The 51446-nt window shown below is 38.5% G+C and carries 48 protein-coding genes; 35 read left to right on the forward strand and 13 right to left on the reverse strand.

Annotation, left to right across the window (positions count from 1 at the left end):
• Both ACED46_RS13030 and ACED46_RS13035 read left to right on the forward strand, forming a co-directional pair.
• Positions 1–296: ISAs1 family transposase (locus ACED46_RS13030; protein ID WP_371721632.1), on the forward strand; the 296-nt coding region annotated here is incomplete at its 5' end.
• 108 nt (positions 297–404) lie between these two features.
• The gene (locus ACED46_RS13035) at positions 405–2312 is read left to right on the forward strand and encodes an acyltransferase family protein (protein ID WP_371721633.1); all 1908 of its coding nucleotides are present in this window, start codon (positions 405–407) and stop codon (positions 2310–2312) included.
• Between the two features lie 142 nt (positions 2313–2454).
• Here ACED46_RS13035 and waaA read toward each other — a convergent pair whose 3' ends face one another.
• From waaA to coaD, 6 genes are all read right to left on the reverse strand, one after another.
• The gene (gene waaA / locus ACED46_RS13040) at positions 2455–3732 is read right to left on the reverse strand and encodes a lipid IV(A) 3-deoxy-D-manno-octulosonic acid transferase (protein ID WP_371721634.1); all 1278 of its coding nucleotides are present in this window, start codon (positions 3730–3732) and stop codon (positions 2455–2457) included.
• A complete protein-coding gene (locus tag ACED46_RS13045; protein ID WP_137001504.1) occupies positions 3722–4906 on the reverse strand; it encodes an O-antigen ligase in 1185 nt (394 codons plus the stop codon). The genes waaA and ACED46_RS13045 overlap by 11 nt, the downstream gene beginning before the upstream one ends.
• Positions 4903–5946 (reverse strand): lipopolysaccharide heptosyltransferase II, encoded by a 1044-nt coding sequence (waaF, locus tag ACED46_RS13050; protein ID WP_371721635.1) that lies wholly within the window; start codon positions 5944–5946, stop codon positions 4903–4905. The genes ACED46_RS13045 and waaF overlap by 4 nt, the downstream gene beginning before the upstream one ends.
• Position 5947: 1 nt before the next feature.
• Complete coding sequence (gene lpxM, locus ACED46_RS13055) at positions 5948–6928, reverse strand: lauroyl-Kdo(2)-lipid IV(A) myristoyltransferase (RefSeq protein WP_371721636.1); 981 nt, start codon at positions 6926–6928, stop codon at positions 5948–5950.
• A gap of 109 nt (positions 6929–7037) precedes the next feature.
• On the reverse strand, positions 7038–8015 hold the full coding sequence (locus ACED46_RS13060) for a glycosyltransferase family 9 protein (protein ID WP_137001507.1): 978 nt from the start codon (positions 8013–8015) through the stop codon (positions 7038–7040).
• A gap of 86 nt (positions 8016–8101) precedes the next feature.
• Entirely contained in the window at positions 8102–8584 is a 483-nt protein-coding gene (gene coaD, locus ACED46_RS13065; protein ID WP_170967999.1) for a pantetheine-phosphate adenylyltransferase, read from the reverse strand.
• A 177-nt stretch (positions 8585–8761) separates the two neighbouring features.
• Here coaD and ACED46_RS13070 point away from each other — a divergent pair, with 177 nt between their 5' ends.
• Positions 8762–9130 carry a diacylglycerol kinase gene (locus ACED46_RS13070; protein WP_137001509.1) on the forward strand — a complete coding sequence of 123 codons (369 nt, stop codon included), beginning with the start codon at positions 8762–8764 and terminating at the stop codon, positions 9128–9130.
• A 125-nt stretch (positions 9131–9255) separates the two neighbouring features.
• Here the strand turns inward: ACED46_RS13070 and rfaD are convergent, their stop codons facing one another.
• Positions 9256–10197, reverse strand: a complete 942-nt coding sequence (gene rfaD, locus ACED46_RS13075; RefSeq protein WP_137001817.1) for an ADP-glyceromanno-heptose 6-epimerase — start codon at positions 10195–10197, stop codon at positions 9256–9258.
• A gap of 152 nt (positions 10198–10349) precedes the next feature.
• Between rfaD and ACED46_RS13080 the strand changes: the two genes are divergently transcribed.
• Complete coding sequence (locus ACED46_RS13080) at positions 10350–11513, forward strand: nucleotide sugar dehydrogenase (RefSeq protein ID WP_137001818.1); 1164 nt, start codon at positions 10350–10352, stop codon at positions 11511–11513.
• A 108-nt stretch (positions 11514–11621) separates the two neighbouring features.
• Complete coding sequence (locus ACED46_RS13085) at positions 11622–12260, forward strand: TetR/AcrR family transcriptional regulator (RefSeq protein ID WP_137001819.1); 639 nt, start codon at positions 11622–11624, stop codon at positions 12258–12260.
• A 184-nt stretch (positions 12261–12444) separates the two neighbouring features.
• On the opposite strand, the gene ACED46_RS13090 is transcribed toward ACED46_RS13085, so the two are convergent.
• From ACED46_RS13090 to ACED46_RS13110, 5 genes are all read right to left on the reverse strand, one after another.
• Positions 12445–13596, reverse strand: a complete 1152-nt coding sequence (locus ACED46_RS13090; protein WP_137001820.1) for a murein hydrolase activator EnvC — start codon at positions 13594–13596, stop codon at positions 12445–12447.
• A 150-nt stretch (positions 13597–13746) separates the two neighbouring features.
• Complete coding sequence (cysE, locus tag ACED46_RS13095) at positions 13747–14568, reverse strand: serine O-acetyltransferase (RefSeq protein WP_102424919.1); 822 nt, start codon at positions 14566–14568, stop codon at positions 13747–13749.
• Between the two features lie 157 nt (positions 14569–14725).
• On the reverse strand, positions 14726–15772 hold the full coding sequence (gpsA, locus tag ACED46_RS13100) for an NAD(P)H-dependent glycerol-3-phosphate dehydrogenase (protein WP_371721637.1): 1047 nt from the start codon (positions 15770–15772) through the stop codon (positions 14726–14728).
• A gap of 178 nt (positions 15773–15950) precedes the next feature.
• Complete coding sequence (gene secB, locus ACED46_RS13105) at positions 15951–16418, reverse strand: protein-export chaperone SecB (RefSeq protein WP_004741403.1); 468 nt, start codon at positions 16416–16418, stop codon at positions 15951–15953.
• Between the two features lie 122 nt (positions 16419–16540).
• Complete coding sequence (locus ACED46_RS13110) at positions 16541–16975, reverse strand: rhodanese-like domain-containing protein (protein WP_371721638.1); 435 nt, start codon at positions 16973–16975, stop codon at positions 16541–16543.
• Between the two features lie 310 nt (positions 16976–17285).
• Between ACED46_RS13110 and cysD the strand changes: the two genes are divergently transcribed.
• The 30 genes from cysD to ACED46_RS13260 all read left to right on the forward strand — a co-directional run bounded on the left by cysD (position 17286) and on the right by ACED46_RS13260 (position 49484).
• Positions 17286–18200, forward strand: coding sequence for a sulfate adenylyltransferase subunit CysD (gene cysD, locus ACED46_RS13115; protein WP_371721639.1), 915 nt, complete (start codon positions 17286–17288; stop codon positions 18198–18200).
• A gap of 54 nt (positions 18201–18254) precedes the next feature.
• The gene (locus tag ACED46_RS13120; protein ID WP_371721640.1) at positions 18255–19970 is read left to right on the forward strand and encodes an SLC13 family permease; all 1716 of its coding nucleotides are present in this window, start codon (positions 18255–18257) and stop codon (positions 19968–19970) included.
• A 19-nt stretch (positions 19971–19989) separates the two neighbouring features.
• Positions 19990–20619 carry an adenylyl-sulfate kinase gene (gene cysC / locus ACED46_RS13125; protein ID WP_371721641.1) on the forward strand — a complete coding sequence of 210 codons (630 nt, stop codon included), beginning with the start codon at positions 19990–19992 and terminating at the stop codon, positions 20617–20619.
• A 2-nt stretch (positions 20620–20621) separates the two neighbouring features.
• Positions 20622–21584: a DHH family phosphoesterase gene (locus tag ACED46_RS13130; protein WP_371721642.1), complete on the forward strand. Its 963-nt coding sequence runs from the start codon at positions 20622–20624 to the stop codon at positions 21582–21584.
• A gap of 70 nt (positions 21585–21654) precedes the next feature.
• A complete protein-coding gene (gene cysN, locus ACED46_RS13135; RefSeq protein WP_371721643.1) occupies positions 21655–23082 on the forward strand; it encodes a sulfate adenylyltransferase subunit CysN in 1428 nt (475 codons plus the stop codon).
• 3 nt (positions 23083–23085) lie between these two features.
• The gene (locus ACED46_RS13140; protein ID WP_371721644.1) at positions 23086–24108 is read left to right on the forward strand and encodes a hypothetical protein; all 1023 of its coding nucleotides are present in this window, start codon (positions 23086–23088) and stop codon (positions 24106–24108) included.
• A gap of 1 nt (position 24109) precedes the next feature.
• The gene (locus tag ACED46_RS13145; protein ID WP_371721645.1) at positions 24110–25378 is read left to right on the forward strand and encodes a hypothetical protein; all 1269 of its coding nucleotides are present in this window, start codon (positions 24110–24112) and stop codon (positions 25376–25378) included.
• Positions 25350–26078 (forward strand): hypothetical protein, encoded by a 729-nt coding sequence (locus tag ACED46_RS13150; RefSeq protein ID WP_371721646.1) that lies wholly within the window; start codon positions 25350–25352, stop codon positions 26076–26078. The genes ACED46_RS13145 and ACED46_RS13150 overlap by 29 nt, the downstream gene beginning before the upstream one ends.
• Positions 26078–27214: an EpsG family protein gene (locus tag ACED46_RS13155; RefSeq protein WP_371721647.1), complete on the forward strand. Its 1137-nt coding sequence runs from the start codon at positions 26078–26080 to the stop codon at positions 27212–27214. Before ACED46_RS13150 ends, ACED46_RS13155 begins: the two co-directional genes overlap by 1 nt.
• Positions 27207–28253, forward strand: a complete 1047-nt coding sequence (locus ACED46_RS13160) for a polysaccharide biosynthesis protein (protein WP_371721649.1) — start codon at positions 27207–27209, stop codon at positions 28251–28253. Before ACED46_RS13155 ends, ACED46_RS13160 begins: the two co-directional genes overlap by 8 nt.
• A complete protein-coding gene (locus tag ACED46_RS13165; RefSeq protein WP_371721650.1) occupies positions 28253–29356 on the forward strand; it encodes an NAD-dependent epimerase/dehydratase family protein in 1104 nt (367 codons plus the stop codon). The genes ACED46_RS13160 and ACED46_RS13165 overlap by 1 nt, the downstream gene beginning before the upstream one ends.
• Before the next feature lie 9 nt (positions 29357–29365).
• Positions 29366–30496, forward strand: coding sequence for a non-hydrolyzing UDP-N-acetylglucosamine 2-epimerase (gene wecB, locus ACED46_RS13170; protein WP_371721651.1), 1131 nt, complete (start codon positions 29366–29368; stop codon positions 30494–30496).
• Between the two features lie 51 nt (positions 30497–30547).
• Positions 30548–31723, forward strand: coding sequence for a glycosyltransferase family 4 protein (locus tag ACED46_RS13175; protein WP_371721652.1), 1176 nt, complete (start codon positions 30548–30550; stop codon positions 31721–31723).
• Positions 31720–32568: a sulfotransferase gene (locus ACED46_RS13180; protein WP_371721653.1), complete on the forward strand. Its 849-nt coding sequence runs from the start codon at positions 31720–31722 to the stop codon at positions 32566–32568. Before ACED46_RS13175 ends, ACED46_RS13180 begins: the two co-directional genes overlap by 4 nt.
• 40 nt (positions 32569–32608) lie before the next feature.
• A complete protein-coding gene (locus tag ACED46_RS13185) occupies positions 32609–33763 on the forward strand; it encodes a DegT/DnrJ/EryC1/StrS family aminotransferase (RefSeq protein ID WP_371721654.1) in 1155 nt (384 codons plus the stop codon).
• Positions 33756–34349, forward strand: a complete 594-nt coding sequence (locus ACED46_RS13190) for a sugar transferase (RefSeq protein ID WP_371721655.1) — start codon at positions 33756–33758, stop codon at positions 34347–34349. Before ACED46_RS13185 ends, ACED46_RS13190 begins: the two co-directional genes overlap by 8 nt.
• 108 nt (positions 34350–34457) lie before the next feature.
• A complete protein-coding gene (locus ACED46_RS13195; RefSeq protein ID WP_371721656.1) occupies positions 34458–36365 on the forward strand; it encodes a polysaccharide biosynthesis protein in 1908 nt (635 codons plus the stop codon).
• Positions 36366–36413: 48 nt separating this feature from the next.
• The gene (locus ACED46_RS13200) at positions 36414–37604 is read left to right on the forward strand and encodes a UDP-N-acetylglucosamine 4,6-dehydratase (protein WP_371721657.1); all 1191 of its coding nucleotides are present in this window, start codon (positions 36414–36416) and stop codon (positions 37602–37604) included.
• Positions 37605–37616: 12 nt separating this feature from the next.
• Complete coding sequence (locus tag ACED46_RS13205) at positions 37617–38768, forward strand: LegC family aminotransferase (protein ID WP_371721658.1); 1152 nt, start codon at positions 37617–37619, stop codon at positions 38766–38768.
• Between the two features lie 17 nt (positions 38769–38785).
• Positions 38786–39979, forward strand: a complete 1194-nt coding sequence (neuC, locus tag ACED46_RS13210; protein WP_371721659.1) for a UDP-N-acetylglucosamine 2-epimerase — start codon at positions 38786–38788, stop codon at positions 39977–39979.
• A gap of 7 nt (positions 39980–39986) precedes the next feature.
• The gene (gene neuB, locus ACED46_RS13215; protein ID WP_371721660.1) at positions 39987–41060 is read left to right on the forward strand and encodes an N-acetylneuraminate synthase; all 1074 of its coding nucleotides are present in this window, start codon (positions 39987–39989) and stop codon (positions 41058–41060) included.
• Positions 41053–41706, forward strand: coding sequence for an acetyltransferase (locus ACED46_RS13220; RefSeq protein WP_371721661.1), 654 nt, complete (start codon positions 41053–41055; stop codon positions 41704–41706). The genes neuB and ACED46_RS13220 overlap by 8 nt, the downstream gene beginning before the upstream one ends.
• A gap of 17 nt (positions 41707–41723) precedes the next feature.
• Entirely contained in the window at positions 41724–42782 is a 1059-nt protein-coding gene (locus ACED46_RS13225) for a nucleotidyltransferase family protein (protein WP_371721662.1), read from the forward strand.
• A 3-nt stretch (positions 42783–42785) separates the two neighbouring features.
• Positions 42786–43475 carry a cytidylyltransferase domain-containing protein gene (locus ACED46_RS13230; protein ID WP_371721663.1) on the forward strand — a complete coding sequence of 230 codons (690 nt, stop codon included), beginning with the start codon at positions 42786–42788 and terminating at the stop codon, positions 43473–43475.
• Positions 43476–43480: 5 nt separating this feature from the next.
• Positions 43481–44713 (forward strand): lipopolysaccharide biosynthesis protein, encoded by a 1233-nt coding sequence (locus tag ACED46_RS13235; protein WP_371721664.1) that lies wholly within the window; start codon positions 43481–43483, stop codon positions 44711–44713.
• Complete coding sequence (locus ACED46_RS13240; protein ID WP_371721665.1) at positions 44707–45453, forward strand: hypothetical protein; 747 nt, start codon at positions 44707–44709, stop codon at positions 45451–45453. The genes ACED46_RS13235 and ACED46_RS13240 overlap by 7 nt, the downstream gene beginning before the upstream one ends.
• Entirely contained in the window at positions 45443–46360 is a 918-nt protein-coding gene (locus ACED46_RS13245; protein ID WP_371721666.1) for a glycosyltransferase family 52, read from the forward strand. The genes ACED46_RS13240 and ACED46_RS13245 overlap by 11 nt, the downstream gene beginning before the upstream one ends.
• Positions 46314–47480: a hypothetical protein gene (locus tag ACED46_RS13250; RefSeq protein ID WP_371721667.1), complete on the forward strand. Its 1167-nt coding sequence runs from the start codon at positions 46314–46316 to the stop codon at positions 47478–47480. Before ACED46_RS13245 ends, ACED46_RS13250 begins: the two co-directional genes overlap by 47 nt.
• A complete protein-coding gene (glf, locus tag ACED46_RS13255) occupies positions 47470–48570 on the forward strand; it encodes a UDP-galactopyranose mutase (protein ID WP_371721668.1) in 1101 nt (366 codons plus the stop codon). The genes ACED46_RS13250 and glf overlap by 11 nt, the downstream gene beginning before the upstream one ends.
• Positions 48570–49484 (forward strand): glycosyltransferase, encoded by a 915-nt coding sequence (locus ACED46_RS13260; RefSeq protein WP_371721669.1) that lies wholly within the window; start codon positions 48570–48572, stop codon positions 49482–49484. Before glf ends, ACED46_RS13260 begins: the two co-directional genes overlap by 1 nt.
• Before the next feature lie 49 nt (positions 49485–49533).
• On the opposite strand, the gene wecA is transcribed toward ACED46_RS13260, so the two are convergent.
• Positions 49534–50595, reverse strand: a complete 1062-nt coding sequence (gene wecA / locus ACED46_RS13265; protein WP_371721670.1) for a UDP-N-acetylglucosamine--undecaprenyl-phosphate N-acetylglucosaminephosphotransferase — start codon at positions 50593–50595, stop codon at positions 49534–49536.
• Between the last annotated feature and the right edge of the window lie 851 nt (positions 50596–51446).

Here is a 51446-nt window from a genome sequence, read left to right on the forward strand (position 1 = left end):
TCAAGCACTACATAAGCTCAGCAAAACTAACGGCTAAAGCTTTACTAGAGAGCACGCGAGCACATTGGAGCATTGAAAATCAGATGCACTGGCGATTAGACGTTGGTTTTAAAGAAGATGAATGTCGGATACGTCGAGAGCAAGCCGGTGAGAATTTAGCAGTTATAAGACATATAGCTTTAAATCTGCTGACGGAAGAAATCAGCTTCAAAGCAGGGATCAAAAGAAAGCAGAAAAAAGCGAACCGCAATAACGCTTACCTTTCGCAAGTCCTTGCAGGGCAAGGGGCTTCGTAATCTTGCCCTGGTGAAGTCCTCCTCCCCTCCTTTAATAATGAAGATTTTTTCAATAATGAAGATTTTTTCTTTCTTTTTATAGCATTTACTTAAATCGTTAGGAACCGTATGAAATTCAGAAGTGATATTAATGCGCTAAGAGCTTTAGCTGTAGTTAGTGTGGTTTTTTTCCACTTCACGCCTAATCTACTACCTGGTGGCTTTATAGGTGTTGATATCTTTTTTGTTATCTCTGGCTTTCTAATGACAAGTATTATTATGGGGAAATTGCAGCAAGGTTGTTTCTCATTCACTAACTTCTATGCTGCACGGTTGGCTAGAATCGTACCAGCACTCATTATACTGTTGATAGTATTATTAGTGATAGGGTGGTTTTATCTTGCTCCTCAATCCTTGGATACACTTGCTCAGCAAATTCGCTATAGTGCTACTTTTACTTCAAACCTTCTATTTCATGAACAAGCTGGCTATTTTGATTCTGTATCTCGAGATAAGTGGCTTCTTCATACTTGGTCTTTATCAGTAGAATGGCAATTCTATATTATCTACCCTATTTATTTGGTTCTAACTGCGAGATATCTAGGGCATAAAAATGTTTTTTTTGCAATTAATGTATTAATTATACTTAGTTTAACATTCTGTATTTATAGTCAATTCAATGGTGATAATTCTTATTTCTTACTACAAGCCCGAGCTTGGGAAATGATGTTAGGTTCTTGGGCATACTTTTGGAAACCTAGTTGCAAGATACCTGCTTCAGTAGGTTGGTTTGGTCTCATCATATCATTGGTTTTGATAGACGAAACTAAAGTTTGGCCAAGCTTATGGACTTTGCTACCAACTATAAGTGCTCTTCTTGTGTTAGTTTCAGCAAAGAGATCGAGATTGGCTGAGATAACTGTTGTTCAAAAGATAGGGTTAAGCTCTTATTCAATTTACTTGTGGCACTGGCCTGTTGTGGTGTTGTTCTACAAATTAGGATTAAATGAAAATGTACATTATTTGATCGGAATTTTAACCTCTGTTGCTGTTGGCTATATTAGTTATTTAACGGTTGAGCAGGTACAGTTTAGACGAGATTTCCAATCAGCAAAGCAACTATTACTAGGTAGTACACCGGTTTTGGGGGTTGTTACTGTGGTTTTAGTGGCAAAAGCTATTAATAGTAACGATGGATTCACAACACGAGCTACCTTAGACAAAGAGTTAATTCAGGTTTATGAGCAACTGAAGCGTGAAAAACAGAAAAGTCCGAAGCGCAAAGAGTGTCACAGAAACATCTCAGACCAGATAGCTGAACCCTGCTATCTTTTTAGTGAAGACCCAAGCTGGGCTATTATTGGTGATAGTCATGCTGCTGAATTGGCTTACTCTATGGCTGAGAAACTTAAAGTAAATGATAACGGAATTGCACAATATACTTTTGCTAATTGTCCTCCTTCATTTAAACAGAAAGATGATTTTAGCGCATGTACTCATTGGACTAATATTATAGTAAATGATATTGCTCAAAATAAAGGCATTGATAAAGTAGTGATTGCTTTTCGTTATTCTATGCATTTATATGGAGATAATGAAAAAACCTATCCAGAGCTGCCTAAAGAACACACAGACTCTAGGCGTGATAAAATTTTAAACTCCCTGAACCAGACTTTAAATTTATTGAGTAGTGCAGGAAAAAAAGTATATATGATTATGCCGGTTCCTGAGATGGGACAAAGTGTACAGACATTGATTGATAAAGCAGCGATGCGCTCAGAAAGCTTAACAAATATAGAGTCTGCGCCTTTAATATATACTTATAAAAGAAATGAAACGATCAACCGCTTTATTCAAGAATATAGCGAAGAAGATAATAAAGCGGTGCATATGATTGATATTGAAGATATCTTTTGTGGTAAATTTTCTTGCTATGCTGTTAGAGAAGGGGCTCCTCTTTACTATGATCATAATCATCCCGGTTTACCAGTGACAGGCATCATAGCGACAAGAGTTTTAAATAGGGCTAACCAATAGTTAATATGTAAATTGTCGTCGACTTTATCTAACTGAAATTTCAACATAAAATTTGAGAGGGTGTAGTTGCGAAAAAAATATTTGGTTTAATAGATTATTTTAAGTGCAGAGATAGTTTCTTTACAATTACCCAGGAGCTAGATTAGATACATTTACTTAAGGTATATTCTAATGCTCCTTCGTTTTCTTGATAGACTTTGAGTGCATTTGAGCTCATAGTTGAGGCCGTTTTTCTATCATGGAGTAACTCAAAGACGATATGAGCTAATTCATCGTTTGGTCGGACAATAGTAATGGCGTTGGCGATTAGAAGTTGTTGCGTAACTTCTAAGAAATTATAATAGCTTTGACCTGAGATGATCGGTAAAGCAAGTGCTGCTGGCTCAATAACATTGTGACCTCCAACCTTTTCTCCGATGAAGCTACCACCCATGATGCACACATCTGCCATAGATAAGTACATGAACATTTGCCCCATCGTATTCCCGACCAAGACTTGAGTATCCGTGGGGGGATTTGACAAGTCAATGTCAGTCATCTTCATTGTATTGAGTTGGTAGTTATAGGTTGATAAACGATAGACTTCATTAAACCTTTCAGGATGACGAGGTACAATAATCAACATTGTTCCTTCGTTGAGTAGTTCAGAGCGTGTTAAAGATTCTATAATTTGTTGCTCTTCATTCGAATGAGTACTGCAGGCGACTATCACTTGCTTCTGAAAAGCGTGTTTTAAATTTTTACCTTGCTGAACTTGTTGGCTAGGGATTGAGATATCATATTTCAAATTTCCAGAAACACAGACTTGGCTTTGCTTAGCTCCAAGTGCTATAAAATTGGTTTTATCTCTCTCGGACTGACATATGATATTTTTAATTTGACCGATGAGTGACTCGACAATTGATTTTATCTTCTGATAGTTTCTTAAAGATTTATCAGATAGGCGTGCATTAACAATTTTGATGTCAATATTGTTGTTACCAAGAACCTTGAATAAATTCGGCCACAACTCTAATTCCATTATGATCAGTTCATCTGGTGAAAATCGAGATATGAAATTATTGATAAAGAATTTAAAGTCGATAGGCATATACCGGTGTTCAACAAGGTCTGCTAAACGTTTGTTTACTTCGTTAGCGCCAGTTGAAGTGGTTGTCGTCATTAACAAAGTTGTATCGGGTTTACTTTTTTTTATCTGTTTGATTAACGGTTCTATTGCAATAACTTCACCTACTGAAACCGCATGAATCCAAGTTATGTTCCCACTTTGTTGCAAAGACTCGCTGTATCCGAAGTACTCTTTCCATCTTTTACCAATACGAGGTTTATTTGCTTTGGGTTTTAAGAGCTTGTACAAATAAAATGGTGCAATAATAGCTAGCAAACAATTATAAGTTACGTAGAATAATTTAATCTTCAACAGGTTTCTCCTCTAACAACAGTAAAAGGAGTACACCAAAGAAAACTAGTGAGTAAATCTTTTGTAGAGGTACATCTGTCATGGCTGATGTAAAGTAGCTCGCTCCCACGATTAATACTGGAGCCAAAGCTATATTTTCATTTTTCCACGCAATATATATAGGGTAGATAAACCACAACAAAGTAATAAAAACCCCAATAAATCCGTAAATAACAAGGTTGTGTAAGAATTGGTTGTGAAAACTATTTAATCTTGCTGCTGTTTTACTGATTAGCCCTTGTTCGTTAAGAGACTCTTTCAGGTTCGAAAAGTTGTCAGTGCCGTACCCTAGTAGTTTAGGAGGTGTGCTAATTTGTAGTGCTGCGTTATACATCTGAAGTCTTAGGCCGATAGAAGAACTTAAGTTACCTTCTGCTAAGTGTTTTATCTCACTTATCGTGTAGTTATAACGATTTTCTATAGTGTCTTTAAAAATTGACGAGGCTATGAATGTAGTACATAGAGCCAAACATAAAAATATAGTACCAGATTTTAGATTGGTGATAAGAAATGATGCTAATATCAAGGTGCTAACTGCGGATAATGACAATAAAGCCCCTCGGGTTCCGCTCAAAAATATAGAGAACACATAAAGAACAAAAGCTAACAGCATAATAAGCCTATGAGTGTTGTTCTGTACTTTAATACTATGATAAAGCGACAAACAAGCAGCAGCACTCATTGCAGTAGAGTAAGGAATAGGATTGATATTCCATACCTCTCTTGGTATGTTAAGGTAAACCGCATTGTATATCATATAAAACAGGCCAATTAAGCTAAGTGTTAATAAAGGCCAGTGTATATGATCTCTTATTTTAATGAGTGTTTCACTTGGTGTAAATATACCTAAAATTAATAAGGTAAGAAGTCCTCTCATCTCATTATTATTATACCCGTGCATTTCCTTAGAAAGGACAGCATAAGTTGCAGCAAGAGCGAATAAAGGCAATAATCTCCGCCTCTTGCACCAGTTGCAAATTTGCTTGAAACCAAAAAGGTATGCAGACGATAATGCAGCAATAATAGTACTGAACATCGCGACTTTATAGCTATCTGAATATGAAAATAGGCCACTAAATGCCCAAATAATCGGAAGATAGAGGAGTGGTATTAGTATTGGATGGATTGACTTCATTTTAAGCACTTTATTACTTTATTCGTTGGTAGTTCTTTCAAGCACTTCAAATGTCCTAGCGGACACTCACGTTTAAAACATGGTCTACACTCGATGTTAGTATGTACAATTTCAACATTTCTAGCCAATGGCGGCGTGTATTTGGGGGATGTAGAGCCATAAATGGCGACTATGTTACATCCAACAGCTGCAGCTACGTGCATCAAACCAGAGTCATTGCTGATTACGGTCTCACAAGCACCGAGTAAATCAACAGCTTCTATAAGGCTAGTTTTTCCTGCAAGCACATGGACGTTATCCATGAGTTTGTCAGATACTAAGTTTTTGATGTTTTCGCATGCTTCTACATCTTTTTGTGAACCAAATAGCCAAACCTGCTTACCTAATTTACATAAGTGCTCTGCTACTTCTGCATAATGTTGTTCAGGCCACTTTTTTGCAGGGCCAAACTCAGCGCCGGGGCATAATCCTACTGCAGCAACATCAGCTATGTTTAGGTTAAATTTATTAAAAGCAGCTTGCTGTGCTTTATCGTCTATTTGTAATTTCGGTCTAGGTAAGTTGTCAAGCCCGCCCAGAGAGCTCGAATCTATCATTTCACTGCTTGGATGAGCCAGTGCTACATAACGCTCAACCATGTACTCGAACGATTTCATATTGTCACGGCGATCATTAATAAATCCAAACCTCATTTCGCCTTTCCAGCCCACCCTTTGGGGGATGTTTGCAAACCAAGGAATGAGAGCGGATTTTGCAGACTTAGGAAGAACATAAGCGATATCATACCGTTCTTCACGTAAGGTTACCCCTAGCTTACGGCGCATACTCAGATTAAATTCACCATGTCCTATTGGCATGTCGATTGCCGTATGGATTTCTTCCATTCTTTCTAAAATAGGTCGACACCAAGCGGGAGCCATAACATCGATTTGCGCTTCCGGATACTTTTGCTTGAGTGTAGTGTATAAAGACTGGGACATCACCATATCCCCAACCCAAGAAGGTCCGATAATTAATATTTTTTTATATTTGGAAGTCATGTTATTTATGTTCGCTTTCACGTTCTAAGCGATAATGATTTTTGCCGTCAGGTTGAGTTCTTAATAGCCTTAAGGTCCACATATATTGCTCTGGGTTCACTGAAGCTTTAGTTTCAATGTAGTGGTTCATAGTTCTAGCATCTTTTTCTTCTGAGCTAGAAGGGAAGTTTTGGAACCCGGGATCAATGTGAATGACATACTTTCCTGTTGTTGAATCAATCATTGCATAGATAGGTACTATTTCTGCACGACTAACTTTCGCCAATTTCCCTAAACCGGGCAGAGTCGCTTTCTGGGTAGCAAAGAAATCAACAAATATACTGTGTTCTGGGCCGTGATCTTGATCTGGTAGGTAATAACCTAAGTAACCATCTCGCACAGATTTGATGAATGGTTTGACGCCACCGCTTCGTTCATAGACTCTACCACCGTACTGTACTCTTTGACGGTGCATCAACCAGTCTATAACTTCATTCTTTTGTTTTTTTGCCATGGCTGATACAGGCATACCCATAGAGGCGAACAAAATAGCGGGAACATCAATCGCCCAAGTGTGTGGGACCAAAAGAATGACATTCTTACCTGAATCTAGAATAGTTGTGAGGTTGTCTATCCCTTTTATGTCACACTGTGATTTTAACCAATGCTTGTTTCTTAAACTAAGCAAGCTGAAGCCCATAAGGAAAACGCCTGAGGTAACAAGCAATTGATGTATAATATTTTGTCGTTCACACTCAGACTTTTCTGGAAAGCAAAGCTTTAAGTTAACCCATGCATTTGCTACGGTTCCTTCACGTTTTTGCGTAAGTCGAGAGGCAATTTTATCGGCTATCCAATATCGTCCTTTAAATGGAAGTAAGGCCATTGGAATTGCAAGGAGTACGAGTAACCAGGTACTCCAATATTTTGGGGCAAGAAAATGCAGGGAGAAACTCGGGTTATAGGCTAACTCGTCAAAATCATTACGAGAGGATTGGCTCATGAATATTCCAAAGTTATTGAGTGGCAATGACAGGATAACGGTTTCAGTATAACACTTATCTAATCAGCAAACTATTTCGCTATTAAAGAGGCTAAAAATCGCGACCAAGTTACTGTAAATTTAACATCGCATTACCGCAGGCGATGACTTTGTCGGTGCTTATTGATTCTATACTTCCGCCCGGGTCACTGGGCAATAATGGTAAGGACCGGTCTGTAAACAAAAACCATTCTTTGATGACTTCTTGCGGCATTTTCTTTAGGTTATTTGAACCCCAACCAAACATCATAACTAATGGATTCTGCATCATTTGAAATATATGAGCAGGCCCACAGTCATTTGCAATTGTAAGTTTAGCTTTTCTTGCCATGGCGACAAGCTGTTCAATGGATGGCGAATTAAACACGACGACTGGCACACCATGAAACGAACTAGGCAGGACATCATTGTATTCTTGTTCTTGAGGTCCAAGAACAATATACACAACGTCTAATTGTTGATTACTCTGTAGTATAGATTCTGCTGAATCAATAAATCGTTGTATCGGCCACCGTTTAAAGCTGCCTGCGCCTCCTCCAGGTAGGAGTACTAGTGCGCTGTTAAAGCTGTCAATATCATGGCCTTCGGCGATCGTATCTATTATTGATGTTTGATAGTTTGTATTCTTCGCACCATTGAGAGCTTGCAAGTGTGCATTAGCAATATAACGATCTTTTTTAGGTATTAATGCGTGATAATCGTACGCCTTAGCATTAAGGTTTTGGGTGCTATGGCTAAATTTCTCTTTGGCATTGACGAACGGCATTATCAAATGGTGCAACTTTAAGCTATTGCGGCGTAGGTTAACGAGCACATCGTAATTGTGAGAGTTTATCTTTTTGAGTAACGACGGAATAGACACGTCTTTGTATTCAATTACATCGTCAGCACCATTGTTGACACACAGCCATGTTGCAGGTTCGTTGACAGTCCAGACTGTAATTTGGCACTCGCCATAATAGTCTCTTAAGGCACTGATTAGCGGAAGTTGCAATACAACTGAACCAAAACGTCTACGTCCAGGGGTGAAAATTGCGATTTTTTTCAAAACAAAGACTCAAGTTTGCTAGTAGATTGGTTCAGTTGATATTAACAACTCAACATAACTTAATAAACCGACTTAGAATAAAAAACTTATCTAGTTTTTATTTTTTTTTCTAGGTTGCTATTGACTACTTTTGGGACAAATTGAGTGACATTGCCGCCATGAATGGCCACTTCACGTACTAGAGTTGACGATAAAAACGCATATTCTTCTGCTGGTGTTAAGAATATGCTCTCTAGATTTGGCATGAGCCTACGATACATAGTGGTCAGACCAAATTCGTACTCAAAATCCATTGTGGTTCTGAGGCCACGAACCAGTACATTTGCATTTTGTTGCTTAGCAAAGTCAACCAATAATCCGCTGAACCCTAAGACGGACACATTGGAAAAGGATTGGCATACTTGCTTAAGTAATGTTACTCGCTCATTTAGGTCAAATAAGGTGTTTTTACTAGGACTAGCAGCTACACCTACGACAACCTGGTCAAACAATTTGGACGCACGTTCGATGATATCAAGGTGACCATTGGTCACTGGATCAAAAGTTCCTGGATAGATGGCTTTTTTCATGGCTTCTTTGCTCATGCTCTTTAAAACAAATGCATATATTAGAACACTACAGCTTTCGTTGCCATGTTATGTAGATAGTACGTATAGAAGCGGAAAATGGATAGGGATTATGCTAGAGAGAAATTGCCGTGTAAAATAGACACTCTATTGTTCATAAATTTATTTTTGGTTCTACGTATGACTCATGGCAAACCAGGTAACACAGGTCTCACCCGCATAATCAAAGCAACAGGTTATTCCATCCAAGGCTTAAAAGCTGCGTATAAATATGAAGCGGCGATCCGACAAGAGTTAGCCTTGCTATTCGTTTCTATCCTGTTGGCTTTCATCTTAGAACTATCGGCGCTAGAGCGAATTGTTATGTTAGGTAGCGTTGTGCTAATTTTTATTGTTGAGTTGATTAACTCAGCGATTGAAGCTGTCGTCGATCGTATTGGAATCGAGCAGCATGAGTTGAGTGGTCGGGCAAAAGACATAGGCTCTGCTGCTGTTATGGTCGCACTAATGTTTGCTGTATTTGTCTGGGGCTATATTCTGGTTCTGTAATATTTTGATTGTTTTCTACTAGACAATTTCTAGGGGCCTACCTAGTTAGTGCCTCAATTATAGGGGTACTAACTAGATAACATTTGTCGCCCTCGAATGGGAGGAGATCGCTCTTCTAAGAACTTTTACCCATTAACTACAGCCATATACTCAGCCACACCTTCAGCTACTGACTTAAACTTATGATCACAACCTGCCGCACGTAGCTTAGTTAAATCAGCTTGAGTAAACTCTTGGTAAGCGCCTTTTAGGTGATCTGGGAACGGGATGGTTTCAATTTCTCCCTTACCGTGATATTTGATCACTGCTTTTGCGACTTCTTCAAAGGACTCTGCATTGCCTGTACCTAGGTTAAAAATGCCAGAAACACCATTTTCTAAGAACCATAGGTTTACCGTTGCGACATCACCGACATATACAAAATCACGTTGGAATGTTTCGCTACCTGCGAATAACTTAGGGTTTTCACCGGCATTCATTTGGTTATTTAAGTGAAATGCTACTGAAGCCATGCTGCCTTTGTGTTGTTCGCGTGGACCGTAAACATTGAAATAACGGAACCCAGTGATTTGAGGTAACGTCTCGTTATGCGCTGCAGCATCCGAAGTTAGGCGGCGAACATAGTTATCAAATTGTTGTTTAGAGTAGCCGTAGACATTTAAGGCGCCTTCGTACTCTTTTTCTTCAATGAAAGTATCCGTCTCACCGTAAGTTGCGGCAGAAGAAGCATATAGGAATGGAATTTCACGTTCAATACAGTAGTGCAACAACTCTTTTGAGTATTCATAGTTGTTCAGCATTACGTATTTGCCATCCCATTCGGTCGTCGCCGAACAAGCACCTTCATGGAAAATAGCTTCAATAGGGCCGAAATCATCGCCAGCCATGACTTGAGTGAGGAAGTCGTCGCGATCCATGTAATCTGTTATGTCTAGGTCAACAAGGTTTTTGAACTTCTTGCCATTTTTTAAGTTGTCGACGACTAGAATATCGTTGTGGCCAGCATTATTGAGTGCTTTAACGATATTACTGCCGATCATACCTGCGCCGCCTGTTACGATAATCATATTTCTTCTACTCTTTTGAATACTAAACTATCGCGAGTATAGCAAGGAATGGTAAAGGCGAGCTAGTGGAATAATTCCCTAAGCGGAGTATGATATGCGAAGATTAGTCTTAGGTTAGTGCGTAGTAAGCACTCGAAATTATAGGTATTACTATGAAAATTGCAGTTGCAGGGACTGGGTATGTTGGCCTGTCTAACGCGATGTTGTTGGCGCAGAATCATGATGTTGTTGCTGTTGATATCATCGAAGATAAAGTATCGATGCTAAATAATAAGCTATCACCAATCGTGGATGCTGAAATTGAAGAATTCTTAGCAAACCGAACTTTAAGCTTTCAAGCAACCACCGATAAACAAGTGTATCAAGATGCGGATTTCGTGATTATTGCGACGCCAACCGACTATGATCCTAAAACTAATTATTTCAATACCAGTTCCGTAGAGTCGGTGATCTGTGATGTGATTGCAGTAAATCCTAAAGCTGTAATGGTCATCAAATCAACGGTACCTGTTGGCTACACCGAACGCATCAAACAAGAACTGAACTGCGAAAATATCATGTTCTCCCCTGAGTTTTTGCGCGAAGGTAAAGCGTTACACGATAATTTGAACCCTTCTCGAATTATCGTTGGTGAGTGCTCTGAACGAGCTAAAGTGTTTGCAAACCTTCTAGTTGAAGGTGCTGAAAAAGACAATATCGATGTTTTGTTCACTAACTCTACGGAAGCTGAAGCAGTAAAACTTTTCTCTAATACTTACCTGGCAATGCGTGTTGCATATTTCAATGAACTTGATTCTTACGCGGAAGCGCATGGCTTGGATTCTCGCCAGATCATTGAGGGTGTGGGCTTAGATCCTCGAATTGGTAAGCACTACAACAATCCTTCGTTTGGTTATGGTGGCTATTGTCTACCGAAAGATACCAAACAACTATTAGCCAACTACCAAGATGTACCAAATAATATTGTTGGTGCTATTGTTGACGCTAACCGTACACGCAAAGATTTTATTGCGGATTCAATCATCAAGCGTTCCCCTAAAGTGGTCGGCATTTATCGCTTGATCATGAAGGCCGGTTCGGACAACTTCCGTGCCTCTTCAATCCAAGGGATTATGAAGCGTTTGAAAGCGAAAGGCATCGAAGTGGTTGTGTTTGAACCAGTATTACAAGAAGAGCACTTCTTCAACTCGAAAGTCTATTCTGACCTTGCTGAATTTAAAGCAGTATCTGATGTGATTGTTTCTAATCGAATGGTAGAAGAAATCGCAGACGTGGCAGACAAGGTGTACACTCGAGATCTGTTTGGTAGTGATTGATTTGGTTCTATTTTAGCTCGTGCTAATTAGACCAGATGTTAACAGCTCGATCTATCTGTTTAGTGGCGATATACTGAACCACTAAATGGATAGGGATACTAATAAATAATGAAAACACGTGACAAGATTGTTTACGCTGCTTTAGAGCTTTTTAATGAGCATGGTGAACGTAGTATTACGACCAATCATATTGCTGACCACATCGAGATCAGCCCTGGTAACCTCTACTACCACTTTCGTAACAAGCAAGAAATTGTCCGTGATATCTTTACCCTCTACTCTACTGAATTGCTTGAAAGGTTTACTCCCATCCAAGGTCAGAAAGAAAGTCTGACGTTATTGAAGCACTACTTAGATTCGATATTCACTTTGATGTGGAAGTACCGATTCTTCTACGCAAACCTTCCTGAAATCTTGTCTCGTGACGAGCAACTTCACCTCGATTACATGGCTGTGCAAGAAAGATTGCAAACCAATCTTGTCGATATTATGAGAGCTTTTGTTGAATTGAACTTGCTGAAAGCGTCCGACTCAGAGATGAAGTCGATGGTGACTTCCCTTCACTTGATTGCATCGGGTTGGTTGGCTTACCAATCAGCAATGTCTCCAAAAGCGCAAATAACGGAACAAGTTGTTCATCAGGGTATGTTGCAGATGATCGCGACCGTTAAGCCGATTGCGACCGCGCAAGGTTTTGAACAGCTGACATTATTGGAAGATGGCGTAAGGGCGTTGAATTGTAAATAGAAGATTCGGGTAACGAGATACGAGTAAACGAAAAGCAGGATAGAGCGACGACGAGGCTAGCCTTTTTCATGTCACGTTTACTCTGACCTTGTGTCGGTTTAAGCTTTTCGTATTTAGATGACTCGAATCTCGTGCCTGCTATTAAGCTCTTCGCATCTCGTTTACTCGCATCCCGTATCTGCTCTTATCTAACCAACCAACTCTTTGGATTCTGAGCTTGGCTGTTTCTGCGAATCTCAAAGTACAGTGATGGGCGGGTTTGACCGCCAGTGTCACCAGCAAGGGCAATAGCTTCGCCTGCTTTCACTTTGTCGCCTTCCTTCTTGAGTAGCGCTTGGTTAAAGCCATAAAGTGTCATGTCACCTTTACCGTGATCAAGAAGGACTACTAAGCCATACCCACGCAGATACTCGGCAAAAACAACGGTGCCTGAGTAAACAGATTTAACCTGCTGACCATATTTGGCATTGATCACCATACCTTTCCAATTAACTTGTCCGGTTTGGCGTGAACCGTAGTTATGCAGAACTTTTCCTTTGATTGGCCAAGGTAGTTTTCCTTTACGCTTTGCTAAGCCATCCATAGGCACAGCGTTACGTCTTTCTCGCGCGGCTTTCTCTGCTTTGGCAATTTCTGCCTTAAGGCGAGTCTCATTACGCTGTAGCTCGGCTAAGTAATTTTTATCACCTGAGATGTTCTTCTTGATGCTACCAACGGTTTTCTTACGTTGTGTTTGGGTTTTGGCTAGCGTATCGCGCTTGGTAGTTTGTTGTTTTAATAGAGTTGCGATTTGCTCTTGTTCAAGCTGGCGCTGTTTGTGGCTTTCTTCTAACTCAAGTTGTGTTTGTTCAATTGTTTTGATTGTTGCAGAACGGGCTTTAGCAAGATGTTGGTAGTAATGGCTGATGCGATCTTCTTCGACACCCGTGTTGAGAATGTGAGATGAGGCTTTAGCACGACTTGTCATGTAGTAAGTTTGGATCAGTTGTTCCAACTTATCGGTGTTGACTTTTTTCTGAGCAGTAAGGACTTTGATCTTGGCATCTAAGCTAGCAATATTCGCATCCGCCGTATTAAGCTGTTTTTTACTATCTTGGATAGCTTTTTCGAGCGCAGCTATAGATAGCTCTTGTTTCTTTAGGCTTGCTTGTAGACTATCGAGTTTTTTTTGCTGCGAAGAGAGGGCTTTCTGTTGACGAGAGATCTCGCTAGATACACCTTTCAGTTCACCTTGAGACGCGGCAAATGACGATGTTGATAAAAGCATAGCACTGAGGCTTGCAGATATAAGAAGAGTTCGGCTGATAGCTCGAATGTGTTTCATCATTATCGTCATTTAGTTGTATTCATCTGCTCTTAATTTTTCGAATTTCGCTGAATCGAATCCATACTTGATTTTGAGACCTCCGTATCTCGGTTACTCGAACTCCGCATTTGCTTTTAATCTCTGCGTATCTCGATACTCGAATCCCGTTACTGCTGCTTTTTATATCCCATCACCATGGATAAAGCTTTGTGAGCGACCATTGAACCCTTGGTCCATATCTAGAGAAGGCTTATCAGTCTTTGGCTTACCGACAATCTTAGCGGGAACACCTGCGACCGTAGTATGTGGTGGTACAGCTTGTAGTACCACTGAGCAAGAGCCAATTTTAGCGCCTTCACCCACTTCAATATTGCCGAGTATTTTCGCACCAGCACCAATCATCACGCCTTCACGGATTTTAGGGTGACGATCACCGCCTTCTTTACCTGTACCGCCGAGAGTAACATCTTGAAGGATGGATACGTCGTTTTCGACCACTGCAGTTTCACCGATCACAATGCCCGTCGCGTGGTCGAGCATAATCGCTTTGCCGATACGCGCAGCAGGGTGGATATCTACTTGGCATGCGACTGAAATTTGGTTCTGCAGATAGGTGGCAAGCGCGATTCGACCTTGCTTCCATAACCAGTTAGCCACGCGATAACCTTGCAGTGCGTGATAGCCTTTAAGGTAGAGCAATGGCATAGAGTACATTTCTACAGCCGGGTCTCGAGTGACTGTCGCGCAGATATCACAAGCGGCCGCATCAATGATTGAGTCATCTTCTTCAAACGCTTGCTCAACCACTTCACGTACAGCCATTGCTGGCATCGAAGCCGTCTTTAACTTGTTAGCAAGAATGTAGCTGAGTGCAGCCCCTAGGCTTTCATGGTTGATAATCGTGGCATGGTAAAAACTCGCAAGCATAGGTTCTTGCTCAGACTGCTGTCGAGCTTCTTTTACAATGCATTGCCAAACTTTTTGTTGTTCACAGTGTTTCATTTTTCCATCCATTTTTAAGGGACTGATGCGAGTGACGAGACGAGAGCCTCGAAGAACTATAAGAGCAGAATCTCGTATCTGCTTTTACTTTTTTCTCATCTCGTTTACTCGAATCTCTCTACTGCTCTTGGGTTTCCCGAATTTCGTATCTGCTTCTTTATCTCTCTGACTTCTTATCTCGAGCAAGTAGATCTTGCGCAGCTAAGTGTGCGTCCTTTCCTTGATACAACACTTGGTAAATTTGTTCAACAATTGGCATCTCAACGCCCATACGTTCTGATAGTAACCAAACTTCTTTGGTGTTGCGATAGCCTTCGACTACTTGACCAATTTCTTCTTGGGCAGTATCAACATCTTTACCTGAACCTAACGCTAAACCAAAGCGACGGTTACGCGATTGGTTGTCGGTACATGTTAGTACTAGGTCGCCAAGTCCCGCCATGCCCATAAAGGTCTCTGGCTGTGCACCAAGAGCTGCACCCAGTCGACTCATCTCAGCTAAACCACGGGTAATTAACGCTGTACGTGCATTAGCACCGAAGCCAATACCATCCGACATGCCAGCACCAATCGCGATAACGTTTTTAACGGCACCACCAAGCTGCATACCAATGAAATCTGAGTTTGCGTATACGCGGAATGTTTTTCCACAGTGAATCTTTTCTTGTAGCTCTTCTAAGAAGGTCTCATCTGGTGACGCGACTGAAATAGCCGTCGGCATACCCATCGCAAGCTCTTTGGCGAAAGTAGGGCCAGATAGAACCGCTAGAGAGTAATTGTCGCCAAGCACATCGTGTGCGACATCTTTAAGTAGTCGGCCAGTTTCTGGTTCCAATCCTTTCGTAGCCCAGCAAATACGAGAATTCGCTGACAAATGAGGCTTTAAACTATTTAAAACGATACCAAACACGTGACTAGGAACGACGACTAGGAGGTCACGACTGGCTGTTACTGCCTTCTCAAGGTCTGATTCGATGATCAGGCTTTCTGGAAAGTCAATATTAGGAAGAAACTCATTATTTGCTCGCTCAGATTCAAGGCGCGTCATGTGGATAGGGTCATGTCCCCAAAGAACAACGTTTGCACCGTTACGCGCTAAAGATATAGCTAAAGAGGTTCCGTAAGAACCTGCGCCAATGACTGTCATGGCGATGTCTTTGCCGTAAGCGTTTGTCGTGTTAGTCGGGTGAGTTGTTTCTGTCATGCTTCCACCTAAAAATAATGAGGGAAATCGAAGAGTTCTGGAAAAGCTTTCTACTAAAGTAAGAAGAGCTTTCAATCTTAGTACAGTGTAAAGAAAAAATGCACACCGCAGAAGTTGCGATGTGCATTTAAAAGCTAACTAGCGTTTGAATCGTTAGAGTTAAGTTCTACTTTGAGACTTAAGCCTGTTCGCCTTCAGCTTGCTGAGCTTGGTTCTGTAGGTAGTTCATGAACAAAGCATCAAAGTTTACTGGTGCTAGGTTCAGTTGTGGGAATGTACCTTTAACCACTAGGCTAGAGATTGTTTCACGAGCGTATGGGAATAGGATGTTCGGGCAGAATGCGCCTAGGCAATGTGCTAGTTGGCCAGCTTCCATTTCGCTTGCAGAGAAGATACCACCTTGCTGAACTTCACAAAGGAATGCAGTGTCGTCTGCGTTCTTCACAGTAACCGTTAGGCGTAGGATTACTTCGTAAACGCCTTGACCTAGTTCACGGCTTTGAGTGTCTAGGTCCAGTTTTACATCTGGGTTCCACTCTTTTTGAAACATGTCTGGAGAGTTTGGCGCTTCGAAAGATACGTCTTTTAGAAAGATACGTTGGATTGCGAAGTTTTGTTGTGCGTCTTGTTGTGCTGCTTCAGCCATTTTCTTGTCCTTAAAAATTTAAATTAGGTTTTGTTCGTCATATCTGCCGGACAAAACCTTAAAGTCATATTCGTGTAATCAGGTCAGCTTACTGCTTGTCTTTAAAGGTTTTTTACCTTTAACTACTTTTTACCTTTAACCAACGGTAAGTTCGCTTCGCTCCAAGCCACTAAGCCGCTTTGCAGCACGCTTACGTTTTCGAAACCTGCTTTAACCAGCAAGTTAGCGCTTTCTTGAGCTGTTTGACCTGTCTTGCATACTACGATGATTGGGTCTGCTTTGCGGCTTTCAAGGCTACCAAAGCTATTTGCTTTGATGTCTGACGGCAAAATGTGAACTGCGTCTGTAATATGGCCCTTTTTGAACTCATCTTTAGTACGAATATCAACCACAACACCGTTTTCACGGTTAATCATGTGTGTGGTTTGCGCTGCCGTGATCTCTTTGTAGGCTGCATTTGATGTTTTGATTACGTTCGCAATGATGGCAACAACCAAGCCGATCCATACGATGGCTAAAATCATATTCTCTTGAACAAATGGAACTAACTCTTGCATATCTTGAACTCTTATTCGTTATTGGGCGAAAAATTATAGGGTAGGAGTATAGCGAGCTTTTAGGTTTTCTGTATAGGCTTTAGCTCTCAGTCTTTATTATGGAATCTATAGTTGATTTGCCTCTTGAGTTATTAAATGAGAGAATGGCGTTATTTGTTGATGGTTACTGACCTTTAGTGCGTAGTGTAGTTTCGCTTTTAATACTAATGGGCGGTAGCGTGCCTGATTAACGCAACCTATTGGTTTGACGGCCTTATGTGATTAGACGTTAAGTGCTAGTTATTGAAAATTAGATATATAGAGTATGACAATGAAGATTACCCCTGAAAAAATGACTCACTTAAAGCAATTGGAAGCTGAATCTATCCATATCATGCGTGAGGTGGCTGCTGAATTTGATAATCCTGTGATGTTGTATTCTGTGGGCAAAGACTCTTCTGTGATGCTTCACCTTGCACAAAAAGCGTTTGCCCCAGGTACCCCCCCGTTTCCACTGATGCATGTTGATACCACTTGGAAATTCAAAGAAATGATTGAGTTTCGTGATTACATGGCAGAGAAGGTTGGAATGAAGTTGATTGTTCATCAAAACCCTGAAGGTTTGGCTATGAACATTAATCCGTTTGTGCATGGTAGCTCTAAACATACTGACATTATGAAAACTCAAGGTTTAAAGCAGGCTTTAGATATGCATGGCTTTGATGCAGCCTTTGGTGGTGCGCGACGTGACGAAGAAAAATCACGAGCAAAAGAACGAGTATATTCTTTCCGTGATGAGCATCATCGTTGGGACCCAAAAAATCAGCGTCCTGAGTTGTGGAATATATACAATGGTAAAGTTAATCAAGGTGAGAGTATCCGTGTTTTCCCGCTGTCTAACTGGACAGAGCTAGATATCTGGCAGTATATCTATCTTGAAAATATTGAAATTCCGGGTTTATACCTATCAAAGCCACGCCCTGTGGTTGAGCGCGATGGCATGCTTATTATGGTCGATGATGAACGTATGGAGCTTAAAAAAGGTGAAGTCGCAGAAGAAAAAATGGTGCGTTTTCGTACTCTTGGCTGCTATCCACTAACGGGGGCTGTTGAATCTGAAGCAACAACTCTCCCTGAAGTTATCCAAGAGATGCTACTGACGACTACTTCAGAGCGTCAAGGGCGTGCCATTGATCACGATAGCTCTGGTTCGATGGAGAAGAAAAAGCGTGAAGGTTACTTCTAATTCGGGCTAGGACTGTTGTCTCGTTACTTTGAATATTACTTGAGTTACCAGAGTATGATTGTCACCGCGTGTGTTCTTGTTGGATTGATTGCAACATTAATAAGTAATCGCTTTCGAACTAGTTACGTGTTTATTTGTGCTGTTGCCGTACTCTATGTATTCGGACAAGTTTCTCAAAAAGTCGTTTTCTCAGCTGCTACAAATAGTTCTGTCATCACATTGCTGCTTCTACTGCTTTCTTCTCTTGTGCTAGAAAGGACAGCTTTACTTAATTGGGCGGCTAAAACTCTGTCTCATAGTGATTATTGGCAATCTTTACTTCGGTTAGGGGGACTAGGGGCGTTGAGCTCTAGCGTGCTAAACAATACTGCGGTAGTAGCAACCCTAATGGGGAGCGTACTAAAAAATCCGTTTCATGCCCCCAAAAAGCTCCTCATACCCTTGTCATATTTCTCTATTCTTGGGGGAACCTTAACTTTAATAGGAACTGCAACTAACCTTGTTGTTAGTGGCTTACTCGAAGGGCAAGGCTACCCTGGATTGACAATCTTCGCTTTCTTCCCGGTAGGTGTATGTTTGTTACTTGGTTGTGGCTTGATGGTGATACTAGTCTCCCGCTTTCTGCCTGATGAACCTGTGAAGATGGAGTCATCTGGAAACTACTTTTTGGATGCGGAAGTTGAGGGAGGTAGTAAACTCGCGGGTAAAAGTGTATTGGACAACGGCTTACGTTCGCTAGATGGTCTTTTTTTGACTGAGATAATTCGTGATAAACAGCTTATATCTCCCGTATCTCCAAGTGAAAATATATTAGTAGGGGATAAACTTGTATTTAGCGGTGACGTTTCTGAAGTTAAGCAGCTTACTTCTTTTGATGGGTTAAAGCTTTACGTTGAAGAAGAATTTGAGCTCGACAAGAATCTAGTAGAAGTGTTGGTGAGTCCTGAATCTATTTTGATAGGAAAAACTTTAAAACAAGTTGAGTTTCGCTCTCGCTTTGATGCTGCGGTAGTCGCAATAGCACGACAAGGTAGACGCATCTCTGGCAAGCTCGGGGAATGTATTATTCAGAGTGGTGATAAATTCATTCTTGCTGTCGGAGATGATTTTAAAAAACGACCTAATTTATCGCGAAACTTCTTTTTGTTAAGCGATAAATCAGTAAAAAGCCCTTTATCCAAACTCCAAAATGTATTGGGAATTTTAGGTTTTATCTTTTCTATAGTTATAGCAGCGTTTACTCGTTTAGATCTGATCGAAACCTTATCTGGTTTTTTGTTGTTATCTTTGGCTTGCAATATTATAGATGGTACTCAATTGAGGCGGCGTTTCCCATTTGAGTTATTAACGATTCTCGTATCGGCTTTATGTATTGCTAGTGCATTTTCTAGTAGCGGTCTAGCTTTAGCATTGACTCAATCTTTTGAATCGGTTGCAGGGCATTTATCGCCATCTTGGATGTTGGTCGGCGTGTTGGTTTTGACTATTCTGTTAACTGAGATCATGACGAATACTGCAGCAGCCGCCATTATGCTACCAATAGCACTGGCATTGGCTACGACTTTTAATATTAATTATTTACCGCTAGCTATGGCTGTAGCCTATGGAGCGAGTGCATCCTTTATAAGCCCTTTTGGCTACCAAACAAATCTAATGGTGATGAATGCAGGGGCGTATTCTTTTTTAGATTTTCTCAAAGTCGGTTGGATGGTTACCATTTCATATGTAGTAATCGCCGCGATGACTATTCCGATGGTCTTCCCATTTTAGTTTTATATAAGTTGTAATTATGAAATCTCCTTACGTAACTAAAGATAACGATTCCGTTAGCGATGATGTTGTCTGGCATAACTCTACGGTCACCCATGAGCAGCGCGCTAAACAAAAACAGCAAACACCAGTTGCTCTGTGGTTTACGGGACTAAGCGGCTCAGGAAAATCAACGGTTGCTAATGCAGTCGAAAGTAAACTGTTGAACTTAGGCAAACACAGCTATCTGCTTGATGGTGACAATGTGCGCCATGGTTTAAACAAAGATCTTGGCTTTAGTGATACCGATCGAGTAGAAAACATTCGCCGTATTGGTGAGGTGGCTAAGTTGTTTGTCGACTCGGGCACGATTGTCCTCACCGCCTTCATCTCTCCGTTTATAGCGGATCGTGAACAAGCACGTGCGCTTCTATTACCCGGTCAATTTTTAGAAGTGTTCATTGACACTCCATTATCGGTGTGCGAACAGCGAGACCCGAAAGGGTTGTACAAGAAAGCGCGAGCGGGTGAAATTAAACATTTCACGGGGATTGATTCTACTTACGAAGCACCGTTGAATGCTGATATTCATGTTGAGACGGAAGGTCACTCTATTGAAGCATGTGCGGAGGCTGTTGTGAATCAGTTAGCTGATTTAGGGTACATTTAACCATGCACTATGACGTATTCAATGGCGATGCTGATGGCATTATAGCGCTGCTTCAGTTACGAAAGGCTGACCCCAAACATTCTAAGCTCGTTACTGGTGTGAAGCGTGATATTAAGTTATTGCAGCAAGTGGCAAAACAAAGCGATGTTAGCGGTTGTACCATCTTAGATCTTTCGATGGAAAAGAATATTGATGCTCTCTATGACTTGATTGAGCGAGATATTCCTCTTTTTTATTGCGACCATCATCGTACTGGGGAAGTGCCGCAAGCGGATAACTTTACAGCATTGATTAACTTGGATGCTAACACCTGTACGAGTTTGCTAATTAACCAACACTTAATGGGTCGATACACTGATTGGGCCATTGTTGGTGCTTATGGTGACAATTTGCTCGCTAGTGCTGAACAATTAGCCGATAGCCTCGGGTTCAACCTAGATGAAAGGGCGTTCTTAAAAGAGCTAGGTACCTTAATCAATTACAACGGTTATGGTGCGTCGATTGATGATTTACACATTGCACCCAAAGAATTATTTCAGCAATTGATGCACTATGTATCACCTTTTGACCTTAAGCGTGATTTAAGCTCTCCGTATTATACTTTAAAGCAAGGGTATGAAGCTGATAACCAATTTGTTAAGTCATTAGCGCCAAAAGAAAACTCTCATGTATCGGAAATCTACCAACTGCCTTGTGAACCTTGGGCAAGACGCATCAGCGGTGTCTTTGGTAATGCGTTAGCAAACCAATCACCAGATAAAGCTCATGCGGTACTTACACTGAACGAGTGCCAGCAAAACTTTACCGTGAGCGTTCGTGCTCCGTTAAATAATCGTACCGGTGCTGATGAAGTCTGTTGTCAATTTGCAACTGGTGGCGGTAGGAAAGCTGCGGCAGGTATCAACGCTCTTCCAATTGACCAGATTGGCGAATTCATTCAAGTATTAAATCATTTTTATAAATAGTTTTTAGTGGATTTGAACGGAGGGTGATCTCTTTCTAGATACTTCAAATCCATACAATTAAGGAAAAACCATGTCACACAGTTCAGATCTGATTGCTCAAGATATCGAAGCCTACCTAAACGTTCATGAGAACAAAGACTTATTGCGTTTTCTTACTTGCGGTAACGTAGATGACGGTAAATCGACGTTGATTGGACGTTTGTTATTTGATAGTAAGTTGATTTATGAAGATCAGATGGCGGCCATTGAAAAAGACTCGCAAAAATTCAACACAACCGATGAATCGTTTGATCTAGCGCTGTTAGTCGATGGCTTGCAGTCTGAACGTGAGCAGGGTATCACTATTGACGTAGCATACCGTTATTTCTCTACAGACAAGCGCAAATTTATTATTGCAGATACTCCAGGGCATGAACAATATACTCGTAATATGGTGACAGGTGCGTCAACTTGTGATCTTGCAATTGTGATGGTTGATGCTCGGTATGGTATCCAAACACAGACCCGCCGTCACAGTTACATTTGCTCACTACTAGGTATTAAGCACATTATTGTCGCTATTAATAAAATGGACTTGATGGAGTACAGCCAAGAGGTGTACCAAAAAATCAAAGCCGATTATCGTGAAATGGCTAAGAACTTCGACATTGACGATATTCGTTTTGTGCCAATTTCAGCCTTGAAAGGTGATAACGTGGTTACGCCAAGCGAGAACATGGATTGGTACCCAGGCGCGACGTTAATGAAGTTGCTTGAAACGGTGAAAATTGCTCAAGATAAAGATTTAGATCATATGCGTTTTCCTGTTCAGTATGTTAATCGTCCTAATTTAGACTTTCGTGGCTTCTGCGGTACCTTAGCTTCTGGCTTAGTATGTGTAGGTGATGAAATCACTGTATTACCTTCGAGAAAATCGTCAAAGGTTAAATCTATTTTTACTTATGATGGAGAGCTTGAATCGGCACAACCTGGTCAAGCCATTACGATTACCCTTGAAGATGAAATTGATGTATCTCGTGGAGACATGCTAATTCATAAAGGTTTTGAACCTCAGATCAGCAATAAATTTGAAGCGCACATTGTTTGGATGGATGAAACCCCTCTTCGCTGTCACCAAGAGTATATTTTTAAGTTCGCAACTAAATCTTGCTCTGGTAAACTTTCTAATCTTAATCATAAAATAGATGTAAATACGCTAAAGCAACATGCGAAAAATAGTGAAACATTAGCGCTAAATGAAATTGCACTATCGTCGGTCTCTTTAACTGAGAAAGTAGTAGTTGACGAGTATTCTACATTGCCGCAAACAGGTGCTTTTATCGTCGTCGATCGCAATACTAATGTAACGGTTGGAGCTGGTTTGATAAGCAAAATAATTATAGGTAGTAGGAGTCAAACTAATTTACGTAAATATACAGAATCAGAAATCGAGCTTAATGCGTATATAAGAAAACATTTTCCTGAATGGGGTTGCGTTAAGGTAGGGACGAGGTACTAACTAATGGCGGCATTAGATGTTTCGCGTGACAAAACTTGGGATGGCTATGCTTGTCAATATATTGATAGAGAAGTTGTGGTCTTTTCAAAAAAATCCGTATTATACGAGGTTGATCTGTCGAATGATGAAGTAATAAGCTCGTGGAGCTTCCCTAAAAGCAACATATACAAACTAGTGCCTTCATCTATAACATCTAGAGCATTGAGAGAACAATTTTATAATGTAATAAAAATAAAAAAAGGCTACTTTGTTGTATGGTGCAAGTCTATTTATTATGTCGAAGGTGACAATGTTCGATTTATAAAAAAAATAGACTTTAGAATATTTAGAGGTGGGTGCGTTGTTTATAATGAAAAAATATATTTTGGCGAGTACTCAGATAATAGCATCCGACAGGCGGTAAAAATATATTCTTTTGACATTGAAACGAAAAGTTTGAATGTTGAACTGATACTAGATGCTGGAAGTGTCAGACATATTCATGCAATAAAATACTTCTCAGATGAAGAGTTAGCTATTTTAACCGGAGATCTCCCAGAGGAATGCAAAATTATATTATTTAACATTCACACTAAAAATATTACTGAGATATTATCAGGAGATGAGGATTATCGTGCAATTTATGGCTTTAGAGATGAGAATAAATTCATATATGCAACCGATGCCCAATATAAAACCAATTCAATTTTTGAATATGATATCAATCGCAAGCGAGTAATAAAACTTTTAGAGTTAGATGGACCTGTTTTTTATGGCGCAAAAATTTCTTCTGGTAGTTTTTTTTCTGTAGTGTATGAAGGTGATATCGCGCAAATAGGACGTTCTGCTAGTCTTTTATACCGATGCCAGAAAAAAGAAACTATTAAAAAGATCTATTCTTCAGAAAAGGACTTTTTAAGTACTAAATATTTTCAATTCGGGCAGGTGATTTTACCATATGTTGGAGATGACGATATTGATACTTTATGGTTTTCTACAATAGCCCTTAAAAGTGACGGAAAGGCCTATAAGGTTAAAGTAAATTAAAGTGATCAATAAAAGAAAGGTAACTGTTTTTATACTGTTGGGAGCATTATTTAGTTTTATAAGAGAAATTATCATCGTTCACTATTTGGGCGATTCTTATGAGTCTGACATATTTCGAGTTTCATATTCATTACCAAACTTCTTCCTTCAAACGATTGGTACATTATTTGTAACATTTTCAATGGGAGTATTATGTGACAAATCACCAGATAAGCAGGAAAGTTTTTATAAACAAAGTATCTTTATTCTTGCTTTATTAACTTCCATATTAATTATTACCACTCCATATCAACTGAGAATGCTATATCCTGGCTTTTCTTTAAACGACGATGTGGTTACTCTGGCAAGAATAAGTTGGTTGATTTTTCTTGTAGGAGGGGGAACTTTAATACCAAGAGCTTATTTGAACTTGCAAAACGACAGGTTCTCAGCTTCTACTACGCAATTAGTTCGCGCAATAACTTTTTGTTCTGTTATAGTCTTATTATCAAACTTCCAATATACCATTAACGCTAAAAATTTGATATTTGCATCCATTTTTTCTGTATTTTGTTTAGTGTTTACGCACGCTTCTGGCATCAAGTCTCTTTTAACCAAATTGAGTTATTGGGATTTTAAACTTTCAACAGAGTGGAAACATTTTTTCGGGGTTGTTCTTTTATATCAATTATTGGTATCTTCGAGTCGCTTTATTGATAGAAGCATAGCATCGAGTCAATCAGGACTGATGAGTGTGGTAGAATTTTCCTATGGAATGTACACAATACCGTTGTCAATCTTTTTAAGTGTTTTTTCAATTATTGTTATCCCTAAAGTTTTGTCTAGAAATGATGGTTTAAGAATAAAGAAATATAGTATATTAGTAATTTCTCTAATTATTCCGCTCTCGTCTATAGCTATATACTATATGTATGGTTTTGTCTTTGATTTTTTTATTGTGTACTTAAAATCTTTTTCTAAAAATGGTAGTGAAATTTTGTTCGATGTTAGTCGAGCAATGTTTTCGATGATTCCACTGTGTTTAATTTCACTTTTGTCTTCCCATTATTTTTTGGCGAAGAAAAGGTTTAAATTGTTGCTGTTTATATCATCAATCAAGCTCGTGAGTAAGATTATATCTGTATTTATGTGCCTATACATACTTAATATTGGTAACATAGAAACTATAATTTATAGCTTTATATTTAGTGAGTTAACACTTTGTGTTGTGATTTTATTTTTTTATATTAGAGGGGACTATTGTGTTAATCATAGCTGCCGGAATGCCTAGAAGTGCTTCTACTTTACAATGTAATATTTTTAATGAGATCTTTAAATTAAAAGGGATTGGTGAACGACCAGATTGGAAGAAGAATTGGCAAGATGACAGGGAAGAGTTAAAATCTGACATTCTTTCTGAAAAAATAATAATTCGGAAGTCACACTCATTGACCCCTGAATTACTTGATTGGTTATCAGACTATGATGGGAAAATTTTAATTTGTACATCTAAGAGAGATGTACGAGATGTTTCTGTATCGATGATGGAAAAGTTCGATTATAGTTTTTCTAAATCATTAGATAGAATAGAAAAAGCAATTGAAAATCTAGAAAGAATTTATGGTTCTGGAATAAAGTTCATTGAACAAGATTACAATAAACTCAGGTATGATTTAAGGGGATCTATAGTTGAATGTGCTAATTTTATTAGTATCAATTTGAATGATGAAGAAGTTGATGTTATTTATTCGACTTTAAATGTAGAAAAAGCATATGAGGCATCAAAATCTAATAGTAGCCCATTTGTTAATAAGTTAAAGCGGTATTTCCAATTTGTATTCTCTAAAACTTTCAAATATAAGAATCAAAGTCTGATGCTTCATCCTAATCATGTTTCCGGTACTCTTGGTCAATCTGGTTTGTGGCAAAGTAAATTGAATGATGACCAAGTAAAAACACTCAGTGCTCGGTTTTCTACTTGGTGTGACTAATGTCTAGTTATATTTTTTTACTCTTTGTTTTTTTTATCCCTATGATAATGGAAGCAATGAAAGTATCAGCAAAAATAAATTATTTTATATATTACTTCCTGATATTTTTAGTTTTAATCTTTGTTGCTATGAGGTTAGAGACTGGGTACGATTGGCTAAGCTATAGAAACTACTTTCATTCTATATCTAGCATAAGTTTTGAAGAAATACTGTCTAATAAATTCGAACCTTTTTATTATTTATTTAACTCTATATTAAAGGAGTTAGGTTTTGAATTTCAATCGGTAATAATAGTATCTGGGGCTTTTTCTGTTTTTGCTTGGGCTGTCTTTATCAAAAAGTTTTCCCCAATGCCAATTCATACTCTTTATTTTCTAGTTTGTTTCTTACTTTTTTCTTTATTATTTTCTACTATTAGGCAAAGTATTGCATTAGCAATATTTTTATTTTTTTTAGTCTGCGAAAAAAGGTTTGGATTTTCAAAAGTAAGATTTTCTATTTTTTTGTTTTTATCATTTTTATTTCAGTATAGTAGTTTTGTTTACTATTTGATATATTGTATATCTAACAGGCTCCCTAGAAAAAAATTGCTGCTATTTGCTTTTTTGTTTTTATACTTTGCGCAATTTGTTACTCAACCTATTGATTATCTGTTGCAGTTTGTAACGAGTTTTGGGTTCTTTAGTGAGAAGTTGACGTGGTACTTCTTTGACCGTGGTTTAGAAGTAAGTATATTTGATAAAATTAGAATTTGGGTATCGGCTCCTGTTTTTTTCTGTGTGCTTACTTATTACTATTATAATGATAATATTGGAGAGATAAATAAGAAAATTTGTGGCTTTGGGGTGATATTAATATTTGTTGAGCTGTTTTTTATCGATTATTCAGTTTTTCGATATCGGATCTATTATTTCGCATTTATCGTCCAGGCCATTTATTGTTTAACACTCGTGAAGGGGGCTGACTTTCTAACTAGATTTTTTGCGACAGTGTCGTTTTTTGCTGTTGGATTACTTTATGTTATTCTTTTTTTAAACAAACCTACAGCCTCGGTTTTAAAACCATATCAATTTTGGCCTTATCATTATTTAACCGAAATGAAAAGTACAGGAGAGGAAAGATATAATTATGACTAACTTATTCCATGGAAAAATCTTGCTTATAACTGGAGGGACCGGATCATTTGGTAACGCTGTTCTTGACCGTTTTTTAGAAACAGATATCAACGAAGTTCGCATTTTCTCTCGAGATGAGAAGAAACAGGATGATATGCGAAAAAAATATAACTCACCTAAGCTTAAGTTCTACATCGGTGATGTTCGTGATTATAACTCGATTCTTTCTGCTACCCGAGGTGTTGATTTTGTTTACCATGCAGCAGCTCTTAAACAAGTCCCTTCTTGTGAATTTCACCCCATGGAAGCAGTGAAGACAAATGTTCTAGGTACTGAAAACGTATTAGAAGCTTGCGTCGCTAATGAAGTATCGCGAGTTGTTTGCTTGAGTACAGATAAAGCAGTTTACCCGATCAACGCAATGGGTATATCTAAAGCAATGATGGAGAAAGTCATAGTTGCTAAATCACGCAATGTTGACCCAAACAAAACCGTAATATCAGCCACCCGTTACGGAAATGTTATGGCGTCTCGTGGTTCTGTTATCCCGCTGTTTTTGCGTCAGATCATAAATGGTGATCCGATCACTATTACCGATCCGAATATGACACGCTTTATGATGACTTTAAACGATGCTGTTGACCTTGTATTACATGCATTCACGCATGGTGTGAATGGCGATATTTTTGTTCAAAAGGCACCTGCAGCGACAATCGAAGTTTTGGTTGAGGCGTTGAAAGAAATTACTTCTAAACCTGATCATAAAGTCAATGTAATTGGCACTCGACATGGTGAAAAGCTTTACGAAGCTTTGTGTAGTCGAGAAGAAATGTTTGTTGCTGAAGAGCAAGGTGGTTATTACCGAGTTCCATCTGACAATAGAGATCTGAATTACTCCCAATATGTCGAAGAAGGTGAGCAGGATCTCAGTATTATTGAAGACTATAACTCGCACAACACTGAACGTTTAGATGTTTCAGGTATGATTAAGCTGCTTCATAAATTGGATTTTATCGCGGATATTGAAGCTGGCAGCGTTAACGTTCCGGAAGGTGTTTAATGAAAATCCTAATTACCGGCGCAAAAGGGTTTATTGGTAAGAATTTATCTTTGTTTCTAAAAGAACAAGGCAAATACATAGTCACTGAAGTAGATCGTGATACACCTGAAAATGATTTGAATGAAGCTCTAGCTAACACTGACTTTGTTTTCCACCTTGCGGGTGTTAATCGCCCTAAGAACGATTCAGAATTTAAAGAAGGTAATGCAGATTTAACGTCTCATATTGTCACTACTCTGGAGGCTAGTGGTCGTAAAGTACCTTTGATGATCAGCTCCTCAACGCAGGCTGTTAGTGATAATGCTTATGGTGCTAGCAAAGCGGAAGCAGAAAAAGTTGTAGAAGCTTATGGACAGGCCACAGGTTCGCCATATTTCATCTACCGTTTCCCAAATGTATTTGGTAAATGGTGCCGACCAAACTATAACTCTTTCGTCGCAACTTTCTGCTACAACATCCTCAATGACATTGAGATTAATATCCATGATCCTAAGGCGCCTGTGACTCTTATTTACATCGATGATGTATGTAAATGTTTGATGAACCTTCTAGATGGCGATAAGCCTTCTGGTTCGACTAAGGTGACTCCAGAGTACCCAACTACAGTTGGTTATGTGGCGGACACACTAAACGATTTTAAAGAAAGTCGTGATAGCTTGATTACTGAAAATGTTGGTGTTGGTCTAGATCGAGCTCTCTATTCGACTTACTTAAGCTACATGCAGCCTAGTCAGTTCAGTTACACCATTCCAAGGTATGGGGACGAAAGAGGTGTCTTTAGTGAAGTGCTAAAGACAAAGCAGGCTGGTCAATTCTCGTTCTTCACGGCTCACCCTGGAATCACTCGTGGTGGTCATTACCATCATACTAAGAATGAAAAATTCCTAGTGATCAAAGGCCAAGCTTTGTTCAAGTTTGAGCATGTGATCACCGGCGAGCGTTACGAGTTAAGCGTAGACAGTGAAACCTCAGAAATTGTTGAAACGGTTCCTGGATGGTCACACGATGTAACGAACGTTGGCTCTGAAGAGTTGGTTGTTATGTTATGGGCGAATGAAATCTTCGATCGAGAAGCTCCAGATACAATTGCTAAACTTCTGTAAGGTAAAATGATGAAAAAAATGAAAGTAATGTCAGTGGTTGGCACTCGCCCTGAAATTATTCGCTTGTCCCGTGTTCTTGCTAAACTTGATGAGCATTGCGAACACATTCTGGTTCACACTGGGCAAAACTATGATTTTGAGCTCAATGAAGTTTTCTTCAATGATCTTGGAGTTAGAAAGCCAGATTATTTCCTAAATGCAGCTGGCAAAAATGCAGCAGAAACCATCGGTCAAGTGATTATCAAAGTTGATGAAGTGCTTGAGCAAGTACAACCAGAGGCTATGCTTGTACTCGGTGATACTAACTCATGTATTTCAGCCCTTCCGGCAAAGCGACGTAAAGTGCCAATCTTCCATATGGAAGCGGGTAATCGTTGTTTTGATCAACGTGTCCCTGAAGAAACAAATCGCCGTATTGTTGATCACACTTCTGATATCAATTTAACATACAGCACCATCGCTCGTGATTACCTGCTTGCTGAAGGCTTACCTGCTGATCGTGTGATCAAGACGGGCAGCCCTATGTTTGAAGTTTTGAATCATTATATGGATCAGATTGACGCTTCGGATGTTCTTCAAAGACTGGAATTAAACAAAGGTGAATACTTCGTAGTGAGCTTGCACCGTGAAGAGAATGTGGATTCTCCGAAGCAATTGGCGAAGTTAGCAGAGACGCTGAACACGGTAGCTATAAGATATGATTTACCACTTATCGTTTCTACTCACCCACGTACGAGAAATCGTATTGAGGCTCAAGGGCTAGAGTTCCATAAGAATATTCAGCTACTTAAGCCAATGGGCTTCCATGACTACAACTGTCTTCAAAAGAATGCAAAAGCGGTGCTTTCAGATAGCGGTACCATCAATGAAGAATCTTCAATCATGAACTTCCCTGCGTTGAACATGCGCGAAGCACATGAAAGACCAGAAGGTATGGAAGAAGCGTCAGTAATGATGGTTGGTTTAGCTGTTGAGCGTGTACTGCAAGGTTTGAAAGTGTTGGAAAGCCAACCTTCAGGGGCAACTCGTTTACTACGTCAAGTAGAAGATTACAGCATGCCAAATGTGTCTGATAAGATGGTACGCATTATCCATTCTTATACAGACTATGTTAAAAGAGTGGTTTGGAAAGAGTATTAGTATAAGTACGCCTTAGACTTTATTGTTTAAGGTTTTATTTGTAGGATTTATATGAAGATTACTATATTACATAGATATTTCTGGCCTCAAAATTATCCTTACGCAACAATGTTAAGGTATATTACAGAACAAACTGTTGATCATTTTGATGAGGTTGAGGTTTTGTCTTCTTACCATAACCAAGAAGAGAAGGTTAAAAGGGAAGAGTGGGCTGTTGAAAATAATATTAATTGTAAAGGTATTAACTTAAAATCTGAAAGAGGGTTAAGCTTACCAAACAAAGTACTAACAATGTTAAGATATTGGTTTTGGTTAATTTATCAGTTGGCAACTATTAAGACTGACGTCGTAATGGTAGCTACAACACCGCCTGTTTTTACTGCTATGTTAGTTAGATTTTTCTCTAAGATTAAAAAGTATAATTATATATATCATTGCCAAGATATTCACCCAGAGTCATCTTTGATAAATGGCAATATTAAAGATGGTTTTTTCTTTCGTTGGCTCAGAAGCGTAGATAAGAATAATGTGAATGAAGCGTCATTAGTTATTTGTTTATCTAGCGACATGAAAAAAACTCTAGTTGAGAGAGGATCTTCGAGTTCAAATATCAAGTGTATTAATAATTTTATTTTTGAAGGTTCCCCGATTCCTACATCTGGTGAAAAAGACAACATAACTAGGTTTTTGTTTGCCGGTACTTTAGGGCACTTTCAAAACCTGGGCTCTTTGTTTAAAGTGATAGAAAAATTTGATGGCAATGATAAGGTTGAATTCCATATTATGGGCGATGGGCCTTTAAAGTCCTCCTTAGTTAATAAGTTTGGTTACGTTAGTAATTTGATATTTCATGGTATGAGACCTATAGAAGACGCTATTTCAGCAATGGATAAATGTGACTTTGGAATTGTAACTTTGAGTGAAGGTATAACTCAAGTCGCTTATCCATCAAAAAGTATAATGTATCTAAGTAGGGGGTTGCCTATCTTAGCTTGTGTTGATGTTGAGTCGGATGTCTTTAAATTAATTAATGACAACGTGCTCGGTTTAGCTGTGTGTAATTCAAATCATAACAGTATAGAAGAGGCAATTAATAAGTTAATAGTGATTAATAATGAGGTTTTTTTTGACAGGAAAGATATATCTGATTTTGCAAATAACCAATTCGGGAAGGATGAAATATTGTCAAAGTTCAATGATGCCTTTAGGGAGGTGTCGGAAAAATGACACCAATAATATTAATCGGTGCGGGAAGGTCTGGAACTAAGTTCCTTCGGTCAATTTTGTCGGCTAGTGATAATGTAAGCTCTATTCCTTATGATGTAGGTTATGTTTGGCGTTATGGCAATGAAAGCTACCATAGTGACGAATTGAAACCTGAACATTTGAATGATAACATTCGGTCCTATATAAGAAAGACTTTACCCTCCTTAGTTAGGAATAATGGACACTTATCTAAATATTTTGTTGAAAAATCCGTACCTAACTCTTTGAGAGTAAAGTTTATACATAAAGTATATCCTGATGCAAAGTTCGTTTTTTTAATTAGAGATGGCCGTGCTGTTACAGAATCTTCGATACGCCTATGGAAAGCACCCTCTGACAAGAAGTATTTAGTAAAAAAACTTCGTTACTTTCCTTGGAGAAACTATCGCTATGCTTTTTGGTATATTGGTAATATTTTGCAAGGAATGGTAAATAAAAGAGGGCAAAATATATGGGGGCCTAGATATGATAATATTGAAGTGGACTCAAAAAAATTACCAATGGAAGTTGTTTGTGCTCGTCAATGGCGAAAATGTGTTGAGCTTGCTCATGTTGATTTACTTTCGATTCCTAAAGAGCAAGTAATACAAGTCAAGTATGAAGATTTTATGAAAAGCAGCTCCGAACTTGAACGTATTTGTAGGTTTCTTAAAATTCCTGATGCCGACAATGTTATTCAAAAATTCGAAAATACTGTTGAAATTAATAATTTGGATAAGTGGCGTGAGAATCTAACTGGAAATTCGCTGCATCTAGTTGAAGAGGAAATCAATTCTACACTTTCTAAGTTTGGTTACATTGATTAACATATAAATATTTATATTGGTTTTATAGTGAGTTGAAATTATGAATTTTCTCCCTTTTGCTTTGCCTGAGATTGGCGAAGAAGAAATTGCTGAAGTTGTAGATTCCTTGCGCTCAGGTTGGGTAACAACAGGTCCCAAAGCTAAACGCCTCGAAGAGGATTTTGTATCGTTTCTTGGCCGAAAGGATCTTGAAGCTGTAGCGGTAAACTCAGCGACATCTGGGTTACATTTAGCGTTGGAAGCGGTAGGTGTTGGTGAAGGGGACGAGGTTATCTTACCTACTTATACATTTACAGCAACAGCCGAAATTGTGCGTTACCTTGGCGCAACTCCAGTAATGGTTGATATAGAACCTGATACGTACAACATTTCAATTGCTGCTTTTGAAAAAGCGATCACTGAGAAAACCAAAGCCGTTATTCCAGTGCATTTTGCTGGTTATGCATGTGACATGAACTCAATATTGAGCATAGCTAAGTCACATGAAATAAAGGTTATAGAAGATGCCGCTCATGCTTTACCTACGGTTTATAATGGGCAGTTAATTGGTACTTTAGATAGCGATGTTACAGTATTTAGTTTTTATGCGAATAAAACAATGACAACAGGTGAGGGCGGTATGTTGGTGACTAGTTGTCCTGATATAGCTGCAAGATCTAAAGTGATGCGACTGCATGGCATAAGCCGTGACGCATTTGATCGCTACACTTCTACTAAACCTGCATGGTCATATGAAGTGATCGCTCCTGGCTATAAGTACAACATGCCTGATATTGCTGCTGCAATTGGTATTCATCAACTAGCAAGGTTGCATTCGTTCCACGATAAGCGCGTTTCAATGGCTGAGTATTACAACAATGAGTTACAAGATTTGCCTCTTACGACGCCGCCATGTCCCGAGAGAATTACAGAGCATGCTTGGCATTTATACCCAATCAAACTAGATGCTGCTGCGATTAATCGTGATAAGTTTATTGAGAAGATGTCTGCAATTGGTATTGGCTGTTCCGTTCATTTTATTCCTCTTCATTTACACCCTTATTGGAGAGATGAATACTCATTGACTCCTGAGATGTTCCCCATTGCTCAGGAGTTATTTGAAAATGAAGTAACGATTCCGTTATATACTAAAATGACTGAAGCCGATATTGACCGAGTAGTTAAAGGTGTCAGGCAGGTGTTGAAAAATGCTTAAGCGTACATTTGATCTAATCAGCAGTGTTGTGGGACTTGTAGTGCTTAGTCCATTGTTCATTATAGTGGCGATTTGGATTAAACTGGAATCTTCAGGTCCGATTTTTTTTCGCCAAGAAAGGGTGGGCAGAAATGGTGAAATTTTTAGAATCCATAAATTCAGAACCATGCGTAGTGATTCTGAAAATGAAGGTCGCTTAACCATTGGTAAAGACAACCGTATCACTACTTCAGGGCGCTTTCTTAGAAAGTCTAAAATAGATGAATTACCTCAACTTATCGATGTGGTGTTCGGAGATATGAGTCTTGTTGGCCCGAGGCCTGAAGTTCAAGAGTTTATTGATGAATACCCAAGTGATATAAAAAAAATAATTCTTTCCGTAAGGCCAGGTATTACAGACAGGGCGTCTATAGAAATGGTGGATGAGAATGAAATCCTCGGTAAGTATAATGATCCTAGAAAGGCTTATATTGAAAAGATACTTCCGATTAAGCAAGAATTTTATGTGGAATATGTCCATAATCAAACCTTTTGGGGTGATGTTAATCTAATAATTCAAACGTTTAAAAAGATTGTGACGAGGTAGTAACCTCTGGTTTTTGTTTGTAGTAAAATTGGCTGTTGCTCTTTATTTTACGGCCATAGCTCTACAAATAAAGCCTATTATATATTTTATTCTTTTAAAGTGGACGACATGGCTAGGCTTAATTATATTTGGAATCTATCTCGGCTCAGAAAGCGAATTATTAGCGTTTTCATCGATACTCTATTTATTATCACCTCATTGTATGCAGCGTATTGGACTCGTATTGGCCATATTAAATCTCTAGAGGATATGAACAACCAGTATGTGTTACTAGGTACGGTTATTGTTACTCTTATCGCATTCACCAAATTAGGATTGTATCGTGCGATTTTACGTTATTTAACTTTTCATGCTTTAGCTGTGGTCAGCATCGGAGCATTTATATCAGCTACCTCTGTAGCTTTTTTAGCTTTTTATTTTGATGCGTCAGTACCACGTTCAGTACCCATCATATATGGTTCATTTTTATGTTTACTTTGTGGCGGTTCGCGGTTGATTGTTCGAGTCTTAGTTGCTCAGACAAACAATAAAGGGCGAAAATCTGTAATGATCTACGGAGCCGGTTCCGCAGGCCGTCAGTTAGCATTGGCGCTAAGAAATTCAGACACACACAAAGTTATCGGCTTTATTGACGAAGATAAAACCCTTGAAAATACGATAATTCTTGGCCTGACAGTGTGTCAGATACCACAAGCAGAAAAACGAATAAGTAAGAATAATGCGGAACAGATTCTATTGGCTGTTCCGAGCGCCTCACGAGCTCGGCGTAAAGAGATATTGGATTCTTTAGTTCATTTACCTGTCGAAGTACGAACTGTGCCGGAAATGTCTGACATAGTTGCAGGTAAAGCAAAGATTGATGAGCTAAAAGATGTATTAATAGATGACTTATTAGGCCGTGACCCCGTCGCACCACAGCAATCTTTAATGGAAGCTAACATTAAGAATAAGGTTGTTATGGTTACAGGGGCAGGAGGCTCAATAGGGTCAGAGCTTTGTCGACAAATTATTCGTAATCAACCAAAGACCTTAGTTCTTTTTGAGCTATCGGAGTTTGGTCTATATCAAATAGAGCGAGAGTTGACTCTACTTAAAGAAGTTGAAGAGCTTCACGTTGAAATCATCCCACTATTAGGTTCTGTACAGCGTTCACATCGTTTACTAACTGCAATGCAGTCGTTTCAGGTTCAGACTGTCTATCATGCTGCTGCTTATAAGCACGTTCCATTGGTTGAATATAATGTTATAGAAGGGGTACGCAATAATATTTATGGCACTTACTATGCGGCCAAGGCTGCGGTTGAGGCTCGGGTTGAATCTTTTGTTCTTATTTCAACCGATAAAGCCGTACGTTCAACTAATGTAATGGGAGCAACCAAACGTATGGCTGAATTAGGTCTTCAAGCTTTAGCAGAGCAAGAGAATCTGAAGGTATGTGGGACACGATTTTCTATGGTGCGTTTTGGAAATGTTCTTGGTTCTTCCGGCTCTGTAATTCCCTTATTTAAAAAGCAAATAAAATCAGGTGGCCCAATAACCGTCACGCACCCAGGTATTACTCGATTCTTTATGACAATTCCCGAAGCCGCTCAACTGGTAATACAAGCTGGAGCTATGAGTAAAGGAGGGGATGTATTCGTGTTGGACATGGGTGATTCAGTGAAAATTACTGACCTAGCAGAAAATTTGATTAAGTTATCTGGTTTGACTGTTAAAAATGAAGATAATATTGGCGGAGATATTGAAATCATTTTTTCCGGCCTTCGTCCTGGAGAAAAGCTATATGAAGAGCTCTTAATTGGTGATCATGTCGAAAGAACTGCCCACAAACGTATTATGACGGCTAACGAGGTTTACCTCCCACTTGTAGAGTATGAATTGCTTTTGGAATCGTTAGATTTGGCCTGCCACAATTTGAAGCATGAAGCTATTCGTAAGTTGTTGCTCGATGCACCAACAGGTTTCAAACCAACAGATGGAATTGGTGACTTAGTTTATAATCAAATGTATGATTAAAAAATTCTAGACTTATCGTAAAACCTACTATTCATCTTAAGGATAACAATGGATTCAATACTATCTCTGATTGGCCGAGACATTACGCTATTTGCAAATGATATTACTGAAAATCAAAAAGAATTAGAGAGCATTGTATCTAGCTCTCGATTTTTGGTATTAGGCGGGGCGGGTTCAATTGGTCAAGCTGTAACTAAAGAAATCTTCAAACGTAATCCTAAGAAGTTGCATGTTGTTGATATTAGTGAAAACAACATGGTAGAGCTTGTTCGAGATATCCGTAGCTCATTTGGTTATATTGATGGTGATTTCCAAACATTTGCTTTGGACATTGGTTCTCTAGAGTACGACGCATTCATCAAAGCCGATGGTAAGTTCGATTATGTATTGAATCTATCGGCGCTTAAGCATGTTAGAAGTGAAAAAGATCCTTATACACTGATGCGCATGATCGATGTGAATGTTTTTAATACCGACAAAACGATCCAGCAGTCTATTGATGCTGGCGCGAAAAAGTACTTCTGTGTTTCAACCGATAAAGCTGCAAACCCTGTTAACATGATGGGTGCGTCAAAGCGCATTATGGAAATGTTCCTGATGCGTAAAAGCGAGCAAATGGCAATCTCAACTGCTCGATTTGCGAATGTAGCATTCTCTGATGGCTCGCTACTTCACGGATTTAACCAACGTATTCAAAAGCGTCAGCCTATCGTTGCTCCCAATGACATCAAACGTTACTTTGTTACTCCGCAAGAGTCGGGTGAGTTATGTTTGATGTCTTGTATCTTTGGAGAGAATCGTGACATTTTCTTCCCGAAATTGAGTGAAGCTTTGCACCTTATCTCGTTTGCGGATATTGCCGTGAAATACTTAGAGCAGCTTGGTTACCAACCTCACTTATGTGAAACAGAAAAAGAAGCTCGCCAGCTTGCACATACGCTCCCTGAGCAAGGCAAGTGGCCATGTTTGTTTACTGCAAGTGATACAACGGGTGAAAAAGACTTCGAAGAGTTTTTTACAGATAAAGAAGAGCTGGATATGTCTCGATTTGAAAATCTGGGCATCATCAAAAATGAACCTCTTTATGAGCAAGATCTGCTTACTTTGTTTGAAAACAGCATCTCTGAGCTGAAAGGTGAGCGAGCTTGGACTAAAGAGCAGATTGTGAAACTGTTCTTTGCCATGATCCCTGATTTTGGACACAAAGAAATAGGTAAATACCTCGATAGCAAGATGTAAGTGGAGCATTCAATGAAAGCGACAACTATTGTTGAATTTGTGAGATATACATACAAAACAGACGAATTTATTCCCTTACATGCACCAACGTTTGATGGCAACGAAAAAGCGTACGTAATGGAAACGATTGAAAGTACATTTGTTTCTAGCGTCGGTAAGTTTGTTGATGATTTTGAGAAAAAAATTGAAGCTTACACTGGTACCGCCAAAGCAGTAGCGACAGTGAATGGCACTGCGGCATTGCATGCGGCTTTGTACATGGCTGATGTTCAACGAGGTGATCTTGTTATAACACAAGCTCTGACATTCGTTGCAACTTGTAATGCACTGTATCATATGGGCGCCGAGCCGATTTTTGTGGATGTTTCACCAATAAGCTTAGGGCTATGCCCTAAAGCCGTGGATGCATTTTTAGAGGAGAATGCTGAAGTTATAGACGCGGGGTGTATCCATAGAAAAACAGGCAGAAGAATCAAAGCAGTCGTACCAATGCACACGTTTGGTCACCCTGTAGAGCTTGATGAACTGGTTGCTGTTTGCTTGAAATGGAACATCACGTTGGTTGAAGATGCCGCAGAAAGTCTAGGCTCGTTCTATAAGGGCAAACACACCGGTACTATTGGCGATTTTGGTGCTGTCAGCTTCAATGGTAATAAGATCATCACCACAGGCGGTGGTGGCATGGTGTTATGCAAGACTCAAGAATTAGGTGCGCGTACTAAGCATGTCACGACGACAGCAAAAGTGCCCCATCCTTATGAGTTTTTCCATGATGAACCTGGCTTTAACTACCGCATGCCTAACCTGAATGCTGCTCTGGGATGTGCACAGATGGAAGTTATCGAGCAGTATTTGAAGCAAAAGAGATTGCTTGCAGAAGGCTATAAAAACTTCTTCAAAGGTACAGATTTTAACTTTGTCACTGAGCCAGAGTATGCGAAGTCAAACTATTGGCTAAATGCAATCATTTGTCCGGATAAAGAAAGTCGCGAAGAGGTACTTAAAGGCACAAATGGTTCAGGCGTGATGACTCGACCTATTTGGCAGCTCATGCACAGATTACCTATGTTTGAGAATGCAATACGTGGTGACCTAACTTACTCAGAGTTTATTGAGGCGCACCTAATCAATCTTCCAAGTACCCCAGTGGAAATCAAAGGCTAAGTAGGTTTAATACATACATGACGCAGACACATAAAAAGGTTGCGGTCTTTACTGGTACAAGAGCAGAGTATGGTCTGCTCTTTTGGCTTTTAAAGGACATACAAAGCGATCCTGACCTAACACTTCAATTGCTTGTTTCTGGTATGCACCTATCACCGGAATTCGGTGATACTTACAAACAAATTGAAAAAGATGGCTTCAATATCGATGAGAAAATAGAGATTTTGTTGTCTTCTGATTCCGCTGTAGGGACAGCGAAAAGTATGGGGCTGGGTGTCTTAGGGTTTGCCGATGCCTTGTCGCGACTAGCACCAGATGTTCTTGTCATTCTTGGAGATCGCTTTGAAGCGCTCGCTGCAGCGCAAACGGCTATGATACTTCGTATTCCGATCATTCATCTTCATGGTGGTGAAATAACAGAAGGTGCTTATGACGATGCAATTCGTCATGCGATTACCAAGTTGAGTTACCTACATGGTACATCGACAGACGAATACCGAAACCGAGTGATTCAACTTGGTGAATCACCAGTACGTGTAAGAAATATTGGTGCTATTGGCTTAGACCACCTAAACCGAGCGTCTTTTATGACGGTTTCTGAGTTGAGTGAATCACTAAGTTTTGAACTCACAGAACCTTATTTTATCGTTACTTATCATTCTGTTACTCTGGGTAACGAATCTCCAGAGGAAAGCTTCCAGTCACTTTTAGGCGCATTGGATGAATACCCTGATCATCAAGTTATATTGACTTACCCTAACGCAGATGACGGTGGTCGACGCATTATCCCAATGCTAGAAGATTATGCGGCAAGTCAACCAAAACGTGTCTTGGCAATTCCATCACTAGGGCAAGTGCGTTATCTGAGCTCGGTAAAGCATGCAGCTGCAATTATTGGTAATTCGTCGAGTGGTATTATTGAAGTACCAGCTTTTGATGTTCCTACAGTGAATATAGGGGCTAGACAAAAGGGACGCTTGGCCGCAAAAAGTGTTCTAAACACCACTACTACGAAAGAATCCATCAGTAACGCGATTGGCCTCGCTGTGAGCCGAAAGTATAAAGCTGAAGATGAAAATATTGCTAACCCCTACGGACAAGGTGATAGTAGCAAGCAAGTTATAGAGATGATTAAAGGACTGAATTTTGATCCTTGTAAGTCTTTTTATGATGTAAACATTGAACCTGACTTAAACAAGAAAGTAGAGTGAGACAATAATGACTTTAATTATTGCCGAAGCGGGTGTAAACCATAACGGCCAAGAAGAACTTGCGTTTTCTTTGGTCGATGCTGCCCATAAAGCTGGAGCGGATATAGTAAAGTTCCAAACTTTTAAAGCAAAAAACCTAGTTACCGAAGAAGCTAAGCAAGCTGAATATCAAGTAGTAAATACTCAAAAGCAAGAGTCTCAGTTAGCGATGTTAAGCCGTTTAGAACTGTCGTACGAGACCCACCATGATCTCGTCAAATATTGTGAGTCCCTTGGTATTGAGTTTCTATCAACAGCTTTCGATTTAGAAAGTTTAGATTTCTTAGTCAATGATCTTGGTTTAACGCGCTTGAAGTTGCCTTCCGGTGAGTTAACGAACGCTCCTCTTGTATTGGCTCATGCTCGTACTGGTTGTGATCTTATTGTATCAACAGGGATGGCAACACTTTCTGAAATTGAGACTGCTCTTGGAGTGATTGCTTTCGGTTATACAGCAGATGAAAAAGCAGAACCTTCCATGCTAGGTTTCCAAGAAGCTTATGCATCAGAAGCTGGTCAAAAAGCGCTAAAAGAAAAAGTAACAATTCTTCATTGTACGACGGAATATCCTGCTCCAATGGAAGAAATCAACCTAAGAGCAATGGATACGCTAAGGCGAGCATTTGACTTGGCGGCAGGCTATTCGGACCACAGTGAAGGAATAACGATTCCAATTGCGGCTGTTGCTCGTGGTGCTGTTCTGATAGAGAAGCATTTTACGTTAGATCAAAACATGGAAGGTCCTGATCATAAGGCTTCTCTTGAGCCACAAGAGCTAGAGGCAATGGTAAAAGCCATCCGTCAGATTGAGATTGCATTAGGCTCTAGCGTAAAAACGCCTACAGTTTCTGAAGTGAAAAACAAATCCGTAGCACGAAAAAGCTTAGTAGCAGCAATGGATATTGAAGAGGGAGAAGAGTTAACAGAATCTAACCTCACAATTAAACGGCCAGGTATTGGTTTGTCCCCTTATCGCTATTGGGAACTTCTTGGCAATAAGGCAACCAAAGGATACAAAGCAGGAGAGCTGATCATTGAGTGATGAGGTGAATCTTCCTATTGTAATGATTGGTGGAGGCGGTCATGCCTCCGTTCTTGCTGAAATATTGCTTACACAGGGAAGAGACATACTTGCCGTGATAAGTCCTGAAGATGTCAGTCAACGTTCTGTATTTAAAGGAATTACCATCCTTGAAAAAGACGAAGATATTCTGAGGTTTGACAAAGATAAGATTCTTTTGGTCAACGGTATTGGAATGATGCCCAAATCCAGCTTTAAGAAAAAAATTAATGAATACTTTCTCTCATTAGGTTATCAATTTGAGACGGTCATCGCTGAAAGTGCATTCGTTTCACCTTTTTCTAAAATTGAAATTGGTGCTCAGATTTTACCCATGGCGATGATTCAGACTGGGGCTACAGTAGGGAGCCATAGTATAATCAATACGGGTGCCTTGGTTGAGCACGATTGTAAAATAGGTGCTTATAACCATATCGCTCCTAAAGCAACGTTGTGTGGTCAAGTCGAGACAAAAGAAAGTGTCTATGTTGGAGCTGGTTCAACGGTTATCCAAGGGATATCTATTGGCAGTGGCGCTATCGTGGGGGCTGGTGCTAGTCTCACTCAGTCTTTAGAAGAAAATACCATTGCATATCCTGCTAGAGCAGTAATTAAAACAAATTCTTAGAAAACAAAAGGTAGAATATGAGTCATTGTTGGCAAAAAACGCTGATATCAGAATCAAGTACAATCAAGCAGGCGTTAGAAATCATCAACAGCGAAGCATTGCGTGTCGCTGTGGTTGTTGATCAAGATAAAAAGCTTCTAGGCATGATTACTGATGGTGATATTCGACGTGGCTTATTAAATGATCTGGTGTTAACCGACTCTGTTGCCAAGGTGATGAATTCTGAGCCTATTACCGCAGAGAAAGGTGCATCAAAAGAGCATCTTGTAGAGTTAATGGAAAAAAAGCAAATTCTATCGGTTCCATTACTTGACCAAGACAACAAAGTTGTAGGTTTGGAAACTCTTCACAGCGCGCTGAGTAAAGATAAATATCAGAACCCAGTATTCATTATGGCTGGTGGTTTTGGTACTCGTTTACGACCGCTGACGGACAGTTGCCCTAAACCGATGCTAAAAGTTGGTGATAAACCTATTCTAGAAACTGTAATCAAGAGTTTTATTAAAGCGGGCTTCAGCAACTTCTACATTTCAACGCACTACATGCCTGAGCAAATTCACCAACATTTTGGTGATGGTAGTGATTTTGGGGTTCGCATCTCATATGTACACGAAGTTACTCCTTTGGGCACCGGTGGTGCTCTAGGCTTGCTACCTGAAGATATGCCAAGAGATCTACCATTAATTATGATCAATGGCGATGTGTTGACCAAAGTAGACTTCCAGCGTTTGTTAAACTTCCATATGGAAAATGATGCAGATGCAACAATGTGTGTTCGAGAGTACGACTACCAAATTCCTTATGGTGTTATTAATGGGGACGGTAATCAAATTACCAGCATGGTTGAAAAACCAGTTCAACGCTTTTTTGTTAACGCTGGTATCTATGTTGTGTCTCCTCGAGTGATTCAATCAGTAGAAAAGAATCAGAAAATCGACATGCCTACGTTGCTCGAGCAACACATGAAAGAGAGACAAAAAGTATTAATGTTCCCAATTCATGAGTACTGGCTAGATATCGGCCGGATAGATGACTATAATCGTGCTCAAATTGATATTTACAATCTTGGTCTTTAAACGATGATTGATGGAAAAAAAGTTATAGCGGTAGTTCCTGCTAGAGCTGGGAGCAAAAGGTTAACAAATAAAAACATCAGAGAGCTAAATGGAGTTCCGTTAATTGGTTGGACACTAAAGGCTGCACAAGAAAGCCAATATATTGATCAGATTCTTGTTACTACAGATAGTGTCGAAATAAGAGATATAGTGAATAGGTTTGGAGATTATGTCCCAGAACTACGACCTGACTGTTTGTCTAAAGATGATTCGAGTACGACAGATGTCATTGACTATGTCTTGAATAAGTTTTGTACATCTGATGATATAATCGTCCTGCTACAGCCCACTTCTCCTCTACGTACAGAGCAGCATATTGATGAGGCTTTGGAGCTTTATTCAAAAAGCTCCGCTGATGCCGTAATTTCTGTTACAGAATGTGATCACAATCCTGCTTGGAGCAATACGTTGCCCCACAATGGTTCGATGAAGAAATTTATAAGTAGAAATGACAATAAGCGCTCCCAAGACTTAGAAAAATATTTTAGATTAAATGGGGCATTATATGTTTTCTCAAGAGAAAGCTTTTTTAGTTATAATCAAATACCTTACGAAGGTAACTCATATGCATATATCATGGGAAATAGAAGTTCAATAGATATTGATACACTGTTTGACTTTAAACTAGCCGAGTTTTTTATGATGGAGTCGTAAATAAATTGTTCAAACACTCTTTACACTATCTCATATCAAATGTTGCAAATGCTTCAGTCCCTTTTATATTACTTCCATTTTTAACGAGTAGTTTAACTACTGCTCAATATGGTATTATTGGTCTATTTCAAATTATGGTGGTTAATTTTTCTGCCATAATTGGTATGGGGGTGTCTGGTAGTTCAAGCCGGTACTATTTTAGCTCTGATAACAGAAGTCAAGCTGAGTACAACTTCCACTGTATTTTTATAATCATAGTTTCGTTCATTATATTAGCTACCGGCTTTTATCACTTTTCTGATTCTATAGTAAAGGAACTTCCTAAGCAGTATGTTTTAGTTGCGCTTATCTCTTCTTTTTTTACAGTTTTATACCAGTTTTATTTAACACAATTACAGGTTAGGAAGAAAAGTGTTGATTACTTGAAGGTTCATATCTTATTTTCAGTATCTAACGTAATGACATGTTTAATGTTATTATCATTATATAAACATGAATGGGTTAGAATTTATAGTATATTAGCTGTAGTATCTTCTTTTGGTTTGGTTGTTGTATTTTTTTCATTTAGAGAAAAGCTAATCTTAGTTTGTAGGTTTAAATACTATACATTCTATGACATAATTCGGTTCGGAATTCCATTACTTCCTCATGTAATATCATTGTCGTATATAAACTCTTTAGATCGCTATGCTATTAATAGTTTTTTAGGTTTTGGTGATGTGGGTATTTATACTGTAGCTTTTCAAGTATGCCTCGCCTTATCTATATTATTTGATTCTTTTAACAAGGCATATGTACCATGGTTATATGAAAAACTAGCTAAACCAGATTGTAGCAAAAAAAATATTGTTAAACTAACATATATAGGATTTGCTATTTTACTTAGCCTAGGTGGGGTATTATATTTTTCTTTGCCGTTAGTGTTTTCTTCATTATTAAGTGATGATTATTCTGATGCTGCTACTGTTGTTGGAATATTATCATTAGCTCAGGTTTTTGGTGGGATGTACCTATTAGTGACAAACTATATTTTTTATAGTAAGAAAACGGACTACTTATCATATGCGTCATTACTAACGTTGTCTTTTTATTATGTAATGTTATATCACTCAATTGAAATAACATCTATAATAGATGTTGCTTATTGCTTTTTATTAGCAAAAGCAATTCACTTTTTATTGGTTTGGTTGTTCTCTATGAGAGCTTACAAGATGCCTTGGTTTATTAAGTTATGTTAATTATTAATTATATTAAAATGATGTGGGCTAGAATTGCCTCTGTTTTTATCTTGTCTGTTTTGTTTTTGTTTGTTATTTTTAAAGTAATGGGTGATTACAATCAGTATGTTTTTGAATATGATGTTGATTTTTCGAAGTTGAAAGAAATCAATGCTCCCATTCGTTATAATTTCGTTGGAAGTGATCATGGGATGATAACGTACAATCATATATTGAAAAACGCCTTAAGTTATAATTTTCTGGCGAATTATAATAAAGTCGTTGAAAAGTACGATATTCCAGTGGGTTACTATAACTTTAAAATAAACACCGTAGATAAGAGTATAAATTTTGTTAGTCATTCTGATTATGAAACGGTAGTAGGTTTCTCAAAGGAACTTAATGAACTAATTTATGATTACTACAAGAGCGAATATGAACAGTTAATTAGGAAAACAATTAGCTACAAAAGGGTATTACTAGAAAAAGCGGAAAATGACATCAAGTTACTAGAAAAAAAGTCGATGGAGACTCAAAAACAAATATCTAACATTCATCTACTCCAGTTTGATATTCAGAAATTGAGGAGTGTTCGAAGAGTGCTAGCATCAGATAGCGTCGAACTCTGGAATGTGGAAGTTGATATAAAGAAAACAAAGCTGGAGAAGCATAAGCTTATTGCAATTTTTTCTTTCTTTTTAATTCAAATTATTTTTATTGCCTTGTCTTTTATTAAATTCAGAGAAAACCATGAAGATTGATAAGATGGTCTTCTTGGATAGTAATTACTCTTATTTAATGTATAGAATGAGCGATTATTACTCGTCGTCTGATATGGTTATATGTTCAGATGGATTAAGTGATATTGTAAGAGGTAAAATACCCAAAAAAAAATACTTACCAATAAAAAAATTAGGACTTGTGGGGCGGCTAAAGCTATTTTTTTCTTTGTTATTTCTATTAGTAAAAGTTCAACGTTTTAAAGGTACGATATTAGGGCAAGACCATTTGTTTTTTTCTTTTTGCTTTTATCGAAAAAAATATATTTTGGTAGAAGATGGGTTAGTTAATTATCTACCCCCTCGTTCTAAGAACTTTTTTAATAAGGTTAAGTCTTACCTTATCAATGGGGAGCTTTATGGATATAATAAATATTGCACAGGGCTTGTTCTTTCTGGGAAGGAGAATATCCCAACCTCGTTAGTTCATAAAGTTACTATCTGTAAGTTAGATGACGTATGGGAAAAAAAATCTGAAGAGGAAAGGGAGGAAATTCTATCTGCTTTTTCTGTATCTAAAGTAGATTACAAATTTCAGGATTCAGTTGTTGTATTGACTCAGCCATTTTCTGAAGATGGAGCTATCTCTGAAAAGTATAAGATTGATTTATATTCTAGAGTTATTGCTCACTATTTCGATGATAAAACACTCATTTATATAAAACCACACCCTAGAGAAGTGACAGACTATTTAACTTTAATGGAAAGGAAGGTTGAGCTAATTGAGAGACATGTGCCCTTTGAGCTCATAATGCTTATAAGGCCAAAGATCAAGGTACTAACTTTCTTTTCTACATCAGCATTGTCTGAGGAAAATGCTACTTTTTTAGGGACAGAATTTGATGAAAAACTTAGAAACCACTATGGGCCCATTAAAAGTAATTTTTGATACTGAACGTAGTATCTACATACATATCGGTATGTATTTGTCATTGTATATGCTAGCAATGACAGTTAGCAGTACTTTGTTGTTAGCGCTAAGCTTGTTTTTTTTACTAGCTTCTACGGTACCTGTATTTATATATAACCCTAAATATTACCTATACGTTGTTGCTATTACGTCCCTATCTCTGTTATTTAACTCTTTATTTAACGTTTACCCATTAAATAGATTGGTATTTAACCATGTCTTTTTAATGGGCAACTTTATTTTAGGTGTTTTAATACTTAAAAATAAAATATGCCCACTTAAGATATCCAAGTACGCGTTGGTTGTTTTCTTTACTTATTTATCTGTTATGATTGCATTATCCTACTTACTTGGCGAACGAGTTATTACACTTATTAGTCGGCTACAAATTGGGTTTAGTTATAACTATATTTCTGGCTACATTATTGTCCTAGGGTGTATTTATTTATCTTTGAAAGTATTCTTTTCAAAGGTATCTTCCAAGGAACTTGTTTTATCCTTGTTAATTTTTATATTCTGCTTTGTTTTGTATGGAAGAAGTGGTATTTTATTTTCTTTTTTGATTATGGTTATTTTACTAATCAACTTTATGAATGAAAAATATAGTCTTAAGTACATGTTGTTTTTAACCGGCCCATGCGTTGTCTTACTTTTTTTATTCAAGGATAATATAGTTGATGTTATTTCAATGACCAAATTTGGGGCAAGTGGAATTGAATCTCCAAGAAGTATTTTAATTAACGATTATTTGGAAGGCTTGACATACAAATCCCTACTATATGGAGTTGATATGAGGGCAATCCCAAGCATTAGCCATTATAACGTTAATCCTCACAACTCTATTTTGAATTTTCATTCATCATTCGGTATTTTCTCATTTGTATGGATGTTTTTTATTGTATCCTTATTTGTTTATTTACTCGCCATAAATATTACGGCAGGACTTTTATTATCAATAATTATACTTAGAGGCTTGTTGGATACAATGATTTTTCCAGGCCCTTTTGATTTTTTGTTGATAGGTGTTTTATTAAAGTTTTGCGATACAAGTAAATTCTACTTGAAGACTTTTAGAAAGGTACTGAACTATGAAGTATGATTATTTGATTGTTGGAAGCGGTCTGTTTGGAGCTGTGTTTGCCCATGAGGCGAAAAAAAGAGGAAAATCGGTTAAGGTTATTGAGAAAAGAGACCATATTGGTGGTAATGTATATTGTGAAAACATCGAAGATATTAATGTTCATAAATATGGCGCGCATATTTTTCATACTAATGATAAGAAAATTTGGGACTATGTAAATTCATTTGTAGAGTTTAATCGTTATACCAATACACCAATGGCTATTTCTAAAGGGAAAATCTACAATTTGCCATTTAATATGAATACTTTTAATCAACTTTGGGGAGTTACTACCCCAGAGCAAGCTAGTGCTATTATTAAAGAGCAAAGCTCTGAATTAGATGGAAGAAAACCGTCTAACTTGGAAGAACAAGCTATATCTCTCGTCGGTCGAGATATTTTTGAAACTTTAATTAAAGAATACACTGAGAAACAATGGGGAAGGGAGTGTAAAGATTTGCCTTCGTTCATTATCAAAAGGCTTCCGGTAAGATTGACATATGATAATAATTACTTTAATGACAATTACCAAGGGGTCCCAATTGGTGGGTATAATAAACTGGTTGAAGCTTTACTCGAGGGAATTGATGTTGAATTAAACGTCGACTATTTTCAAAGTAAAGATCGCTGGAATGAAATCGCAGACAAGGTAGTATATACTGGTCCTATTGATAAGTTCTTTGATTACTCGTATGGAAAACTAGAGTACCGTTCTCTTAACTTTGAACACGAAATATTACCTACTAGTAATCATCAAGGCAACGCCGTTATTAATTACATTGACAAATGTCATGAATTCACTCGAATCATTGAACACAAACACTTTGAATTCGGGCAGCAAAATAAGACAGTGATAACTAAAGAGTACCCTAAAGAGTATGAAGAGGGTGATGAATATTACTACCCAATTAATGATACTCATAATAACTCTATTTATACGAAGTATAAAGCCTTGAAGAATTCCGCTCCTGATATAATATTTGGGGGGCGCTTAGCTGAATATAAATATTATGATATGCACCAAGTTATAGCTTCCGCATTGAAAGCAATCGATAAGGAGTTTTCTTGATGTTACCTTCAGTCGTAGCAATTGTGGTTACTTATAAGCGGCCAGAGCTCCTAGAAAAGGTTTTGCATGCAGTACTAAATCAAAGCCACACAGTATGTAAATTACTAATTGTAGATAATAATAGTAGTGATAGTACTTGCTCAGTAGTTGAAAAATTCTCTCGGGTTAACGATGTTGTTGAATATCATAATACGGGTGATAACCTAGGAGGGGCGGGGGGCTTCCGTCGAGGGTTTGAACTAGCTAAAGACTACGATTACACTCATTTGTGGCTGATGGATGACGATTTCTTACCGAGTGAAACTTGTTTGGAAGAGCTTCTTAAAGTAAATAATAAAAGCATCAGCCAACCTATGCGCTTTAACCTAGATGGAACATGCGCAGAGATATCTCCTGTGCAATATGATCTTAGTAATCCTTTTGTTTTAAACCCTAAACGACAGACCGTTTTGGATCTTTCTAAAGTTCAGTGCTCTGGTGCGCCATTTGACCTTGATGGGGTGCCTTTTGAAGGTCCTTTGATTTCTAAGTCAGTTGTTGATAGCGTAGGTTTCCCTGAGCCTGAATTTTTTATCTTTTATGATGACTTAGACTTTAGCTTAAGAGCTCGTAAAAAAGGATTTGAAATACATTGCGTTCCTAATGCTACTGCGACTAGGCTTCTCATTAATAATCAGAAAGATGACTTGAAATCTTGGAAGGGTTATTTCATGTTACGTAATCTTTTCTATGTACATTATGCTCATGGAAACAACTTATTGGTAAAAGCGAAACCATTAGTCATTGCACTTGGTTATGGCTTTTTATCACTAATCAAACGAGATTTTGGACAGCTAAATACTGTGTACAATGCATATAAAGATTCTTTCAATTTAGGAAATACAAAATCCCATAGGCCAGGAGCTCGAGGTTAGATTTGATTTAAAAGATCCAGGGCTACGTATTTGTAGCCCTTGAAAATGTTTACTTCATTCTTATGCGTCTGATAAATTGAGTTATTTTAAAAATATTGTTAATAAAACAAAAGTAAATTAGGAAGCATAAAATAAAAGAGTAAAACATGATGTAGTCAGGAATAGACACCATTTCTGAATATATACCGATGCAAGCATAGAATATTGCTATTGTGCATATGGCGATTAAGGTTTGATTCGAACTCAGGCCTATACGCTGGAAAATGTGATGTAAATGTTCTCTATCTGGACGAAACGGTGAGCGTCCTTGTCTAATTCGTCTAATCATTATCGCAGACATATCCATCAATGGTAAGGCGATGAGCCATAAAGCTGTTACTGGCTTCAATGGTGGAGCAGCTCCGTTCTGACTAGATAGCAATAGCAGCCAGATTACGGTAAAACCTATCAGCATACTTCCAGCGTCTCCCATAAAGACTTTCCGCTTTCTTCCAAAAAAACCTAAATTAAGAAGAATATAAGGTAGGGTTACTGTAATTAAGACTAGGCATATATATGCTAAGTCAAATTGACCATCGTAAGCTAGCATTATTCCCAGCCCACCAAAAGTTACTATTGAAAGTCCTCCAAGTAACCCATCTATTCCATCTACCATGTTGAATGAGTTAATGGCTGCGACTACAGCTAGAATTGTTACTAAGTAGCCGAACCACCCCAAAGTAACGATTTCTCCCGTTCCGAATACATCACCAATAGTTTGTAGTTCTATATCTCCAAGAAACATCATAGCTACCGAGAGGGCACCCTGGACCGCAAACCTTAGCTTAAAATCCAGATCAAATTTATCATCTAAAGCGCCTATACCCACAAGTATGATGATACAAGATGCGTACAGCGAAGTATTTGGGAGGATTTCTGGGTTATTAAACAAGAAATAGAGAATAGATATACATATAGATATACCACCAACTAGAGGTACTGCACCATTATGTAATTTCCTCGTTGTGGGGTTGTCTACTAAACCAATTTTTTTAGCGACTTTGCGCATTGTAAAAAGTGTTGCTAAAGAAAAGAAGAATAAAAAGGATAAGTCTACAAAAGGTATAAACACTATCAAGCCTGCTAAGTTATGTTTGTATTTTTCGTCGTTAACTCAACTATGCTATTTACCAATGCTTATTCGTGGGCTTATGGCAACGTTCAAAGCCTATAGTTGAGGTGTATGTATTTGAGTTTGTTTCACTTCATGTTACCTAACCTTCCATAATAAAGAGCTGAAAGCACCAAGGTCTAGGCCTCGTGATAACAATCGGGAATATTACCATCGTAGTTATCAAAAAATTGTTGCTACATTACATATCGCCTGCGAGTAGTGGACTTGGAGCATTGTGTCGCGTTAGCACCTACGCAGTGATACTTTTGTTGTACTGATAAAAGGCACTTCGACGATTCTCCTTTATCATCTTCTAAATAAAAGGCTATAAGAGCTATCATCTTTAGTCGGTAATCTTTACTCAAAACAAGTCCAAATACTAGCAAAAGAACAAGTGATGTTCGAGTTTCTAGCTATATTTTGTATAAATCTTAGTTACTCGAAGCTCCAAATCCTACTTCACAATTATTATAAATCATTGGTTTATAGATACTAATTTTAAACAGGTGCCTGATTTCAGGCATGCTTGATGTTTAGAAACTATCAGCTACCTTATTCTTGTGTTGAAGTCTCGTCAGTGACCTGAGCTGTCACGGCTTGCTGTGAACATATTCATAGTAAGGTATGTTATTGTGAAGCGACATATAACTTATATACTTTTGTGTGCTTTCAAATGTCTAGACGCCGAAATTTATTTTATAGAACGAGTGTGTATTTATTACCCCAGAGCTTGCTGTAAGCCCTAGGGGGACATCAGGGCGCGAGCACACTTTGTTCAATTTATAACCCAAAGAAGACTCGTGCCCGAT

Origin of the sequence: Vibrio sp. 1S139 (assembly GCF_041439475.1) — a bacterium.
Lineage (GTDB): Bacteria > Pseudomonadota > Gammaproteobacteria > Enterobacterales > Vibrionaceae > Vibrio > Vibrio crassostreae_C.

Coding starts and splice junctions, on each gene's coding strand:
- ACED46_RS13035 (WP_371721633.1), top strand. CDS start 405: ATGAAATTCAGAAGTGATATTAATGCGCTAAGAGCTTTAGCTGTAGTT.
- ACED46_RS13045 (WP_137001504.1), bottom strand. CDS start 4,906: ATGAAGTCAATCCATCCAATACTAATACCACTCCTCTATCTTCCGATT.
- waaF (WP_371721635.1), bottom strand. CDS start 5,946: ATGACTTCCAAATATAAAAAAATATTAATTATCGGACCTTCTTGGGTT.
- lpxM (WP_371721636.1), bottom strand. CDS start 6,928: ATGAGCCAATCCTCTCGTAATGATTTTGACGAGTTAGCCTATAACCCG.
- coaD (WP_170967999.1), bottom strand. CDS start 8,584: ATGAAAAAAGCCATCTATCCAGGAACTTTTGATCCAGTGACCAATGGT.
- ACED46_RS13070 (WP_137001509.1), top strand. CDS start 8,762: ATGACTCATGGCAAACCAGGTAACACAGGTCTCACCCGCATAATCAAA.
- rfaD (WP_137001817.1), bottom strand. CDS start 10,197: ATGATTATCGTAACAGGCGGCGCAGGTATGATCGGCAGTAATATCGTT.
- ACED46_RS13080 (WP_137001818.1), top strand. CDS start 10,350: ATGAAAATTGCAGTTGCAGGGACTGGGTATGTTGGCCTGTCTAACGCG.
- ACED46_RS13085 (WP_137001819.1), top strand. CDS start 11,622: ATGAAAACACGTGACAAGATTGTTTACGCTGCTTTAGAGCTTTTTAAT.
- ACED46_RS13090 (WP_137001820.1), bottom strand. CDS start 13,596: ATGACGATAATGATGAAACACATTCGAGCTATCAGCCGAACTCTTCTT.
- cysE (WP_102424919.1), bottom strand. CDS start 14,568: ATGAAACACTGTGAACAACAAAAAGTTTGGCAATGCATTGTAAAAGAA.
- gpsA (WP_371721637.1), bottom strand. CDS start 15,772: ATGACAGAAACAACTCACCCGACTAACACGACAAACGCTTACGGCAAA.
- secB (WP_004741403.1), bottom strand. CDS start 16,418: ATGGCTGAAGCAGCACAACAAGACGCACAACAAAACTTCGCAATCCAA.
- ACED46_RS13110 (WP_371721638.1), bottom strand. CDS start 16,975: ATGCAAGAGTTAGTTCCATTTGTTCAAGAGAATATGATTTTAGCCATC.
- cysD (WP_371721639.1), top strand. CDS start 17,286: ATGAAGATTACCCCTGAAAAAATGACTCACTTAAAGCAATTGGAAGCT.
- ACED46_RS13120 (WP_371721640.1), top strand. CDS start 18,255: ATGATTGTCACCGCGTGTGTTCTTGTTGGATTGATTGCAACATTAATA.
- cysC (WP_371721641.1), top strand. CDS start 19,990: ATGAAATCTCCTTACGTAACTAAAGATAACGATTCCGTTAGCGATGAT.
- ACED46_RS13130 (WP_371721642.1), top strand. CDS start 20,622: ATGCACTATGACGTATTCAATGGCGATGCTGATGGCATTATAGCGCTG.
- cysN (WP_371721643.1), top strand. CDS start 21,655: ATGTCACACAGTTCAGATCTGATTGCTCAAGATATCGAAGCCTACCTA.
- ACED46_RS13140 (WP_371721644.1), top strand. CDS start 23,086: ATGGCGGCATTAGATGTTTCGCGTGACAAAACTTGGGATGGCTATGCT.
- ACED46_RS13155 (WP_371721647.1), top strand. CDS start 26,078: ATGTCTAGTTATATTTTTTTACTCTTTGTTTTTTTTATCCCTATGATA.
- ACED46_RS13160 (WP_371721649.1), top strand. CDS start 27,207: ATGACTAACTTATTCCATGGAAAAATCTTGCTTATAACTGGAGGGACC.
- ACED46_RS13165 (WP_371721650.1), top strand. CDS start 28,253: ATGAAAATCCTAATTACCGGCGCAAAAGGGTTTATTGGTAAGAATTTA.
- wecB (WP_371721651.1), top strand. CDS start 29,366: ATGAAAAAAATGAAAGTAATGTCAGTGGTTGGCACTCGCCCTGAAATT.
- ACED46_RS13175 (WP_371721652.1), top strand. CDS start 30,548: ATGAAGATTACTATATTACATAGATATTTCTGGCCTCAAAATTATCCT.
- ACED46_RS13180 (WP_371721653.1), top strand. CDS start 31,720: ATGACACCAATAATATTAATCGGTGCGGGAAGGTCTGGAACTAAGTTC.
- ACED46_RS13185 (WP_371721654.1), top strand. CDS start 32,609: ATGAATTTTCTCCCTTTTGCTTTGCCTGAGATTGGCGAAGAAGAAATT.
- ACED46_RS13190 (WP_371721655.1), top strand. CDS start 33,756: ATGCTTAAGCGTACATTTGATCTAATCAGCAGTGTTGTGGGACTTGTA.
- ACED46_RS13195 (WP_371721656.1), top strand. CDS start 34,458: ATGGCTAGGCTTAATTATATTTGGAATCTATCTCGGCTCAGAAAGCGA.
- ACED46_RS13200 (WP_371721657.1), top strand. CDS start 36,414: ATGGATTCAATACTATCTCTGATTGGCCGAGACATTACGCTATTTGCA.
- ACED46_RS13205 (WP_371721658.1), top strand. CDS start 37,617: ATGAAAGCGACAACTATTGTTGAATTTGTGAGATATACATACAAAACA.
- neuC (WP_371721659.1), top strand. CDS start 38,786: ATGACGCAGACACATAAAAAGGTTGCGGTCTTTACTGGTACAAGAGCA.
- neuB (WP_371721660.1), top strand. CDS start 39,987: ATGACTTTAATTATTGCCGAAGCGGGTGTAAACCATAACGGCCAAGAA.
- ACED46_RS13225 (WP_371721662.1), top strand. CDS start 41,724: ATGAGTCATTGTTGGCAAAAAACGCTGATATCAGAATCAAGTACAATC.
- ACED46_RS13230 (WP_371721663.1), top strand. CDS start 42,786: ATGATTGATGGAAAAAAAGTTATAGCGGTAGTTCCTGCTAGAGCTGGG.
- ACED46_RS13240 (WP_371721665.1), top strand. CDS start 44,707: ATGTTAATTATTAATTATATTAAAATGATGTGGGCTAGAATTGCCTCT.
- ACED46_RS13245 (WP_371721666.1), top strand. CDS start 45,443: ATGAAGATTGATAAGATGGTCTTCTTGGATAGTAATTACTCTTATTTA.
- ACED46_RS13250 (WP_371721667.1), top strand. CDS start 46,314: ATGAAAAACTTAGAAACCACTATGGGCCCATTAAAAGTAATTTTTGAT.
- glf (WP_371721668.1), top strand. CDS start 47,470: ATGAAGTATGATTATTTGATTGTTGGAAGCGGTCTGTTTGGAGCTGTG.
- ACED46_RS13260 (WP_371721669.1), top strand. CDS start 48,570: ATGTTACCTTCAGTCGTAGCAATTGTGGTTACTTATAAGCGGCCAGAG.